A 54549-nucleotide genomic window follows, 5' to 3' on the forward strand; every position below is an offset into this window, starting at 1 on the left:
TGCGCCGCGGTCCAGCGGCTGCCGGACACGACAGGGATCTGCGACTTGATGATCTTCTCGATGTCCTTCAGCTCGCCCATCTCGTCGGGCGCGCACAGCGTGATCGCGGCCCCTTCACGGCCCGCCCGCGCCGTCCGCCCGATGCGGTGGACATAGGTTTCGGGCACGTTGGGCAACTCATAGTTATAGACGTGCTTGACCACCGGAATATCTAGGCCCCGCGCTGCGACATCCGTCGCCACAAGCACATGCGCCTCGCCCTTGGTGAACGCCTCCAGCGCGCGGGTCCGCTGACCCTGGCTGCGGTTGCCGTGGATCGCGACGGCATTCACGCCGGCGGTCGTCAGCTGCTTGGCCAAACGGTCGCTGCCGTGCTTGGTGCGCGCGAAGACCAGCGCCGCCTCGCCGTGATGGTCCTTGAGCAGGTCCAGCAGCAGACCGGGCTTTTCGGTCTTGGCGATGAAGTGGATCGACTGCTCGATCTTGTCCGCCGTCTGGCCGGAGGTGGAGACCTGCACGCGCACCGGCTTCTCCAGATAGGTCGCCGCCAGGCTCTCCATGTCCTTGGGCATCGTCGCCGAGAACATCAGCGACTGACGTTCCTTCGGCAATTTCACCGCGATCTTCTTCAACGCATGGATGAACCCCATGTCCAGCATCTGATCCGCCTCGTCCAGAACCAGGAAATGGCTCTCGGACAGGTCGACGGCCCCACGGTCCATCAGGTCGATCAGGCGACCGGGTGTCGCCACCAACAGGTCGACGCCCCGCTCCAACCGCTTGATCTGCGGGTTGATGCCGACGCCGCCCACCACGCGCGCCACCTTCAGGTGGCTGCCCTTGATGAAGCCGGTCAGGCTGTCGGAGATCTGCGCGACCAATTCGCGCGTCGGGGCCAGGATCAGCGCGCGCGCCGTCCGGGCACGGGGGCGCACGTCCCCTTCCAGAAGGTGCTGCACCAGCGGCAGGCCGAAGGCCGCCGTCTTGCCGGTTCCGGTCTGGGCCAGGCCCATGACGTCCCGACCTTCCAGCGCGGGCGGAATCGCCTGTTTCTGGATGGGGGTCGGGTCCTTGATGCCCATCTCGGCCAAAGCCTCGATCAGGCGGGGCTTGAGCCCCAGCATGTCAAAATCCATGTTTTTTCCTTCGCGCCCCGATGGACGCCAATGGCACGCCATCGGCGCGCGGTGAGGGGTCACGGGATGCCCATTGGGGTCATTCCGCGCTGCCCTGGCGTGATCCTTGGGGAAGCAAACCCGCCCGTCGCTTTGGCTGTCCATCGTCGGACACCCGGCTCACGCGGCCCAAGGGGCGGGGTTGAACGCGATCTGGGGCAGCTTGCGCCTCGTGTCAAGCGGGTTGGACCAACGGTCGCAGGCCCCCAACGCAAACGGGCGACCCCGTGGGCCGCCCGTTCGATCGTCAGATCTCAGAAGATCAGTCTTCGAAATCGTCGTCGTCATCGAAGTCGCTTCCGCCCGCGTTCACGACGGTCGGCTGCGCGATGACCTGACCATCCTTGGTGAAGATCGGGGTCGGGGCGGGCGCGATGACGACCGGCTCGGGCTCGGCGCGGCCACAGGCGACAAGCAGGGTGGCGGTTCCAGCCAGAAGGCCCAGGCGAACTGTATTGCGGATCATGATGTTCTTCTCCGATTGTGCTTATACGTCCCAACAAGCCCCCTGCGACAAAGTTCCGCAAATTTTATGGACGCCATGGCCCGTATCCGGCGGTTGACCGCCGTCGCCCTGTCTCGCACCCTGACGCGAACCATGCCGATGGGACGATCCTGTCCCGCCCGGCACGTCCCGGAGAACATTATGAAAAACACCCTGCTCATCGCCGCCGCGGCCCTCGCCGCCGCCCCCGCCCTGGCCGAGAACCCGATCGACGGCATCCGCCCCGACGCCCCCGACCTGGCCCCTTACGGCGAACACACGATCGGCGTGCGCACCATGACCTTCACCGATCCGGGCCGCATTGACGTGATCAACAGCACGACCGAAATCGTCACCTCCGACCGCGACATCACCGTCGAAGTCTGGTATCCCGCCGCCGCTGGCACCCAGCCGGGCGGCACTTATGACACGGTGTTGCGCGACGGTGTCACCGCCGTGACCCTGACGGGCCGCGCCGCCCGCGATGCCGCGCCCGCCGACGGCACCTTCCCCCTCGTCCTGATCAGCCACGGCTATCCCGGCAATCGGTTCCTGATGTCCCACTTGGGCGAAAACCTGGCCAGCAAGGGCTATGTCACCGTTTCCGCCGATCATCCCGAAAGCATCTATTCCGATCAGCAGGCCTTTATCTCCACCCTGGTGAACCGACCGGTGGATCAAGCGTTTCTGGTCGATGCGATGGCCGATCTGGACGACGATATCGGGGCCATCACCGATGCCGACCGTACTGCGGTCATCGGCTATTCCATGGGCGGCTACGGCGCGCTCATCTACGGGGGCGCGGGTCTGGGCGACACGGCCGTCACGCGGACCGAACCGGAGGCTTTCACCCATCCGCTGGGTCTTTTGAACCGCAACGCCGCCGGCTCCGACGACCACGCCGATCTGGTGGACGACCGGGTCAAGGCCATCGTCGCCATCGGCCCCTGGGGCCGCAACCGCGACTTCTGGGACGCGGACAGCCTTGCCGGGCTCGAAAAACCTCTGATGCTGATCGCGGGCGGGCAGGACGACGTGTCCGAATACCCCGCCATGCGCGAAATCTTCGAGCAGACGACCGGCACCACCCGCCACCTGCTCACCTTCCAGGGGGCCAACCACAACGCCGCCGCGCCCATGCCCGCACCGGGCGAGGCCTGGGCCGTGTCGGAGAAACTGGGCTACGCGCCCTTCGACCACTACGCCGACGCGGTCTGGGACACGACGCGCATGAACAACATCACCCAGCATTTCGCGACCGCCTTCCTTGACCTGCATCTCAAGGGCGACGTCGCCAAGGGCGCCTACCTCGACCTGATCGAAGTCGCGGAGGAGGGCGCGGTCGACGACGACACCCTCCCCTACTGGCCCGGCTTCCCCGACCGCACGGCGAAGGGCCTGACCTGGGAGACGTTGGGCGCGGAATGAGGACAGTTGCCATGTTTCCAACCATCTGATTACTCTGGGATATTGGTGCCGCATTCTTGTGGCCAGGTAAGATGGAGAGCGGCGGCATGGCAAAAATCGGCTACGAATCCGAAGTTCTAGACTCAATTCACGCCAAGGCGAACACGGCCAAGAACGAGTGTTTCTTCGTGGGTTTTCTCGACGGAGTCCTGGCCAATGCGCGTATAGACGAGACCGAGCTGGAGCCTCTGCTTGCTGAGTGTGCTTCGATTTGCCGTCTTGCTGGGGATGCTGACGCCGCCGAAATTATCGCCGAGGCATCGGCGGGTCATGTGGACACGCCCGCAGAACTTCTGGAACTGCTTACACAGATCGCCGAGATCCGCGCCGATAAGATCGACGCGACCTGCCATCGATCATCGGCAAACCGCATCCTCGGGATTTGCGCGGGGATAAACTGCGATGCCATCATCACAACAGCCGAGGCACGCAAGCTCGCGGTTGTCCTTTCCAGCGATCACGATCTGTCTCACGATCCTCGAATTTCGGCCCTTCGTCATGCCGTGCGTGATTCGCTTGAAGATGATAAGATTACCCCTGAGGAAGGGGAGGAGATTAGTCACCTTATCACCCAGCTCGTCGGCGACAGCTACGCGGAAACCGGCATTCCGAGCAGTGAGGCTGTCCCGGTCATCAACGACCTCGACGCCATCGATGACGCCACCCTCGAAGGGCGAAAGGTTCTTCTGACCGGTGCCTTCGCCTTCGGCACGCGGCGGGCCGTCTCCGATCGCCTTCAGGAATTCGGTGCCATAATCCAAACTTCGGCGTCGGCGAAGACCGAAATCGTCATCATCGGATCCGAAGGGTCGCCTAATTGGACTCACATGTCCCATGGCGGCAAGCTCTCGAAGGTTCTCGCCCTGCGCGCCGAGGCCCCGGCACCACGCATCTACGTTGAGGCACAGCTTTCCGCCGTCCTTGCCGATCGACCGGATTAACGCCCCCCTTTCTCATAAACCACCGCGACACCCGGCCCCCTTCCACCCGTCCGACCCCCGGTGTATCCCCGGCCAAACCCTTGGATACAGGCCGCCCCATCATGACGACCGAACTCTCCCGCATCCGTAACTTCTCGATCGTCGCGCACATCGACCACGGCAAATCGACCTTGGCCGACCGCCTGATCCAGGAGACGAACACCGTCGCCCTGCGCGACATGAAGGAGCAGATGCTCGACGCGATGGATATCGAACGCGAGCGGGGCATCACCATCAAGGCCAACACCGTCCGCATCCAGTTCACGGCCCAGGACGGTCTGGAATATACCCTCAACCTCATCGACACGCCCGGCCACGTCGACTTCGCCTACGAAGTCTCCCGCTCCATGCGCGCCGTCGAAGGCTCCCTCCTCGTGGTCGATTCCACCCAAGGGGTCGAGGCGCAGACCCTCGCCAACGTCTACCAGGCCATCGACGCCGACCACGAAATCGTCCCCGTCCTCAACAAGATCGACCTGCCCGCGTCCGAGCCTGACCGCGTGCGCGAACAGATCGAGGACGTCATCGGCATCGACGCCTCGGAAGCGCTCCTCGTCTCCGCCAAGACCGGCCAGGGCATCCGCGAGACCCTGCAGGCCGTCGTCGACAAACTGCCGGCCCCCAAGGGCGACATCGACGCCCCGCTCAAGGCCATGCTGGTCGACAGCTGGTACGACAGCTATCTCGGCGTCATCGTCCTCGTCCGCATCATCGACGGACGCCTGAAAAAGGGCGACCGCGTCCGCTTCATGTCCAACAACACCGTGCACCACGTCGATCGCATCGGTGTCTTCCGCCCGCCCATGACCGAAATCGACGAACTCGGTCCCGGCGAAATCGGCTTTCTGACCGCGTCCATCAAACAGGTCCGCGACACCCGCGTCGGCGACACGATCACCCACGAAAAACGCGCCACCGAAACCGCACTCCCCGGCTTCAAACCGTCCCAGCCGGTCGTCTTCTGCGGCCTGTTCCCCGTCGATTCCGCGCTCTTCGAAGATCTCCGCGACGCTATCGACAAACTCGCCCTCAACGACGCCTCCTTCTCCTTCGAGGTCGAATCCTCCGCCGCCCTCGGCTTCGGCTTCCGCTGCGGCTTCCTCGGCCTTCTGCACCTCGAAGTCATCCGCGACCGGATCGAGCGGGAGTACGACATCGACCTCATCACCACCGCGCCCTCGGTCGTCTATCACCTGCACATGCGCCACAAGGAAGGGGAGGAGCCGGACGTCCGCGAACTCCACAACCCCGCCGACATGCCCGACATGGCCCACGTCGACCATATCGAGGAGCCGCGGATCAAGGCGACCATCCTCGTGCCCGATGACTATCTGGGCGACGTCCTCAAACTCTGCCAGGACCGGCGCGGCATCCAGCTCGACCTGACCTACGCCGGCCCGCGCGCCATGGTCGTCTACGATCTCCCCCTCAACGAAGTGGTGTTCGACTTCTACGATAGGCTCAAAAGCGTTACCAAAGGGTATGCGTCCTTCGACTACCAGATGATCGGCTACCGCGAGGATGCGCTGGTCAAGATGTCCGTGCTCGTCAACGAGGAGCCTGTGGACGCGCTGTCGATGATGGTCCACCGCGACCGCGCCGAAATGCGCGGCCGCGCCATGGTCGAAAAGCTCAAGGAGCTGATCCCCCGCCACATGTTCAAGATTCCCATCCAGGCCGCCATCGGCGGCCGCGTCGTCGCCCGCGAAACACTGTCAGCCATGCGCAAGGACGTGACGGCGAAGTGCTACGGCGGCGACGCGACGCGGAAGAAGAAGCTGCTGGAGAAGCAGAAGGCGGGCAAGAAGAAGATGCGGCAGTTCGGGAAAGTGGAGATTCCGCAATCCGCCTTCATAAACGCGCTAAAAATGGACAGCTGACCCCTCAGGCGGATTGGAGGGATTGGTGGGGGAAAGCGACTTTTGCTTGCAAAATGTCTGCGGCGCCACTCAGTTCAGAATAGGGTGCCGGCAGTGCAATCGGCTTCATACGTACGCGCCGAATTATTGGAAAATATCTTACCGCGCCCCATTCGCATGTTGATGGGTATTCCTTAGCTGCTCTGCTAGCATCCCTGACATCAGCTCTTCCATTTTTTCCACGATGTTCTCTGGAAAACTTCCTAGAGCCTCATGACGCCTGTCGGCACCCTCTAGCGCATTGTAGTAAGGTCGCCGGTTAGCAACGATCTGCTCGGGGATCGACTGACTTCCTGGCAAAAGCATACCAAGCTTTACACATAAGACGAGGTACGAGGTCGCACGTGATGTTCGACCATTTCCGTCAGTGAAAGGATGGATCCAGTTAAGGCGCCACATCACAAATGACGCTAGATGGATTGCTGTTCGCTTCTCCCAATTTTCATTAACGTAATCACACAATTCTTCAACAAATTCAGGCACCAAATGCCCCTCTGGAGGTATGTGCTTGCTTTCGCCAATTTTTATTCCAGCAGGTCGAAAGTTTCCAGCATATGCGTCAAGCCCGTCGATCGCGACCCTGTTTAAGTCGAGAATTCTTGACGGACGAAGCTTAAAGGGTTGCCCGTCAAGCGCATCAAGGACGCAATTTCTGACACGTTCTGCTTGGAGAAGCGAATTTGCGGCTTCTCTTGTAGCCCGCTCCAAATCGGAGTCTACGACCGCGGCCTCTTCCGCTTCGCTATGTCTTACACGTTGCTCGTCAACCATACCCTAGAGGCCGAGCCGGTCGGCTTCTTGGTCTATCATGTCCTTCGTTATATTTGGGTTTTCAAACACTGAGTTCCCATATGCAAAACTACGACGCTGCGCCGTTGTTTCATCTTCTGTCATCTGAATTTTCCGAGCTTCCTCAATAAGATAAGCCAAGGCCTCGTGTTCATTCTTTGTCATGGTTTTCTCCGAGCGTTTCCCCCATCCCTTGAGTGAGATCTTCTGGGGGGAAGATAGTTATTACTGTCTATTTTCCTTCTGTCATCACTTGCCCGGTCCGCGCAAACACAAAAAAGCCCCCACCTCCCGGCAGGGGCCTCTCAACCGTATCACATCGCTCAATCGTCCAACTCATCCGCAACAGCCGAGCCAACCGCCTGGCTGTCCTGAATAAACCCGCCCGCCGTCGCGCAGGCACTAAGCCCCGCGACGACGACCAGCAGCGCCGCAATTCGTGCGGCGGCCATCAGAACAGGTTCCCGCCGTTGTCTTCGGCCACTTCGTCGGCGGCAATCGCGGCACCGGCCCCGACGGCGGCGGCGCATCCCGACACGACGGGCAGCAGCAGCAGGGCGGCGAGGAGGGTCTTCAGGCGAGTGGTCATGGTGGTCTCCGATCTTCAGGGCTGATGACAATAAAACCCGCTCCGCGCCCGTCCGTTCCCCCAAATCCGCAAGACACTGATCGCAAACCATATCCGCTCTGCGTCACCCGTAGATCACCCGTGGATCACCCGCGGGTCACCCGTCCGATTTTTGCCCTCCGATGGAACGCCCCGGCCCCCCGCGACGTTGTAGGGCGAACTCACAACCCGCGGGAGATACCGTCATGAGCAGCGATCTCGAAACCAAATTCTGGAAGTCCCTGGAAAACGATCTGACCGTTTTCCTCGCCTGCGACGGTGCCCTTCCGCGCCCCATGGCGGCCAGCGTCGACGGCCATAATGCCCCGATCTGGTTTTTCACCAGCCACGACACCGACATCGGCAAGGCCCTGAAATCCGGTCCTAAATCCGGCATCATGACATTCTCGTCCAAGGGCAACGACATCTGGGCCAGCGCCTCGGGCGAGCTGGTGATCGACAACGACAAGGCCATGATCGACAAGCTCTGGAACCCCTTCGTCGCCGCCTGGTACGAAGACGGCAAGGACGACCCCAAGCTGTGCCTCGTGCGCTACGACGCCAAGGACGCGCAGATCTGGGAAAACGGCTCCTCCATCGTCGCGGGCCTCAAGGCCCTGATGGGACAGGACCCGAAGAAAGACTACGAAGACAAAACCGCCCACGTCCGCCTCGACGCCTGATCCGGCGTTACAGACGACCGTTGATTTCGATAAGATTGCCTTCCGGGTCAGTGACATACACGTGTCGCAGACCCGGAATGGCGAACTCTCCGGTCACCGAATGCGGAATGCCCGCCGCGCGCAGGCGGGCGATCACCGCGTCCAGATCGTCGACCTGAAACGCTACATGGCCGCCAACCGACGGATTGTGGATCAGGCTATTCTTCGCCGCGAATTCGGCATCCGGCGCAATCAGGTGCAGGCCTGAATGGCTGTCCCGTCCATCACCCATCAACGCCAGCTTGTCGGGATCGCCGGGCAGATACCCGCGCGTCTGCGGAAACGCCCAAGCTGCTTCCTTCATGCCCAACACATTGGAATAAAACGCTGCCGTCGCGCGGACGTCGCGGGCCTGAAGGTTCACGTGGTGTATCGACCAAGACATTTTTGGTCCTCCCTGACGGCGACCCTAGCAACGTCGCATCCCCCGGCCTAGCGTGCCCTTTAAAGGAGACTTCGATGACAAACCCCCTGTTGACCGACTGGTCCGGCCCCTTCGCCCTTCCGCCCTTCGCCGCGCTGGAGGACGAGCATTTCGCCCCCGCGCTGGACAAGGGCATGGAGGAGGGCCGCGCCGCCATCACCGCGATCGCGGAGTCGGAGGATGCTCCGACGTTCGAAAACACGGTCGAGGCATTGGAACGCGCCGATGCCCTGCTCGACCGCGTCGCGGGGGTCTTTTACAATCTTGCCGGCGCCGACAGCACAGAGGCCCGCGAGGCGCTGATGCGCGACCTGGCGCCGAAGCTGTCGGCCTACAGTTCCGAAATCACCAATAACACCAAGCTCTTCGAGCGGGTGAAGCACCTGTGGGATCGCCGCGAGAAGTTGGACCTGACCGAGGAGCAGGCGCGGGTCCTGATGCTGACGCACCGGGGGTTCGTCCGGTCGGGTGCCGGGTTGGAAGGCATCGCCGCCGACCGGCTGACGGACATCAAGGCACGGCTCGCGACGCTGGGAACGGAGTTCGGGCAGAACCTTCTGGCGGACGAACGCGACTGGTACATGGATCTGACCGAAGATGATCTGGACGGCCTGCCTGACTTCGTGAAGGACGCGGCGCGCGCCGCTGGTACGGAACGGGACCGGCCCGGTCCGATCATAACGCTGAACCGGTCGCTGATCGTACCGTTCCTGCAATTCTCGCCGCGCCGCGACTTGCGCGAAAAGGCCTATGAGGCGTGGACCGCGCGCGGTGCCAACGGTGGGGCGACCGACAACCGGGCCCACGCCGCCGAAATCCTCAAACTGCGGGAGGAGCGGGCGGGCCTGCTGGGCTACGACAGTTTCGCCGACTACAAGCTGGAAACGGAAATGGCCAAGACGCCCGAAGCCGTTCGCGACCTGCTGATGAAGGTCTGGGAGCCGGCGCGCGATGCGGCGGTGGCCGATGCTGAACATCTGGAGCGTATGGCCCGGACCGATGGCGTCACCGGGCCGCTGGAGCCGTGGGACTGGCGCTACTACGCTGAAAAGCGCCGGTTGGAACTGCACGATCTGGACGAGGCGGAATTGAAACCGTTCTTCCAGCTCGACCGCATGATCGAAGCGGCCTTTGCCTGTGCGACCCGTCTTTTCAAATTGGACTTCAAGCCGATCGATGGTCCGTTCTACCACGAAGACGTTCGGGGCTGGGAGGTGACACGCGACGGCGAACACGTCGCGGTTTTCCTGGGCGATTACTTCGCACGCCCCTCCAAACGTTCGGGTGCCTGGTGCAGCGCGATGCGGTCGCAGTCCAAGGTGGACGGCGATGTCCGCCCCATCGTCGTAAACGTCTGCAACTTCGCGCACAGCGATCCGGCGTTGCTGTCTTATGACGACGCGCGCACGCTGTTCCACGAATTCGGCCATGCCCTGCATCAGATGCTGTCGGACGTGACGTATCAGAGCATCTCGGGCACCTCCGTCGCGCGCGATTTCGTCGAACTGCCGTCGCAACTCTACGAACACTGGCTCGACGTACCAGGTGTGCTGTCGGAATTCGCCACCCACGCCGACACCGGCGCGGCGATCCCGGACGATCTGCGCGACCGTCTGCTGGCGGCATCGACCTATGACATGGGGTTCGCGACCGTCGAATATGTGGCCAGCGCCCTTGTGGATCTGGAGTTCCACGGAGAGGAGCCGCCCGCGGATCCGATGCAGCGGCAGGCCGAGGTGCTGGAGGATCTGGGGATGCCCCGCGCCATCCGCATGCGCCACGCAACGCCGCATTTCGCGCATATCTTCTCGGGCGATGGATATTCGGCTGGCTACTACAGCTACATGTGGTCGGAGGTGATGGATGCCGACGCCTTCGCCGCCTTCGAGGAGGCGGGCGATCCCTTCGACCCTGCCCTGGCCGAGAGCTTGCGCGCCAACATCCTGTCGACCGGCGGATCGGTCGATGCCGCAGATCTCTATACCCGGTTCCGGGGGCGGTTGCCTGGGGTGGAGGCGTTGCTGAAGGGGCGCGGTCTGGACACGGCCGCCTGATGCCGCTGACGCAAGATCAGACGGATGCGATCATCGCCGCCGTTCGCGACGTGGCGGCGGCGGAGATCCTGCCGCGGTTTCGCAATCTTGGCGCGGATCAGATCGACGCCAAAGGGACGTTCGACGATCTGGTCACCGTCGCCGATACGGCGGCCGAAATCGCGCTGACCGCACGCATCCATGCCATTCTTCCCGGCGATACCGTCGTCGGGGAGGAGGCCGTGTCGATGGATCGAAGCCTGCTGGACAAGGTGGGGCAGGGGCGTGTGACGATCATCGATCCGATCGACGGCACCTGGAATTTCGCCCACGGCATTGCCAACTACGGCGTCATCGTCGCGGTGATCGAAGATGGCGTGACGGTCTTCGGCCTGCTCTACGATCCAAGTTTCGACGATTGGATCGTGGCGCGGCGCGGGCAGGGCGCGCAGTACCATAAGGGCGGAACCGTTCGGCCGCTGACCACAGACCCCGAGGATGCCGCCTTCGACCGGCTGCGCGGCAACACCGGCGGATATCTTTATCCCGCCGACGCGCAACCGGCGCTTGCGGCGACGATCCCGCTGTTCCGGCGGGCCAATTCGATGGGTGCGTCGCTGCACGAATACCGGATGCTGGCGCTGGGCGGGTCGGACTTCTGCCTCAACGGCATGCTGAATGTCTGGGACCACGCGGCGGGCGTCCTCATCCTGTCGGAAGCGGGCGGCGTGTCGCGGTTGTTGGACGGTACGGCATATCATCCGACGATGACCAATGGCCGACTGCTGAACGCGCGCAACGATCGCTTGTGGGACCGGCTGGCCGAGACGTTCAACGCCGCCCTGGGTCAGCACTGACGCGGGCCGATGTCAGTCGTCGCCGGTCGGGCTGACACCCCAAAGCGCGGCCTGCTCGGCCCAGCCTTCGGCCCCCTGAACCTCCAGCGCGCACCAGCCGGCCTTGCACTCGCCCAGCCAGGCGACGACGCCGGTCGCCAGCCGGGCCGACACGCGCGCGTCCGGTGACGGCCTGCGCCGCAGTTCAAGCTGTTCGGGCTCCACGATGACGCTGCGATTGCCCGACAGCAGGGAATAATGCATCCAGCCGCCCGCGCCTTCACGGTCCTGCACGCGGCGCCATTGCCCGTATTCGTCGACCAGCAAAAGCGGCATATTGCGCCGCTTGAACACCCAGTCGATCCGGTGGGTCGAGGACGGGCCGCGCCGGGCATAGCCTTCGGACGCTTTCATCGACACGAACCGCGGCATCGGCAGACCCGTAATCGGTCCGGTTCCGCCCTCGTCGGCCATGGCCGGGGCGGCCAGGATCGCTTGCACGAAAAGGCCCGCGGCCAAGGCCGCCGTGATCAGTCGTTTTCTCATGTCTGCCCGTCCTGCGTCTGTGTCCGGGGTCTGATGCCCCTTGCGCGTGGAAGTCATGATGCCATCATGACGCCAGCCCACCAAGGGAGGGATGCGGCCCATGTCACCAAAACGTCTGAGTGTTGTCGTGACGCGACGCCTTCCGGAACCCGTGGAGGCGCGGATGGCGGAATTGTTCGATGTCACGCTCATCGGTGGCGATACTTCGCCGGACCGGGCGGCCCTGACGGAGGCGCTGCCGCAGGCGGATATTCTGGTCCCGACGATCACCGACGTTATCGACGCGCCGCTTCTTGCGGGGGCCGGGGATCGGCTGAAGCTGATCGCGAATTACGGGGCCGGGGTCGACCACATCGATGTGGCGACGGCGCGCCAACGTGGCATCCTGGTGTCGAACACCCCCGGCGTCCTGACCGAAGATACCGCCGACATGGGGTTGGCCCTGATGCTGGCGGTGCTGCGGCGGATGACGGAAGGCATGGCGCAGATGCAGCAGGGCGTCTGGGAGGGCTGGGCCCCCGACGCGCTTTTGGGGACGCGGCTGGGCGGCAAGACGCTGGGCATCCTGGGCATGGGGCGCATCGGTCAGGCCATGGCCCGCCGGGCCCGCGCTTTCGGGATGGACGTGCATTACCACAACCGCCGCCGCCTGCACGCCGGGTTGGAGGAGCCGCTCGGGGCGACCTACCATGAGCGTCTGGACGGGCTGTGCAGCATTGCCGACGTCATTTCGGTCAACTGTCCGCACACGCCCTCGACCTTCCACCTGCTGAACGCGCGGCGGCTGAAACTGCTCAAGCCGACGGCCGTGGTCGTCAATACCTCGCGTGGGGAGGTCATCGACGAGAATGCGCTGACGCGGATGCTGCGCGCGGGGGAATTGGCCGGGGCCGGCCTCGATGTCTATGAGCGGGGGCAGGGCGTGAACCCGCGCCTTCGCGAATTGCCCAATGTCGTCCTGCTGCCGCACATGGGATCGGCCACGCGGGAGGCGCGGCTGGAGATGGGCGACAAGGTTCTTGTGAACATGCAGACCTTTGCCGACGGTCATCGCCCGCCGGACCAGGTCGTCCCGTCGATGCTCTGAGACGTGGTGTCACGGTGGCCTTCGCCGTCGCCCGGGATACTTGCCTGACATGAACGAACCTCATCCCCGAACACGGGTCTTGTTGATCGGTGGCACTGGCGTCTTCGGATCGCGCCTGGCCACGGGTCTGCGCAAGCAACCGGGCGTCGTGGTACGCGTCGCGGGGCGGGGTGCGGACAACGATGTCCGCCTCGATTGTGATGCCCCGGACCTTGCCGCGCGGATCGCGGCGGAGGAGCCGGACATCGTGATCGACGCGGCCGGTCCGTTCCAGACCTACGGCGACGATCCCTACCGCGTGGCCCGCGCCGCGATCGGGATCAGGGCGCATTACCTCGATCTGTCCGACGATGCCGGGTTCACGACCGGGATCGCCGCATTGGACGGTGCGGCGAAAGACGCCGGCGTCGCGCTTCTCTCTGGCGTGTCGACCGTTCCGGCGATTTCGTCTGCGGCCGTCGAGGCGCTGTCCGACGGGCTCGACGACATCCATCTGATCGACAGTTTCATCGTGCCGGGAAACCGCGCGCCGCGCGGCCTTGCCGTCATGCGCGCGATCCTGGCGCAGGCCGGACAGCGGATGAACGTCTGGCGCGCGGGCCGCGACGAAACGGTGCGCGGCTGGGGCCGTTTGCGCCGCGTCGACCTGCCCGGTCTGGGCCGCCGATGGGTCAGCGTGATCGGCGCGCCCGACCTGACGCTGTTTCCGACGCGATACCGCGCGCGGTCCGTCACGTTCGGCGCGGGGCTGGAGTTGTGGTTCATGCATCTGGGCCTTTGGGCGATGGCCCTGCCCGTGCGCTGGGGACTGGTACCGTCGCTGGCCCCCGTGGCCCGTCCGATGCGATGGGTTGCGGGCCTGTTCGAGCGCATGGGCACCGACCGGGGTGGGATGCGCACGCGGGTCGTGGGGTCCGGTCCGGCGGGGACCGACATACGCGACTGGACCGTCATTGCGGAGGCGGGCGACGGCCCACACATCCCGGCGTTGCCCGGCCGGGTCATGGTCGCGAAACTAATCGCCGGAGACGTCGCGCCCGGTGCGCGCGCCTGCGTCGGCGCGTTCACCCTGGCCGAGTTGGAGGCGATGTCGACCGACCTTGCCTTGACCTACGAGCGCAGGGACACCCCGTTTGTCCCCGTGTTCCGTCAGGCCCTTGGCGCGTCGTTCGATGGCCTGCCCGCTGCCGTGCGGGACCTGCATGATGTTCTGGCGTATCGCCGCTGGTCTGGCACGGCCCGTGTCGATCGCGGCACGGGTCTGCGGTCGCGTCTTATCTGTGCGATCGTGGGGTTTCCGCACGCCACACCGGACACCGACGTGACCGTGACGATGGAGCGTCGGGACGGGACCGAGATCTGGATCCGCGACTTCGGCGGCAAACGCTTCCGGTCCCATCTGCAATCCGTCGGGACGCCGGGTGACGGGGTCGTCACCGAACGCTTCGGTCCGCTGACCTTCCGGATCGGGCTGACGGTCGTGGACGGCGCGCTGACCTATCCGGTCCTGTCGGGGCGATGCGGTCCGCTGCCGATCCCGGCCTGGCTGTTGCCGCGCAGCGAAACGACCGAGGCGGCGGACGGCGATGCCGCGACCTTCGACGTCAAGGTCAGTCTGCCGGGTGCGGGGCTGCTGGTGCGGTACCGTGGCCGTCTGACGCCCGACGGCTGAGGGTCAGTCGCTCAGCTTGGCGTGAATCTCGTCCAGATCGACCTCGGCCTTGGGCATCTTGTTGCCCGGATTTTCGAAGTCGTACTGGAACAGTTTGAAATCGCGGTGATAGATTTCCCAGATCAGGTGCATCGACAGATCGTCGAAGAAATCCTCTACCGGGTGCAGGCGCTTGGGGCCATGTCCTTCGCTTTCGTTGAAGCGGGGCACCTTGGACAAATCGACGGGCACCGGCGTCTCGATGTTGTCGAGGACGACCTGCATCCCGTCGTTGAATTTCTCGGTGAAGACGACGTGGTCATAGCGGCCGCCGTTGGCGACGAAGGTGCCGACGTGGCCCGACATGGCGGACCAGTGGATGTCCGGATCCATCGGCCGACGGTATTTGATGGTATCGCGCGCGAACAGCAGGAACCGGCGGAACGACGCGACCTGATCGAACTGGAAATCGTCGTCGGGCGATCCGACATCGACCCCGTATTGCGCGCATAATTTCGGAACCATGTTGCCGCGGTACCGCTTGCCGTTGCGCTGGATGCCCGCGATCTTGTCGAAGAACGACGACAGGATGCGGGTGTAGGGATTGCGCACGCAGGTGAAAGCGTAGGATTTGTGCCCCTTGGCATTCGCCTCGATCAAGGGCTGGCTGGCGTCCTGCGCCCATTTGTGCAGGCCGGTCGTGCTGTCGTGGATGTCACCGTCGAAAAAACGTCCGTGGTCGGAATAGAACAGGATCTGACCGATGGACGAACAGGCGCATTTGGGCACCACGCGGTACACGGTGCTTTCGCTTTCGGTCATCCAGGTGCCTGGAAATCCCATTTCTCAACCTCGTCCAAACCAACTGCGACGCATCAAACGCGCAATCCCCGGTTTCTTCAACGCGTCAGCCCCGCTATTGCAAGGAAACTGTGGCTGAAATTTGATTGACTGACGACCTATGGCGAAGATCGCGTTCATTCTGCTGTGTCACAAGGATCCCGGCGCAATCGTGCGGCAGGCCCAGGGGCTGACCGCGACCGGGGATTATGTCGCCATCCATTTCGATGCCTCCGCCCCCGCCGAAGCCCTGGCCGAAGTCCAGGCCGGCATCCGCGACAATCCCAACGTCGTGCTGGCGCGGCGGCGGGTGAAATGCGGCTGGGGGGAATGGTCGCTGGTGCGCGCCACGCTCAACGCGATCGAGGCGGCGGTGGACGCGTTTCCGCGCGCGTCGCATTTCTATATGGTCTCGGGCGATTGCCGCCCGGTGAAATCCGCCGAGCACGCCCACGCCTTTTTGGACGCGCGCGATGTCGACTACATCGAGAGTTTCGATTTCTTCACCTCCGACTGGATCAAGACGGGGATGAAGGAAGATCGCCTGATCTACCGCCATCTGGTGAACGAGCGCAGCAACAAGACGCTGTTCTACGGCCTGCTGGAGGCGCAGCGGAAGTTCGGGTTGGAGCGGGCGGTGCCGCGCGACATCGATGTGATGATCGGGTCGCAATGGTGGTGCCTGCGCCGGGCCACGGTCGAAAAGGTCCTGGCTTTCACCCGCGCGCGCCGCGACGTGATGCGGTTCTTTTCGACCACCTGGATCCCGGATGAGACATTCTTTCAGACCCTCGTGCGTCATCTGGTGCCGCGTGCGGAGATCGACACGCGGTCGCTGACGTTTCTGATGTTCACCGATTACGGGATGCCGGCGACGTTCTACGACGACCACTTCGATCTGTTGCTCAGTCAGGATTTCCTGTTCGCCCGCAAGATTTCGCCCGAGGCGCATGAACTTAAGGAACGGCTGGACGATCTTTGGGCGTCCGGGCGGACGGATTTTCCCGTGGCCGGCGACGGGCGCCGGCTGTTTACCTTTCTGACGCAGCGCGGGCGCACCGGCCGCCGGTTCGCGCCGCGGTTCTGGGAGCGGGAGGCGACGCTGGGCCGCGACCGCGAATTGATCGTGCTGATCTGCAAGAAGTATCACGTCGCCAAGCGATTGGCGCAGACCCTGCGTGACCATCAGGTTCTGCCGGCGCTGGATTACCTTTTCGACGAGGAGGATACGCCGATGCCCGACCTCGGCGGCATCGAAAGCACCCTGACCAAGCGGCACCGCCACCGCCGCGCGCTGCTCCGGATGTTGTTCCGGCAGATCGGGGCCGACCGGATGGCGATCTGCCTCGATCCGGCGAACTTCGACCTTCTGCAAGACCTTTACGGCGACCGCGCCCGGATCCGCACCCTGCTCCTCGATTGCGACTTCGACGATGCTTATCTGGCGGGGCATGCCGCGCGGAACGGCCTGATCGGGGACAAGACGCCCCGAACGACCGTGGACCGACTGTTGCCGACGGTCGCGCAGGACTTTGCCTCCGAAACGCTGGCAATCCGCGAAAGCGACCTGCCCGATGTCCACCGCATCATCCAGCGTGCACCCGTCGACGCGAATGCCGCCGTCCTGGCCGAGGTTTTCGACACCGACGACGCAACGGGTCGTGTGTTGGCCGAAACGCCGTATCTGTTCGACGACTGATCGGCGTCGTGCCGCCCGCGTCCCGGTTCAGGGGGCCTGCAGAAGGGGGCGGACCACATCCTCCATCGCGCGGACCATCGCATCGACAGATGCCATCCGCGCGCCGTCGAACCGGAAGTAGCCGAACGCGATGGACTGGCTGCGCCGCCACGGGATCAGGCGCACCCGATCGCGCAATTCAGGGTCGAGGGCCACGGGATCGGCGAAGGTGAACCCCAGGCCTGCGGCCACCAGGCGGTAAGCGTTTGTTCCGGTCGACACCTCGTGACGCGGCTGAAGCGGCCCGCGTTGTCCGGGCAGCGTCGCATCCAGCAGGCGGCGCACCGCAGTCGTCTCGTCCAACGCGATGTAGGGCACGTCCGACAGATCGGACAGGTCGAGCGACGGGCGGTCGGCAAGCGGATGATCGCGGGCCAGCAGGATGCCAAGGCGGACGGTCCCCAGCGTCACCGCCTCCACTGCCCCCAGTGAAAGCGGCAGGGCGGCAACCGCCAGGTCATAGCGCCCCGCCAGAACGCGCCGGGCCAGTTCGCGTCGGGGTGCCGTTTCGAACCGGACGCGCAAGTCCGGCTGACGGCGGGCAAGTGTCGCAAATGCGGGGACCACCAGGCCCCCTGCCAAGCGGGGATGGCAGATCACGCGAAGCGGCGCGCCGGCCCGTTCCGTCGCGGCCACATCGGGCAGGGCGTCCACCTGCGCCAGAATGCGCAGGGCTTCGGGATAAAGCGCTTCGGCCGCTGCGGTCGGCACCATGCGCCGCCCGTCGCGTGCGAACAATTCCGCCGCCAGGTCGACCTCCAGCAGCGACAACAGGCGGGACGCGGCCGATTGGCTCAGGTTCATTCGGGCCGCCGCGCGGGTCAGCGTTTCCTCCTCGATGATGCCGACGAAGACCGACAGGGCGCGCAGGTTCATCGTTCCACTTTCTCGAACGTTGCATCTGATTATTGTGTTATACACATGAATTTCGTCCCGCTAGCCTGGTCTCGGAGGCGTCGTCGGATACGGCGGACGCGACGGGAGGATACGAATGAAACGACGCACCTTAATCGCTTTGGCGGCGGCCCTGATCTGTCCGTTCGCCCTGACCGGGACTGCGCTGGCCGATTGGGCCCCGAACCGACCCGTGAACGTGATCTTGCCCTATGCTGCGGGCGGCGGAACGGACGCATTCGCGCGGGCCGTGGCCGCCGCTGCCGAAGCGGAGGGCGTGCTGTCGGTGCCGATGGTCGTGACCAACAAGCCCGGTGCCGGCGGCATCACGGGGGCCACCGAGGCGGCGGGCGCACGTCCCGACGGGCAGACGATCATGATCACCTCGGCCGGGTCCTTTCTTCTGACGTCCGAATTGAAGGACACGCCGGTTCATCCGTTGGAGGATTTCGAGATCGTGGCGCAGGTCGGCGATCTCGATCCCGCGATTCTGGTTCCGATGGACAGTCCCCACGCCACGCTGTCCGATCTGGTCGCCGCGCTGCAGGCCGACCCCGCGGCCCTGCGCTGGGCGCATAATGGCGTCGGCGGGGCGCATAACGTGGCCGGTCAGGCCTTCCTCGACGCCAACGATCTGCAGGCGACGGGCGTGCCCTTCAAGGGCGGCGGCCCGACCCGCGCGGCGGTGATCGGGGCGCAGGTCGATTTCGCCGTCGTCGGCATTCAGCAGGCGGCCGGGTTCGAGAACGAACTGCGTGTCCTCGGGTTGCTGGCCCCCGAACGCGACGGCATCGCGTCGGACGTGCCGACCGTGCCCGAGCAGGGATTCGACTATGTCGAAGTGTCCTCTCCGATCGTGGTCTTCGCACCAAAGGGGACGGATCCGGCGATCTTGGCGGACATGCAGGCCGCTTTTGAACGGATCGCCGCGTCCGACGCCTTTGCGGATGCCATGCGCGACCGGGGCAACGTGCCCGAATACCTGCCCGGGGACGCGGCGCGCGCGCGGCTGGAAGCGATGCGCGATGCGACGGCCGGCGTGATTGCCGACCTCGGCGGGTGAGTCCTGCGACCTCTCCGCGACGGCTGGGGGCGGCGCTTGCCGCCCTCGGCGTCATCGCCTGCGGGGCTGCCCTGACCATCGGACCTGGCGGCGGCGCGTGGGGCGAACGGACGGTACCGCTTTTGGCCGGGGCCATAATGGCGCTGGGCGGGCTGGCCGTCATGGCCGAACCCGCGACGCAGGACACCACCACCACCCTGCGCGCCGAGATGCGCGCCGCGTCGCTTCTCCTGCTCGGGGCGGCCTGGACGGTCGCGCTGGGCCTCGTCGGCTTTTTGGTGGCCACGCTCATCGCTGCACCGCTCGCCTTTGCGCTCTTCGGTCAGCGGCGGGCCTCGCCCCTCGCGCTTTTCGCGCTTCTGGTGCCGGTCGCGCTGCATCTGTTCTTCTTTCATGTCCTCGGCGTTTTTCCGCCCTACGGGCGTTTGTTCGACCTCGCGGATATCCGGCTTTTCTGATGGACATCTTCCTCGGCCTCGCCACTGTCCTGTCGTCACCGATCCTGCTGGGCTGGATCGTCCTGGCGGCCTTCGTCGGCATGCTCGTGGGCGCGATCCCGGGCCTGACGGCAAGTGCGGCCATCGCGATGCTTCTGCCCATCACCTTCCAGATGGAGCCGTTGGCCGCGCTGGCGTTCCTGTACGTGATCGGCAAATCCGGCCGCTACGGCGGCTCCATCGCGGCGATCCTGTTCAATACGCCGGGCACCGCCGCCTCCGCCGCGACGCAGATCGACGGCTATCCGCTGGCGCGACAGGGCAAGGCCGGCAAGGCGATGAAGGTCGCCACCCTCTCCTCGGTGCTGGGGGATTTCACCGGCGATATCCTTTTGATCGCCTTCGTCGGCGGCATCGCATGGGTCGCGTTGCGCCTTGGCCCGCCGGAATTATTCGGGATCTATGTCGCGGCCTTCGTGGTGATCGGGTCGGTCATCGGTGCCAGCCCGGCACGGGGCATCGCCTCGGCCGCCCTGGGCGTTTTGCTGGCGACGGTCGGCTTCGATCCGATCACGGGGACGGCGCGGATGACCTTCGGGCTCTATGATCTGACGGGGGGCCTCAACCTGGTGCCGCTGATGATCGGGATGTTCGTCGTCAGCGAGGTCATGGATCAGGTCGCGCGCCCCACGGCGGCCCCCGAAGTGGTCGAAACCGCACCGGGTCGGGACGGCCTGACCTGGGCTGAATACCGCCCCTGCCTGCCTCATGTCGCCCGGTCGTCCCTGATCGGGGCGTTCATCGGCATGTTGCCCGGCCTGGGCAGCGCCATCGCCGCCTTCGTGGCCTACGGCGAGGGCAAGCGCCGCGCCCGCGACCCGGAGGCATGGGGCAAGGGCGCGCTGGAGGGTATCGCCGCACCCGAAGCGGCGAACAACGCCGTCTCCGGCCCGTCGATGGCCCCGCTGCTGACGCTGGGCATCCCGGGGTCGACCATCGGCGCGATCCTGGTGGGGGCGTTTCTGGTGCACGGCATCCAGATCGGGCCGACGCTGTTCCTGACCAACCGCGATCTTGTCTATGCGCTGTTCGCCTGCGGTCTGGTCGGGATCGTCTGCTATGGCATCATCGGCTATTTCGGCGCGGCGTCGCTGGGGCGTGTCGTGGCGCGGGTGCCGGGCACGGTGCTCTATCCGATCGTCTTTCTGTTGGCGTTGACGGCGGCCTATTCGGCGCGGGGAAACCTGTTCGATGTCTGGGTGGCGCTGGGGGCCGGGGCGGTCGGATACATCATGCGGCGCACCGGTTTGAACCCGGCCGCCTTCGTCATCGCCTTCGTGCTGACACCCGGCGCGGAACAGGCGCTGCGCCAGTCGCTGCTGCTGTCGGACGCGGGCTGGGGCATCTTCGCGCAGCGGCCCGTCGCCGCCGGGTTCCTTTTGCTGTCGGTGGCGGTTCTGGTGCTCCGGGTCCGGCGGGTGCGGCGCGCGCGCCGTGGGATCGCGGCATGACCGGGCCGCTGGCGGGCCTGCGCGTCATCGACTTCACCCATGTCTTGGCCGGACCGGCCTGCGCCTACCATTTGGGGTTGATGGGGGCGGAGGTCATCAAGGTGGAAAGCCCTCGCGGCGACGCCATGCGCCACCGCAGCGGCAGCGACCCGGCCCGCGCAGCACGGGGTATGTCGACCGCCTATGCCACGCAGGCCGCCGGCAAGCGCGTCGTCGTTCTGGACCTCGATACGCCGGACGGGCGGGCGCAGATGGAGGATCAGTTGGCCTCGGCGGATGTGTTGGTGGAAAATCATCGCCCTGAAACCCTCGACCGGTTGGGCCTGGGCTGGGACGGGGTGCACAAGCGTCACCCGCACATCGTCCACTGCGCGATGACGGGCTATGGCCGGGGTCACCGGCTGGAAAACGCGCCTGCCTACGACGTCAATATCCAGGCCGCCTCGGGCCTGATGGCGATGACCGGCACCGCCGCCACGGGGCCGATGCGGGTCGGCGCGCCGGTGATCGACTATGCCACGGCATTGGCGGCGGGCTTCGGCATTTGCGCGGCGCTGGTGGAGCGGGCGCGCACCGGACGGGGCCGGCTGGTCGACGTGGCGATGATGGACGTGGCGCTGACGCTGATGTCCTCCACCATCGTCGATCATGCCCTGACCGGAAACGTCCCCCGCCCGCGCGGCAACGCCGCCAACAGCCGGTCGCCGTCATCGGGTCTGTTTCCCTGCGCCGAAGGACACCTGAGCCTTGGCGTGAACGAGGCGTCGCAGTTCGCGCGCCTGGCCCGCGTGCTGGGGCGAGGCGAATGGTTGGAGGATGCGCGCTTCGGCGACCCGAACGCCCGTCAGATCAACGCGGATGCTCTCTCGACGGCGATTGCCGACCGCCTCCTGACGCGGACCGCTGCTGAATGGGAGGGGGACATGCTGGCCGCCGGGGTGCCCGCGGCGCGCCTTCGGACCCCGGCGGAAGCCGTCGCCGCCGCCCGCGCCGACGACCGCCCGTTCCTGATGGACGCGGGCGGTGCGCCGACGCCGGCCCCGCCGTTTCGCATCGGCCCCCTGCCGCAATCGCTCGCCCCGCCCCAAGATCTGCCCCGGTGGCCCGGACCCGGCGATATCGCCTGATGCTACCAAGCCAGGCCCCCGCGGCCCCCCCCGGTCGCGCTTGGAAAAGATCACGGTGCATTGCCCTTCGCCGCTGGCCGTGGCGTAGTCGCGGCAATCCTGACTTTCCCCCTGGAGCCGCGCCATGCCCGACTACGACGACCAGAACATCTTCGCCCGCATCCTGCGCGGTGAGATTCCCAACGATACCGTGGCCGAGACCGACCACACGCTGGCCTTCAATGACATCACCCCGCAGGCCCCGCTGCACGTGCTGGTAATCCCGAAGGGGGCCTACGTCGATTATGCGGATTTTCACATGAATGCCTCGGACGCCGAAATCGCGGACTTCCACCGCACCGCCGCAGACATCTGTGCCGACCACGGCATCACCGACACCGGCTTCCGCACGATCTCCAACGCCGGCGACCACGGCGTGCAGGAGGTGCCGCATTTCCACCTGCACCTTCTGGCGGGGCGCCCCTTGGGCCGAATGCTGGCCAAAGCCGATTGACGCGAACGTGGCGGTGACGCCTGCGACAACGCGACCCTCGCGGCGGGGGACGGGGCGCCCCATATCGGACATGCTCCGGGCCGCCGATCCGGTCTCCGTCTATCGACCGTGCCCATGATCCGAACGCTTCTAACCCGCATGCTTCTCGCCTTCGTCCTGTGCTTCCTGCTGCCCCTTGCGGCCGCCACCGTCTGGTGGACGACGGTGGACCATCCCACATCCTGGCGTGCGGCCGACTGGAACAGCTCGGGGCTGTTGCCGGCGGCCACGGCCGAGCCTGCGGCGGCGATCCACGTCATGGCCGCGCGCACCGGTGGCCTGAAGGGGGCGGCGTCGGTGCACAGCTGGCTGGTCTGGAAACCGGCCGGCAGCGCCGTCTGGACACGGGCCGACGTCGTGGGCTGGGGCCGCCCGGTGCGGCGCGACGCCTATGCGCCCGATGCGCGGTGGTATTCCAACGATCCGGTCTTCGTCGGCTCCGTCACCGGGGCGCGGGCCGCCGACCTCATCCCGCAGGTCGAAGCGGCGGTGGCGGATTATCCCTTCGCCACCCCGGGGGCCTACGTCATCTGGCCCGGTCCCAATTCCAACACCTTCGTCGGCCACGTCCTGCGCGAAGTGCCGGGCCTGCGCATCGCTTTGCCGCCCCACGCGGTCGGCAAGGATTACCTTGGCCCCGGCCTGCGCGCGCGCCGCGACGCGGGCGGTGATCTGCACCTGTCGGTGGGTGGTTATGCCGGGCTGTCGGTCGGTCCGCGCACGGGGGTGGAGATCAATCTGCTGGGCCAGACCTTCGGCGTCGACCTTCGCCGCCCGGCGCTCAAGCTGCCGGGGATCGGTCGGGTCGGAACCTGACCGCGCCGGGTCGGGAATCGCATTGCACCCGGCCCGCGCCGCCGCTACCCCTTGCGCCAGACGACGCCCCCGACGGGGGCCGGACAGGTGGCTTGATCCGCGCCGACCCGAATTGGGGGCGACAGGCAGGCATCGTCTGGAACCCCGGACCGGGGGCCTTCTTTCGTGAAAGGCCCGCCCATGCGCTTCCTTCCCCTGTTTCTGCTGGTCTCGTTCGGCGTCGGCCCGGCGTCCGCCCATACGGGTCACATCGCCGATCTGGGCGGCCACGACCACTGGGTCCTGGGCGTCGGTCTGGGCGTGATCGCCGGTGCCGCCGTGCTGGGCTGGCTCAAGGGCGGCAAAAAGGACGACCCCGAGGAGGAGGCGTCCGAGGAGAAGACGGAGGAGCAAGGCGCATGACCGCAGCCCCGAAAACCGGCGTCATGATCTGCGGCCACGGCAGCCGGTCGCAATCCGCCGTCGACGAATTCGCAACGCTGGCCGATCAATTGCCCGCCTATCTGCCGTCCGACTGGATGGTTGACTATGGCTACCTGGAGTTTGCCAACCCGGTCATCCGCGACGGGCTGGACCGCCTGCGCGAGGCCGGGTGCGACCGTATCCTTGCCGTGCCGGGGATGCTGTTCGCGGCGATGCATGCCAAGAACGATATTCCCACGGTGCTGAATACCTATGCTGCCAAACACGGCATCGCCGTTCATTACGGGCGCGAATTGGGCGTCGACCCCAAGATGATTCACGCCGCCGGTGCCCGTATCGAAGCCGCGGTTGCGCAGGCCGACGCCGACCACGGCCCGGTGGACCGCCACGAGACCTGCCTCGTCGTCATCGGCCGCGGCGCGTCTGACCCCGACGCCAATGGCAACGTTTCCAAGATCGCGCGGATGCTGCACGAAGGTCTTGGCTTCGGCTGGCTAGAGGTCGGGTTTTCGGGTGTGACCTTCCCGCTTGTGGAACCGTGCCTAACCCATGCGGCCAAGCTGAGTTACAAGCGGATCATCGTCTTTCCGTATTTTCTCTTCTCCGGCATCCTGATCGACCGCATCTATGGCTTCACCGACCGCGTCGCGGACGCGCATCCGGGGACGCAATTCGTCAAGGCCGGCTACCTTGGCGATCACCCATCGGTTCTGGAGACTTTTGCCGAACGCGTGATTGAACAGACCGGTGCCAACCCGCCCCCCAATTGCGGTCTGTGCGCCTACCGCACGCAAGTTCTCGCCTCCGACGGCGATCCGGTGACGATCCCGGCCGAGGCACGCAATCACCCCGCCTTTTCCGACACGCCCCCGCCGACCTGCGTGCTGTGCAAATACCGCACCGCCGTTCTGGGATTCGAGGGGGAGGTCGGCGCGGTGCAGGAATCGCATCACCACCATGTCGAAGGGCAGGGGGCCTCCGCGCCCGGCTCCAACGTGGTCGATTGCACGCTTTGCGACACGTTCTGCACGGGGCTTTGCCGGTTGCAGATGCAGGATGCCCACGACCACGCGCACAATCATGCCCATCATCACGATCACGATCATCACCACGCGCCGTATCCACACGCCAAACATCCGCACGGCCCGGAATCGGCGCGGAAGGCGAAGGCATGAGGCCTTACGAAAAAGACCCCGCGGCCATCTACGCCGCCTCCTTCGCCACTGTGCGCAGCGAGGCCCCGCTGACGCGTTTCCCATCTGACATCGCCGAGGTCGCGATCCGCGTCATCCATGCCTGCGGCATGGTGGAGATTGCGGACCGGCTCGACTATTCCGACGACGTCGCGTCGTCGGCCATCGCCGCGCTCAGGGCCGGTGCGCCCGTCTATGCCGATTGCGAGATGGTCGCCTCCGGCATCACCCGCCGCCTGCTGCCGGGCACCGATGTCCGCTGCACCCTGAATGACGCGGACGTCCCCGACATGGCAAAGAGCTTGGGCACCACCCGCTCCGCCGCAGCCGTCGACCTGTGGGACACCGACGGCGCGATCATCGCCATCGGCAACGCCCCAACCGCACTTTTTCGCTTGCTGGAACGGCTGGAGGACGGGGCCCCGAAACCGGCGGGGATCCTGGGCTTTCCCGTGGGCTTCGTCGGTGCCGCCGAGAGCAAGGCCGAACTCGCGCAGCGACCCCGCGATACGCCGTTTCTTACCCTGCGCGGACGCAAGGGCGGCAGTGCGATGGCAAGCGCGGCGGTCAACGCGCTGGGCATTCTGGCCGCCGGGGGCCTGCAATGACCGTGTCTCTGTCCTACGAATATCCACGGCCCACGTCCGACGCCGATCAGTCGTGGATCATCCACGCCGCACCCGTAAGATCCGCCCGTGTCTGATACCCCCTGGCTGCACATCGTCGGCATCGGGGAGGATGGCCTGGAGGGTCTGACGCCCGCCACGCGCACCATCGTCGAGGCCGCCGAGATTATCATCGGCGGCGACCGTCACCATGTCCTGTCCGGGGCGATCACGGCCAGACGGCTTGCCTGGCCCAGCCCGTTCGACGCGCTGATCGACCAGTTGATTTCCCTGCGCGGACAACGGGTCGTCGTTCTGGCCACGGGCGATCCGCTGTGGTTCAGCGTGGGCGCGCGTATCGGCCGTGCCATTCCCGCCGGGCAGATCGTCTATCACCCGCAATTGTCGGCCTTCCAACTTGCCGCCGCGCGCATGGGCTGGTCCATGGCGGACGTCGAAACCCTCACCGTCCACGGGCGCCCGGTGGAGCAGATGATCGCCTTCATCCAGCCCGACGCGCGGCTGCTGATCCTGACCACCGGGGCGCAGACCCCCGCGCAGATCGCGAAATTCCTGACCGATCGCGGCTTTGGCAAATCGGCCCTGACCGTCCTTGCCAATATGGGCGGCGCGTCCGAGGCGCGGTTCGACGCCACCGCCGAAGACTGGTCGCACGACGTGCCCGCCTTCAACACACTTGCCGTCGATTGCATCGCGGCCCCCGACGCGGCGTTGCTGCCGCGGATTCCGGGGCTGTCCGACGATTTGTTCCGCTCGGACGGCACGATGACCAAGCGGGAGGTTCGCGCCGCGACGCTGGCCAAGCTGATGCCCATGCGCGGCGCGCTGTTGTGGGACATCGGCACCGGGTCCGGCTCGGTCGCGATCGAATGGATCCGCGCCGCCCGCAGTGCCCGCGCCATCGGCATCGAACCCCGTGCCGACCGCCGCGCCATGGCCGCCGAAAACGCACTGGCGCTGGGCGCACCGCGCCTCGACCTGCGCGACGGTGAAGTACCGGAGGCGCTCCGGGATCTGCCGGCCCCCGATGCCGTCTTCATCGGCGGGGGCCTCTCGGAGGCAACGTTCGATCATGCCTTTGCGGCCCTGAAACCGCTGGGCCGTCTGGTGGCGAACGCGGTCACTTTGGAATCGGAAACCATCCTGACCCGGCTTCACCAGACGCATGGCGGCGATTTGGCGCGCATTTCCGTCGACAGGGCCGAACCCGTCGGCGCATATCGCGGCTGGCGTCCGTCGATGGCGGTGACGCAATGGTCGCTGGTCAAGCGATGACCGGCACGCTCTTCGGTGTCGGCCTCGGCCCCGGCGATCCGGACCTGATCACGCGCCGCGCCGCCCGGCTGATCGAAGCGGCCACGCATGTTGCCTATCCGTCGCTGGCCGGGGGAGAGAGTTTCGCGCGGTCCATCGCCGCCGACCTGATCCCGAATGGGGCGACAGAAATCCGCATGGACGTGCCGATGTCCCGCAACCGCGCGCCGGCGCAGGCGGCCTATGATGCGGGGGCGGCGCAGATCGCCGATGCGTTGACACAAGGCAACGACGTCGTCTGCCTGTGCGAAGGCGATCCGTTCTTCTACGGCTCCTTCATGTATCTCTTCGCGCGGCTCAAGGGCCGGTTCGCGGTGGAGGTCGTGCCTGGCGTTACGTCCCTGACCGCCTGCGCCGCCGCCGCCGCGATGCCACTGACCGCGCGCAACGAAGTGATGATTGTTTTGCCCGGACCCTTGCCCGACGATGCGCTGCGCGACCATCTGCGCGCCGCCGACACGCTGGTGGTGATGAAGGTCGGGCGGCATCTGCCGCGCCTGCGCGCCCTGTTGGAAAGCGAGGGGCTGGCCGGGACTTACATCGAACGGGCCACGCTGGGGTCGCAGTTGGTTCTTCCGCTGCAAGATGCCCTCGACGATGCGCCCTATTTCTCCATGATCCTCGTCACGAAGGGGGCCGACCCATGGCTCTGAACCCGATTGTCCTGGCCCTCAACGCGGCCGGGGAAGACACGGCGTGGCGCATCGCCGACGCGCTGAACTGTCCACTCCACGGCCGCGAAGATCGTACCACTGCGCAGATCACGTTCCCCAACGCCCTCGACCACGCGCGCGATCTGTTTGCCGCGGGCCACGCGGTCATCGGGGTCTGTGCCTCCGGCATCCTGATCCGGGCCATCGCTCCGCTTCTGGCGGATAAGACGGCGGAGCCGCCGGTGATCTCTGTCTCCGACGACGGCAAGGTGGTCGTCCCGCTCCTCGGTGGACATCGCGGGGCCAACCGGTTGGCGCGGCAGGTGGCCGGGGCATTGGGGGGGACGGCGGCGGTAACGACGGCGGGCGACGTGGCGCTGGGCGTGGCGCTGGATGAGCCTCCCGTGGGGTACCGGCTTGCGAACCCCGAGGATGCGAAGGACGTCATGGCGGCACTGCTGTCGGGCGGCGGCGCGACGCAGACGGGGGAGGCGCTGTTCGACCTTCCGACGGGCGACGCGGTGGAAATCGCGGTGACGGAGGCTCAGGTGACGGGCGGCCCGGCAAAGCTGGTCTATCATTCCCAACGCTTTGCCTTGGGCGTCGGTTGCGCGCGCGATGCGGACGCCCAGGAACTTTGGGACAACGTGTCGGCCGTGCTGGCCGAGGCGGGCGTGGCACCGGGGGCGGTCGCGTCGGTCAATACGCTGGACCTCAAGCTGGACGAACCGGCGATGAACCTGCTGGCCGCCCGATTGGGCGTGCCGCTGCGCGCCTTCACGGCCGCCGACCTGTCCGCGATCGAGGTGCCGAACCCATCGGAGGTCGTGCGCGCGGAGGTGGGCACGGCATCGGTGTCGGAGGCGTCGGCCCTTGCCGCGTCGAAGGGTGCCCTCGTGGTCGCAAAGCGCAAGACGGCCGCGACGACCGCCGCCCTGGCCCGCGCCGCCGATCCCATCACCCGCCACGCGGGACGCGCGCGTGGCCGCTTGTCCATCGTGTCCATCGGCCCGGGCCAGGCCGCCTGGCGCACACCCGAAGCCAGCCGTCTGGTGCAGGAGGCGGAGGAGCTGGTTGGCTACGGCCTCTACATCGATCTTCTGGGGCCGTTGGCGGCGGGCAAGCCGCGCGCGGACTTCCCCTTGGGCGGAGAAGAGGCCCGCTGCCGTCACGCGCTGGAACGCGCGGGCGAAGGGCGCAATGTTGCGCTGATCTGTTCGGGCGATGCGGGGATCTATGCCATGGGCGCGCTGGTGTTCGAGTTGATGGCGCGCACCGACGACAGCGCCGTCAGCGCCGCCGCGCGCCGGGTCGAAGTCGTCTGCACCCCCGGTGTCAGCGCGTTGCAGGCCGCCGCCGCCCGGGCCGGTGCGCCGCTGGGGCACGACTTCTGCGCCATCTCTCTCTCGGACCTGCTGACGCCCCGCGAAGACATCGTGAAGCGTCTGAACGCCGCCGCGCAGGGCGATTTCGTCATCGCTTTCTACAACCCTGTGTCCCGCCGCCGCCGTACCCTCCTGGCCGAGGCGCGCGACATCCTGCTGCAGCACCGCCCGGCGGACACGCCGGTCATGCTCGCCTCGTCTTTGGGCCGGCCGGAGGAGCAGTTTCGGTATCGCAGGCTGGACGCATTGGACGTGGATGAAGTCGACATGCTGACCGTGGTGCTGGTGGGATCAAGCCACACCAGACTGGTCAAGACCGGAGACGGGGCGCGGATGTTCACGCCGCGCGGCTATGCCCGCAAGATGACCGGCGGCGATCTGGAAACGGGAGAGACGACATGACGGTCCATTTCATCGGTGCCGGACCCGGCGACCCGGAATTGCTGACGCTGAAGGCGCAGCGCCTGATCCGGGCCTGTCCCGTCTGTCTGTACGCGGGGTCGCTGGTGCCCGAAGCTGTTGTGGCCGAGGCCGCTGACGGCGCGCGCGTATTGGACACGGCATCGATGACCCTGGACGAGACCCACGCGGAGATCGTGGCGGCCACGGCGCGCGGGCAGGATGTGGCGCGGGTGCATTCGGGCGATCCATCGCTTTACGGGGCCATCGCGGAGCAGATCCGGCGGCTGCGCGCCGACGGGATCGCGTACGAGATCACGCCCGGCGTGCCCGCCTATGCCGCCGCCGCCGCCGCCCTTGGGCAGGAATTGACGGTGCCCGAGATCGCGCAATCCATCGTGCTGACCCGCGTGTCGATGAAGTCCACGTCGATGCCCGAACGCGAGACGCTGGACAATTTCGGTCGCACCGGCGCGACGCTGGCCATCCATCTGGGAATCCGCAACCTGCGGGAGATCGAGCGCGTGCTGACGCCGCACTACGGGGCGGATTGTCCGGTCGTCGTGGGATACCGCGTGGGCTGGCCCGATCAGATGTTTCTGCGCGGAACGCTTTCGGACATTCACGGTAAGGTCCGGGCGGCGAAGATCACCCGCACCGCGCTGATCCTGGTCGGCCCGGCATTGGGAGAGGTGGGCGATTTCAAGGATTCCGCGCTCTACGATCCCGCCATGCCCCACGTCCTGCGGCCCGTGGCGACGGGCTGACGTCCCCGTCGCAGACCCGTCGCGAAGGGCCTTTTCGCATTCATTGACTCTTCATGGTTGTCCGTCAGACTGAACCACGAGGCGGATTTGCGACTCGTGTTGAGTCTGGTCTGTCGTTGCGGAGGGTACAATGTCCGAGTCCGAGCTTTTCCACCTGCCCGCCGAAGTTCGCGAAGGTCTGGCCCTGGCCCGGGCCCGCGATCGCAAATCCACCGGGGGCCGCCTGCGCGTTCAGATGGGCGAAGCCTGGTATCCCATCATCACCTTTGACGAGACGGGTTTCGAAGTGCCGCTGACGGCCTTTGCGGACGCGCCGCACCTGCGGGGTCTTGTTGAAATCCACGACGGGCCACGCATGATCCGCACCGTTCTGGTCGTCGCGGGTGAGCCGTCGGGCGATACGATGCGCTATGATTTCAAACGCACCACGGCCCCGCGGATGCAGGCACCGGTCGATTACGAACGGACGACCGAGGCCCCTGTAGCCTATCTGACGGGCCGCTGACGGATTAGGGCGTCGGGGCGACCGAGTAATAGGCCGCGGGCGCGCCCGATATCCGGGCCCACATCTGATCGCCGAGCGAGAAGTGCCACCATTCGGTCGGGTTGTTGACGAACCCTGCGTCGACCATCAACCAATAGAGCAGGCGACGGTTCGCCCGTGCCTCTCGGTGCGAAAAGGCCAGGCCGGTCGGGTCGGCTTCCAGCGCATCGGTGTTCGACGCTTCCGACACGTCGTCGAAGATCGTTCCCATGAACAGCTCCGCCCCACCGGTACGACGGATCGTCAGATCGATCGCCCCACCGGTCGCATGTGGTGGGGGCGACAGCGGATCGATCGCGCCATCCGCGCCGCGTGCCCAGTATTTCTCCGTTTCGGTGGCGATGCGCGCGCTGTCCCAATCGGGATAGGTGGCGCGCAAAGTGGCCGGCATCCAGTGATCGTGAAAGTGGTTCTGGACCGCGATGGGCCGCCAGGCGTCGAACACCCACAGCTCCAGATCGTAATCCGCCAGTCGCGCATTCACGCCGGTCAGAAGGTCGATCAGTGGCCGGCGCAGCAGAAGGTCGGGCGTGCTGCCCTCCACCCGCTCGTGATAGGGGGCGGTCGGCGTGTGATAGGCATTTTCGCCCGCGATGCCGAAGGTGCGCACGTCGGCCATCGCATCGGCATTACGCGGGTCCGCCAGATCGACGGCATGATCGCGGTAGCCGGGGCGCAGGGCGGCGGCGCGCGTCACCTGCGTCCCCAGGGGGCGGTCGCGCAGGGCGGCGAGCGGGCCATGAAGCAAACTGGACATGACTGGCAGGCTTGACCGCCGCCGCCCCCTTTCGCAAGAGGGGGATGGCCCGAGGAGAATACCATGCGCACAGTCTACGTGAACGGCGACTACCTGCCCGAGGATCAGGCGAAGGTGTCGATCTTCGACCGGGGGTTCCTTTTCGCAGATGGCGTCTACGAAGTGACCAGCGTCCTAGACGGCAAGTTGATCGATTTTGCCGGGCACGCCAAGCGATTGCAGCGGTCGATGGACGAACTGGACATGACGGCCGCCATCGACATGGACGAATTGCTGGAGATTCACCGCGAACTCGTTCGCGTCAACGATATCACCGACGGGCTGATCTATCTTCAGGTGACGCGCGGCGCGGCGGACCGCGATTTTCTCTATCCGGCGGAAGACACGCCGCCGACGGTTGTGCTTTTCACGCAAGCCAAACCCGGTCTGGCGGACAGCCCCATGGCCGAGACGGGCATGAAGGTCGTCACGATTCCCGATCGCCGCTGGGGACGTCGCGACATCAAGACGGTGCAGCTTCTGTATCCCAGCATGGGCAAGATGGAGGCCAAGGCGCAGGGCGCGGACGACGCCTGGATGGTGGAGGAGGGCGCCGTGACCGAAGGCACGTCGAACAACGCCTACATCGTCAAGGACGGCGTGATCGTGACGCGGCACCTGGGCGAGGAAATCCTGCACGGGATCACCCGCAAGGCGGTTCTGGCCTTCGCGCGGGAGGCGCAGATGAAGGTGGATGAGCGGGCGTTCACCGTCGAGGAGGCGCTTGCGGCAGACGAGGCCTTCGTCACGTCGGCCAGCAGTTTCGTCATGCCGGTGGTGTCCATCGACGGGCAGCAGATCGGCACGGGCACACCCGGCAAGACGGTCGCGCGCCTGCGGGAAATCTATCTCGAGGAGATGCGGAAGGCGGCCGTTTAAGCGCGCGTCCTAGCCTGACAGCGGCGCGCCTAGGTCCAGCCAGATCGGCCGGTGATCGCTGGGGCGTTTTGCGCGCGGCTCCCCGTCGTTCTCTACCTCCGCCTCGAAAGCATCGTGGCCTATGCCCGCATCCTCCACATGGCTGCGCAGGGCGGGCGAGACGGCGAAATGATCCAAAAGCAGGGGCCGGTCCAGAACGCCGTCCACGAAATCGTCGAACCGCGCGGTGAACAGCTGTGGTGCCGGCACACGCGCGATCAGCGGGTGGTGGAAGATCAGCTCGGGGTAGAAGGTGGACCCCAGGACGATGTCGGCCACGTTATGCGTCAGATAGCTGCGTTCGAACAGGTCGCGGCCGGGCCCGTCGTTGAAATCGCCGGTCACGACGATGCGCGCGTCGCCGTCGGCCTGCACCAGAGTGTCGAGATAGCCGCGCAGACGGAACCCTTCGGCCGAGATGCGCCGCCGCGCCTCCAACGCCTGAACCACGAACTCCTGCCGCCGCGCGGGATCTTCCCACTTCGACTGGCCGAATTGGACGTATTTCGACTTGGTGTGCAGCACCACTATACGCACCGGGGCCGCGCCCACCGGATCCGCGTCGACGACGAGGGGCAGACGTGTGAAGTCATAGCCCTCCAAAAGCATATCGCCATTGACGTCCGCATCCCAGATGTCGGCCAGGGCAAGCGTTTCGGGGTCGTCAGCGCGCTGGATCGCGGCGCATCGCCCGCCCTCGCGGCGCAGCACATAGAGTTTCTGCGCGCCGCCGTCCGTGCCCTGGATCATCTGCCACTGCGCCCCCGTGGCCGGCGTCACGACATCGTCGAGGAAGAGTTGCATCTCTTCCACTGCGCTGGGTCCTTCCTGCAGGCACAGCACGTCGGGGGATAAGGTGGCGACGACACGGGCAACGCGGCCCGCCGCCTCCCGGGCGTCATCGGAGGTGAGGCCTGAACCACGGTCCGGGTCGAAGGTGCCCCACGACGGACTGGCGTTGCCGCGGAACCATCGGTTCATCCACTCGATATTCCAGTTCACGACACGCATACCGGTCCTCCGGTTGGAAATGCCCGGCGCACCCGGGGGCCGGGGTCGATCCGGGGAAAGTCAGTCCCAGCCGAGGATGACCTTGACCTGACTGCGCGCGTTCATCCGCCGGACGCCGCCGAAATCAAGGTTGCGGCCCTGCAACTGCATGTGCAGTGCGGCGATCTGGCGGGTGGTCAGGGTGCGTGCGTCCACCCCCCGGAAGCCCAGGTAGTTCAGCCGCTGCTGGACCGATGCGACGAGTTGAGCGTTCGGGGCTGCGACAGCGGGTGTTGCGACAGCAAGGGCGAGCGCCAGAATGAGGGATCGCATGTCAGTTCCTTTCGATGACGCGCTGCAAAAGGCCTCCGCGCAGGATGGATCGGATGCGGGCTTGTGTCCCGCTGCTCGATCGTCCTTCGTGCAACGCGACGTCGAGCAGGGAGACCTTGCGGTTCGACAGGCGCGCGACGTCCGTATCGAACCCGTAAAACCGTAATTCGCGCGCGATACGGCCCCGGCGTCCCGTCAATTCGGCACGCTCCCCGACGATGCCGGGGGGTGGCGGGACGAAGACGCCCTGCGCGGCGGCGGGCGCGGCAAGCGGCATCGCGGCGGCGAGGGCGAGGATCAGAATGGCACGAGGCATGGGAGAGGCTCCTTCAAGGATATCATAGCAAAACGGGGGCCGGGTTGGACAGTCAGACCTGCGTGATCGGCCCGGTCGGCGGCGCGGATCAGTCCTTGCCCACGTTCTCGGCAAAACTCTTGTCGAAGGCGGCGGTCTGGGCCTCGGTCGCATCGGTCTGGTGCAACGCCTTCCAATCCGCAAACGGCATGCCGTAGAACGCTTCGCGCGCGTCTTCCTTGGACATCTCGATCCCGTAGTCGGCCGCCGCTTCGCCGTACCAGCGCGACAGGCAATTGCGACAGAACCCGGCCAGGTTCATCAGGTCGATGTTCTGCGCATCGGGGCGATCCTCCAACAGATGCTGTCGCAGGCGGCGGAAGGCGGCGGCTTCGATCTGGGTGCGGGTGGCGTCGTCCATCGGTCTCTCCGGGGTTGGGTCGGGGTCGGGTCGGGCTTCCTTTCACATGTGGCCCGATTTTGCGGCGATCAAGCCGCCTTCGCCTCTTGGTTCCCGTGCCGGCGACCCTTAGGATGCAGCCGAGTTGCACAGGCGGTTGCACTGAAATATCCGTCGGGGCAGAGGTGTGAGCGCTAACAGACGCACGCCAGGAACATCGACCCGAAGGAACGCGACACATGAGACGCCATCGCAACGTGAAGATTGTCGCAACGCTTGGACCGGCCTCGGACGACTACGATACGATCCGCGCCTTGTTCGAAGCCGGAGCCGACGTGTTCCGCCTGAACATGAGCCATGGCGACCACGACGGGATCCGGTCGCGCCACAACATCATCCGCGACATCGAACGCGACACCGGCCGTCCGATCTGCATCCTGGCCGACCTGCAGGGCCCCAAGCTGCGCTGTGGTGTGTTCCAGGGCGATTCCGCCGAGATCGAGCAAGGGCAGGCGTTCCGCTTCGATCTGTCGGATGCGCCGGGCGACGCGACGCGGGTGCAATTGCCGCATAAGGAAATCTTCGACGCGCTCAAGCCTGGGGGCCATCTGCTGGTCAACGACGGCAAGCTGCGCCTGAAGGTCGAGGAGTGTGGCCCCGATTTCGCGAATTGCACCGTCATCACCGGCGGGACGATCTCCAACCGCAAGGGCGTGAACGTGCCCGACGTCGTGCTGCCGTTGGCCGCGTTGTCGGAGAAAGATCGCAAGGATCTGGAATTCGTCTGCGAGCTGGGTGTCGATTGGCTGGCGTTGTCCTTCGTGCAGCGTGCCGCCGACGTGGACGAGGCGCGCGCGCTGGCCAAGGGCCGCGCGGCGATCCTGTCCAAGATCGAGAAGCCGGCCGCCGTCGATGCCTTCGACAGCATCCTGGAGGCGTCGGACGGCATCATGGTGGCCCGCGGCGATCTGGGCGTGGAATGTCCCGTCCATGCCGTGCCGCCGATCCAGAAGCGTCTGATCCGCAAGTGCCGCGCCGCCGCCAAGCCGGTGATCGTGGCCACGCAGATGCTGGAGAGCATGATCGACAGCCCGATGCCGACCCGCGCCGAGGTGTCCGACGTGGCAACCGCCATCTATGAGGGAACCGATGCGATCATGCTGTCGGCCGAATCCGCCGCCGGATCCTACCCGATCCAGGCCGTCGAGACGATGAATAACGTCGCGGTGGAAGTCGAAGGCGATGCCACCTATCGCGACATCATCGAGGCCAGCCGCTCGGCCAGCCTGTCGACGACCGCCGACGCCATCGTCGCCGCCGCGCGCGAGATTGCGGACACGACGGATGTGAAGGCGATCTGCTGTTTCTCGCATTCCGGCTCGACCGCGTTGAAAGTGTCGCGCGAACGGCCCCGCGTGCCGATCATCGCGCTGACGCCCATCACGTCGACCGCGCGGCGCATGGTCCTGTCCTGGGGCACCCACTGTGTCGAGACGCAGACGGTGGAACGGTTCAAGCTGGCCGTGGTGTCGGCGGTCCGCGCGGCCAAGGCGTCCGGCTTCGTAGAGACCGAGGATCAGGTCGTGGTCATGGCCGGCATCCCTTTCAACATGCCCGGATCGACCAACATCCTGCGCATCGCCCCCTGCGACGAGCGATTGATCTTCGGCGCCGAGGCGGATTGATTTGGAAGGGCTGGACGGATTTCTGGACAGCCTGGCACGGGCCTGGGCGGGCATCCCGCCGGTTCCTGACCTGGGCTTGCCGGGTCCGCCCGACCCTCCCCTTCTGATCGTGATCGCGACGCTGGTATCGGCGCTGGGCATCATGGGCCTGGTGACCGGTTGGGTCGAAAAACGATTGTCGGCGATGTCTCTGGGCGCGACGGTTTTGGGCATTGCGCTGTTCGTCTGGGTCTGGGAAACGGACCGCGACGGTTTCGGCTGGCTGTCGGTGCCCGAAGCTTTCGTCGAACTGGTCGCGCGGGTGCTGCGATGACGGTGGGCCAGACGCTGGCCCTCGTGACGATCGTGGTCGAGGATTACGATCCGGCCATCGCATTCTTCACCCGGACCCTCGGGTTCGATCTGGTCGAGGATACGTACCAGCCCGAACAGGACAAGCGGTGGGTCGTGGTTCGCCCCTCGGGGGGTGGTGCGGGGCTGTTGCTGGCCCGCGCGACGACGCCGGATCAGACGGCGACCACGGGCGCGCAGACCGGGGGACGCGTGGCCTTTTTCCTGCGCACTGACGATATCGCACGCGATCACGCGATCTATCTGGCGCGCGGGGTCGTCTTCGTTCGGCCCCCCGCGACGATGCCTTATGGTACGGTCGCGGTGTTTCGGGACATCTGCGGCAACCTTTGGGATCTGATCGAATACGCGGACCCCGGAGCGGCCTGACCTCAGGCCGTCTCGGGCGTGAAGTTGAGCGCTGTTCCGTTGATGCAGTGCAGAAGTTTCTGCTGAACGAGGAGGATGTGCCCCAAGTGAGAGGCGCAGCGGCGACAATGCGTCTCGATCAGAAGAAGCGTATCGAGCGCGCGCAGATCGTCCTCGCTCAGACCTTCGGGAACGACAGGCCCATCATCGCCGGTTCCGCCGCCGAGTTGACCGTAGACGGACCGATCGATGGAGGTCATCACGCTGTCGGGTTCCGCATGGCGGTAAAACAGGAAGCCAACGTCGAGGACGACCTTCCAACGGGCATCATAGACGGGCAAGTCGCAGCCCTTGCAGGCATACATGCCCGCTTCGGTGCTGTCCCAAAGGGGATCGCTCTTGGGACGTTCCGTGCCGCCTTCGCGCAAAATCGCGTATTCATCGTCGCTCAGCAATGCGCGCCATTCGTCGTCGGTACGTATGATCTCGTACTGGAAACCATCGCCGTGACCTTCGGCCATCGCGGCGGGGGCCAGCGTTGCGGCGGCTCCGGCAGGCAGCGCGGCAAGAAGGGCTCTTCTGGAAACATCGGTCATTTGAAATCCTTTTGCAGCTGTTATGTCCCGCACTATACGGATGGATGCCCTCACGCGCCACGAAACTGTCCGTGACGGACCGGGGCGGACACACGCTCGTGGCCCCTTGTCAGTCTGACGCATCCCCGCTATCTGGCGCGCTCGAATACCCGCATGTCCGGCGATTGGGATGCCGCGACGCGCGATGAAGAAGGAGACTTCAAATGCCCAAGATGAAGACCAAGTCGAGCGCCAAGAAGCGCTTCAAGATCACGGCAGGGGGAAAAGTCCTTGCCGGTCAGGCCGGTAAGCGGCACGGCATGATCAAGCGATCGACCAAATTCATTCGTGATGCCCGTGGCACCACGACCCTGTCCGCCCCTGACGCCAAAATCGTCAAGGGCTTCATGCCCTACGACCGATAAGGAGGAGCCGATATGTCCCGAGTTACTTCCGGCAAGGTCACCCACGCCCGTCACAAGAAGATCCTGGATGCAGCGAAAGGCTACTACGGCCGCCGCTCCACGACCTTCAGGACCGCCACGCAGGCCGTCGACAAGGCGAACCAATACGCCACCCGCGACCGCAAGAACCGCAAGCGGACGTTCCGCGCGCTGTGGATCCAGCGGATCAACGCGGCCGTGCGCGCCCACGATGCCGATATGACGTATTCGCGTTTCATCAACGCGCTGGCGAAAGCCGGGATCGAGGTTGACCGCAAGGTTCTCGCCGATCTGGCCGTGCATGAGCCCGAGGCTTTTGCGGCCATCGTGGATCAGGCCAAGGCCGCCGCGTAAGCGAAGCTTCCGATTTCAGGGGCCGTCTTTCGGGGCGGCCCTTTTTCGTGTCTGCTGCTTGGATGATGATCCGACCCGAACACCGTGACGATGATTCTGCGATCCGTGAACTGACGCGGATCGCCTTCGCGCCTATGGCATTTTCCGACGGGACGGAGCCTGCGGTGATCGACCGGCTGCGGGCGGACGGCGATCTGCTCGTGTCGCTGGTCGCGGTCGAGGAGGCCCAGATCGTCGGACATATCGCCTTTTCGCCCGCAACGCTTTCGGTACCGGGTCGCTGGGTGACGCTTGGTCCCATCTCGGTCACGCCGGAACGGCAGCGACGGGGCATCGGCAAGGCGCTGATCGCCGCCGGGTTCGCGCGGTTGCGGGCACTGGGCGTCGCAGGCTGCGTGCTTACCGGGAACCCTGCGGTTTATGCCTCCTCCGGGTTTCGCAACGACCTTGGCCTGACGGCGAGCGACACGCCGAACCGCAACGTCATGGGCCTGTCCTTCGCCGGCCCGCCCCCGACCGGGCCCATCGTCTTCGCGCGGGCCTTCGGCTGAAACTTCCTGTGGTGTTCCGTCGTTCCCTCCACGTGCCCAATCGATGATCGGACCTTCCATGCGCCTTCTCGCTCTCCTTCCCTTGATCCTGTCCGCCTGTGTCGGCACCGCCGCCCCGCCGTCGGACCGCGCCATCCTTGCCATCGGCGACAGCGTGATGGCCTGGAACGGGGCGCGGGGCATTCCCGAAACGGCAGGCGCGGCCCTGGGTCGCCCGGTGGTCGACCGCGCGCAATCGGGGGCCCATCTGACCCACCCGAGCGGGGCCGCTGCCGCACTGGGCTTCGACATAACCCGGCAGTTCCCCGGCGGGACTTGGGACTGGGTCATCCTGACGGGCGGGGGCAACGATTTGCGCGGCGCGTGTCAGACGCCGGAGGAGGCGGGCATCTTGAACGGGTTGATCGGGCCGGGTCTGACCGGCGACATTCCGACCCTGATCGCGCGTATACGGGCGACCGGTGCCAAGGTCGCCTTCGTCGGATATTATGACGGGGCCGACGCGGCCCGGACGGGCTTCACACCCTGTCAGGGGGCCTTCGACACGATCAACGCCCGCATGACCCGGTTGGCCGCAAGGGATGCGGGTCTTCTGTTCTTCGATGCGGGCGACGTCATCGCGCCGTCGGACCGCAGTCTGTATGCCCGCGACCTGATCCATCCCAGCCCGGCGGGCAGCGCCATCATAGGGCGCGGACTTGCCGACGCGATCCGCGCCTTCGAGCAGCGGTCCTAGGTCCGACGCAAGCGACGGGCGACCGGAACCCGCGATGCCCCATGCCGCTTTGGGTGCGGGGCGACCAACGGTTGCGCGCCTGCGTCGCGCGGGCTATTCCGCGTGCGGTCGAAAAGGGGCATGTCATGGACGATCTACGCGACAAATATCTGGGTCAGATCGCCGGCGCCGGTGACGAAGCCGACCTTGAAACCGTTCGCTTGGCGGCGGTCGGCAAGAAGGGCGAGATCGCGCTGAAGATGCGCGAGCTGGGCAAGATGACGCCCGAGGAACGCCAACAAGTCGGTCCCGCCCTCAATGCCCTGAAGGACGAAATCACGTCGGCGATTTCGGCGCGCAAGGCCGGCATGGAGGATGCGGCGCTGGATGCGCGGCTTCGGACCGAATGGCTGGACGTGACCCTGCCGACCCGCGCCCGCCGTCGCGGCACGATCCATCCCGTCAGCCAGGTAACAGAAGAGGTCACGGCTATCTTCGCCGATCTGGGGTTCAGCGTCGCCGAAGGCCCGCAGATCGAGACGGATTGGTATAATTTTGACGCCCTCAACATCCCCGGTCATCACCCTGCGCGGGCGGAAATGGATACGTTCTATATGGCGCGCGCTGCCGATGACGACCGCCCGCCGCATGTCCTGCGCACCCATACCAGCCCGGTTCAGATCCGGTCGCTAGAAAAGACCGGTGCGCCCACGCGCATCATCTGTCCGGGCCGCGTTTACCGCGCCGATTACGATCAGACCCACACGCCGATGTTCCACCAGGTCGAGGGGATGGCGATCGACCGCGACATCTCCATGGCGAACCTTAAATGGGTGCTGGAGGAATTCTGCCGCGCGTTTTTCGAGATCGACGGAATCGAGCTGCGCTTCCGGGCCTCGCATTTTCCGTTCACCGAACCGTCGGCGGAAGTGGACATCCGCTGTTTCTGGGAAGGCGGGACGCTGAAACTGGGCGAAGGCGATGACTGGATGGAAATCCTTGGCAGCGGGATGATGCATCCTAAGGTGCTGGCCGCCGGTGGCATCGACCCGGACGTCTGGCAGGGGTTCGCCTTCGGCATCGGGATCGACCGCCTGGCGATGCTGAAATACGGAATTCCGGATCTGCGGGCCTTCTTCGACAGCGACCTGCGCTGGCTACGGCACTATGGGTTCGGCGCATTGCAGGCCCCGACACGGCACGCCGGCTGACACGTCAGGGGCGGTCGCCCTCGGTCTCGTCGCGCAGGCGGTTCAGCAGATCGGGATCGACGTAGCCGTCGGGCACGAGGTCGAGCGAGACCTGCCAACGCTGGATTGCATCGAGCGTGTCCGGCCCGATCTTTGCGTCGATCTTGAGTGGATCGAAGCCCGCGTCGCGCAGGCGCAGCTGCAGCTCGATCCGCTCTTCGTAGCTCAGCGCGCGGTCCTGCCGGGGCCACTCCGATTGCAACGCCGGCCCGCCCGCAAGACGGTCGCCCAGATGGCCGACCCCGATGACATAGGCGTCGGCGGTGTTGTATGTCTCGATCACCCGGAAATTCGCGAAGGTCATAAATGCCACCCCTTCGTGCCCCGCCGGCACGCGGATCGACGCGGGGCCGCCGTTGGGCAACGGCGCGCCACCTGGCGTGCGGATGCCAAGGTCGGCCCATTCGGCGGGCGACTTTTCCACCCGCTCCCCGGTGAGCAGATAGTCGAATCCGTCAGGCAGGACGACTTCGGTGCCCCAGGGCTGTCCGGTCGTCCAGCCGTTTGCCTTTAGGTAGGCGGCGGTGGAGGCCAGCGCATCGGTCGGATCGTCGCCCCAAAGGTCGCGCCGGCCGTCGCCGGTGAAATCCACCGCGTGATCGCGGAACGAGGTCGGCATGAACTGCGTGTGACCCGACGCCCCGGCCCAGCTGCCCGCGAAGGCGGCGCGGGTCGTGTCACCGTCCTGAAGAATGCGCAGGCCTTCGATCAGTTGTTCCTCGAAGAAGGCGGCGCGGCGCGACCCGGCGGCCAATGTCGCAAGCGCCGAGAGGGTCGAGATGGAGCCGCGGAACGCGCCGTAACTGCTCTCCAATCCCCAGATGGCGGCGACGACGTGCTTGTCGACGCCGAAATCCGCTTCGATCCGGGTGAGGGCGTCGGCATGGCGCGCGATCGCCGCGCGACCGTTGGAAATGCGCAGGTCGCTGACCGCCGTGTCCAGGTAATCCCAGATCGTCTTGGTGAATTCCGATTGGTTTGCGTCGCGGCGCAGGACGTCCGGCAGCATCTCGACCCCCGCCATTGCGGCGTTGAAGGTCGCATCGGTGATCCCTGCGGCCAGTGCGCGGGGTCTGAAATCGCGGACCCAGGTGTCGAAATCGACGGCTGCCGCGATGACGGGGCGCGCGGGTGGTCGGGAGCTGTCCTGCTGCGCGGCGGCGGGCAGGGTCAGGACGATGAGGGCAAGGATCAGGCGCATGGTCGGACCCTAGGGCGCGGTGCGCGCAAGGGCTAGCGCCGAGAGGGGGCCTTGCGGAATTTGCGCTTCTTGCCGCCCTTGGGACCTGGGCGTGCGCCCCGTTGACGCTTTGCCTTGCGCGGCTCCCCGTCGATTTCCAACAGCTCCAGGATCAGGCCCCCGGTGACCGGCATCGCCTCGGCCAAACGCACCGTGACCCGTTGGCCCAGCCCGATCTGCGTGCCGGTGTCGGTCCCGGTCAGGACCTGATCGTCGCGATCGTAGCGGAAATATTCGTCACCCAATGACCGCACGGGGATCAAGCCATCCGCGCCGGTTTCGTCCAGTCGCACGAAGACGCCGAAACTCTGCACGCCCGAGATGCGGCCGGTGAAATCGGCGCCGATCTTCTCGGACAGAAAGGCGGCGAGATAGCGGTCGTTGGTGTCGCGTTCGGCCACCATGGAGCGGCGCTCGGCCTCCGAGATGTGCTTGGCGGTCGCCTCGAGCCGTTCGATATCCGATGGCGTCAACCCGTCGTCACCCCATTCGTGCGCGGTAATCAGCGCGCGGTGGACGATCAGGTCGGCATAGCGACGGATCGGCGACGTGAAATGGGCGTAGGACCGCAGCGCCAGGCCGAAATGGCCCATGTTCGCCGGACCATAGTAGGCTTGCGACATCGCGCGCAGGGTCGATATGGAGATCAGTTCCGACAGTTCCGTGCCGGCGGCGGCATGCAACAGATCGTTGAGCATCGCGGTGCGCAGAACCTGACCCTTCGGCAGGGAAAACCCGCTGGCCTTGGCGGTTTCGCGCAAACTCTCGATCCGGTCGTCTTCGGGCTGTTCGTGGACGCGGAACAGAAGCGGCGTGCGCCGCCGCTCCAACTCCTCGGCAGCGGCGACGTTGGCGAGGACCATGAACTCTTCGATCAAACGGTGCGCATCCATCCGGTCGCGGAACGCGACGGAGGTGACCTCGCCTTCTTCTGACAGCAGGATCTTGCGCTCTGGCAGGTCGAGGTCCAGCGGCTGGCGCCTGTCCCGCGCGCTTTTCAACGCTTCATAGGCGGCATAGAGCGGTTTGAGCACGGTCTCCAGATAGGGGGCGGTCCTGTCGGTCGGCGCGCCGTCGATCGCCGCCTGCACTTCCTCATAGTGGAGCGCCGCGGGCGAATTCATCAAACCGCGGACAAACCGCTGATTGATCTTCAATCCGTCGGCATCGATGACCATGCGCACCGCGATGCAGGCCCGGTCCACCCCTTCGTGCAGCGAACACAGATCGCCCGAAAGGGCATCGGGCAACATGGGAACGACCCGGTCAGGGAAGTAGGTGGAATTGCCGCGCTCCCGCGCCTCCGCATCCAATGCGGATCCGGGCGTGACATAGGCGGCAACGTCCGCGATGGCGACCCAAAGAATGTGGCCGCCGGCGTTGGCGGGGTCGGCGTCGGCCTCAGCGAAACAGGCGTCATCGTGGTCGCGCGCGTCCGATGGGTCGATGGTGATCAGCGGCAGATGGCGCAAATCCTCCCGCCCGGCCAAAGTCGGGGGTAGGGCGTTCTCCGCCTCCTGAATCGCTTCTGGGGGGAACTCATCGCGGATGCCGTGCTGATGGATCGCGATGAGAGAGACGGCCTTTGCCGCGCCCGGATCGCCCAGCCGCGTGACGATCTTCGCCTGCTGCAGACCCATGCGGCTCTTGGGTCCTGCCTGTTCCGCTTCGACCAGTTCACCGTCACGCGCGCCGTCGGTCGCCCCGGCGGGGACGATCCATTCGGTCGAAGCCCCCTTGTCGACCGGCAGGATGCGCCCGCCTTCGGACGATGCGCGAAACACGCCGACGATCTTGCGCGGGCCGGTGGACAGCCGCCGGATCAACCGGCCTTCGTGGCTATGATCCTCGTCCTTCACCTGGGTCAGGCGCATCAGGACGCGGTCGCCAGCGGCCAGGGCCGGGTCGTCCTTCGCCGGGATGTGCAGGATGCGCGGCTCGGCCCCGTCCCCGCGCCAGTCGTGCGGGGCGAGGTAGAGATCGCCGTCGGCATCCGGGCCGGTCACCTTGAGGACGGCGACGGGCGGCAGGCGGTTTGGGTCGTCATATGTCTTTTTCCGCTTGGTCAGATGCCCCTCGGCCTCCAACTCCCGCAGGATACGTTTCAGGTCGATGCGGTCCGCACCCTTGATCCCGAAGGCCTTGGCGATGTCGCGCTTGGACGTCAGGGCGGGATTGTCTTCGATCCATTGCAGGATCTGCGGCTTTGTCGGGATCTGGCTCATGGCGGTGCAGCTAGCACGCAGGTCGGGGGTTAGCCACGTCGGATGACGGGGGCGAGGCGCGGCTTGGGTGCCTCTTCCTCGAAGTCGAAGGCATCCAGGCGTTCGGCCCGCTTTCCCGCGCGTTCCGCCGCCGTGGTCAACCCTTCGACATCGCGGCGGGCCTGGTCGAAGTGCGTCTCCAGCTTGCCGGCACGTTCCACGATCAGTTCGACATCCCGGCCAAGGGCCGCCAGCGCACGGCGGATGTCGCCCGCCTGTTCGCGCATGCGGTGATCCTTCAGAATTGCGCGCAGGGTGTTGAGGGTGGCCATGCATGTGGTGGGCGAGACGATCCAGACGCGGGCGGCGAACCCTTCGCGCACCAGTTCGGAATGATGCGCGTGCAGATCGGCATAGATCGCCTCGGACGGCAGGAACAGGCAGGCGCCGTCGGCGGTTTCACCCGGCAGAATATATTTGTCGGAAATGGCGCGAATATGGGTGCGGACGCTGGCACGGAACGCGGTGATGCGCGCCTTGTCCTTGGGGTCCTCCAGAAGGGCGGTCCATGCTTCGAGCGGGAATTTCGCATCGATGACCAGCGGTCCGGGCGGGTCGGGCATGTGGACCAGGCAATCGGCGCGTCGGCCGTTCGACAGTTGCGCCTGCCAAGTGAAGCTGCCCGGTGGCAGGGCCTTGGCGACCAGATCGTGTAATTGGATTTCACCGAAGGCGCCGCGGGTCTGCTTGTTCGACAGGATGTCCTGCAGCCCGAGCACGTCGCCGGACAGCTTTTCGATGTTCGTCTGCGCCGCGTCGATGGCGGTCAGCCGGGCCTGCAGCGCGCCCAGGGTCTGTGCCGTCCGCGTGGCGCTTTCGCCCAGGGCCGCGCCAACCTGCGCTTCGGACCGGCGCTGCGCGTCCGTCAACGCCGAGAGGCCGCCCGTCAGATGCGATTGCGTGTGGGTCAGGTCGCGCAGGCGGGACAGCATCATCAAGATCAGAACGATCAAGGCCAGGACGATCGCCCCACCAAAAATCGCGGCCAGAACGACCGGATTGGCCAAGTCCAGCGTCATGAGCGACCGAACAGCCGTTCGATATCGGTCATCTTCAGTTCCACATACGTGGGACGACCGTGATTGCACTGACCGGAGTGGGGTGTCGCCTCCATTTCGCGCAGCAGGGCGTTCATCTCGGGGGCGGACATGCGGCGGCCCGTGCGGACCGATCCATGGCAGGCCATGCGCGACAGGATCGCGTCAAGCTTCGACTGCAACGACAGCGGCTCTGCATGATCGTCATCCTCCAGTTCTTCGACCAGATCGCGGATGAGGGCCTTGGCCGAACAATTGCCAAGGATCGCCGGCGTCTCGCGCACTGCGATCGTGCCGGGGCCGAAGGCGTCGAGGGCAAGGCCCAGCTTCGTCAGGTCAAGCTCCAGCAGGCGGTCGGCCACCGCTCCCACTTCGATAACCTCGGGGATCAGCAGCGCCTGCGCCCGGATCCCATGGTCGCGCATCTGCGCTTTGAGCTTTTCGTAAACCAGCCGTTCGTGCGCGGCGTGGGCGTCGACGATGATCATGCCGGTTTCGGTCTGCGACAGAATCCAGTTTTCATGCATCTGCGCGCGCGCGGCCCCCAGCGGCAACGTCTCGGGCGGGGTGCCGGATGTCTCCTCGACGGCGTCGTCCAGCCTGGCGGAGGGGGCTTCGGCGAAGCCGGGCATCTGCGCCGTATAGGCCGCGCCACGCGCGCCAATGCTGGCATGATCCATCTGGTACACGGGGGCCGCGGGACGTTCGGGCGTCATCGCCCCCAAGGTCGCGTCCGCGACGGTGGTCGAGGCACGGTGGCCCGCCTGCGCAAGCGCGTGACGCAAGCCGCTGACGATCAACCCGCGAACGAGTCCCGGATCACGGAAACGCACCTCGGTCTTGGCGGGGTGGACGTTGCAATCGACCAAGGTCGGATCGCAGGTCACGAACAGGGCCGCCACCGCGTGCCGGTTCTTGGACAGCACGTCCATATACGCGCCACGCAAGGCCCCCGTCAGCATCCGGTCGCGCACCGGGCGTCCGTTGACGAACAGATATTGGTGAACCGCGTTGCCGCGCGAAAATGTCGGCAGACCCGCCTGACCCGTCAGACGGACCCCGTCTCGTTCCGCGTCGATGGGAAGGCAGTTCGCCCCGAAATCACGGCCAAGAACATTTGTCAGACGGTCCGACAACGATGCGGCGGTGTCCGCGCGGAACAGGACGCGATCGCCACCCTGGGATGTGTCGCACAGCGTGAAGGCGACGCCAGGTTCGGCCATCGCCAGGCGTTTGATCGCGTCGGTGACGGCCATCGTTTCGGAACGTTCGGTCTTGAGAAACTTCAGCCGTGCGGGCGTGGCGTGGAACAGGTCGCACAATTCGACCACCGTGCCGCCGCGCAGGGCAGCGGGCTTCACCGCGTCGATGCGCCCGCCGGACACATGGATCGTGGCGGCCCCGTCACTGCCCGCTGCGCGCGACGAAATGGTCAACCGCCCGACCGCGCCCAGCGACGGAAGCGCCTCGCCGCGAAATCCGAAGGAATGGATGTTGAGCAGGTCGCTTCCGTCGATCTTGCTAGTCGCGTGGCGACACAGCGCCAGCGGCAGGTCGCCCGCGTCGATCCCGTGGCCGTCGTCGGTCACCCGAATCAAGGTTCTGCCACCATCCGCGATATCGATGCGAATGCGGGTCGCCTGCGCATCGAGCGCGTTCTCGACCAACTCCTTCACGGCCGACGCCGGGCGTTCGACCACCTCGCCGGCGGCGATGCGGTTGACGGCCCCTTCATCCAATTGCCGGATGCGGGGAAGGATCATGTTGTGGTCAGCGGCACCCATGCCCCAATCGGTAGCACGGGTGCCGCGGATTCGGAAAGATCAGAAGCTGCCGGTTTCCAGGCCCTCGGGTTGGCCCACGACGACGAAATGCAGATCTTCGGGATCGAGCAGGCGCGCCGCAACACGCTTCACATCTTCCAGCGTCACGGCCTCCACCCGGTCGTTGCGGGTCGGGATATAGTCGATGGGCAGACCGATGGATTGCATTCCCACCAAAATGCCCGCGATGCGCGAATTGCCGTCGAACCGCAGGGGGTAGGCCCCGGTCAGATAGGTCTTGGCGGCGTCCAACTCCTCCTTGGTGATGCCGTTCTCGGCCAGGCGGGCCCATTCGGCGCGCACGATCTCGATCGCGTCGGCGGCCTTGTCGTTGGACGATGCGAACTGCCCCAGAAGCTGTGCCGTCTTGTCGCGCGGTGCGAGGTAGGTTCCGATGCCGTAGGTCAGGCCCCGCTTTTCGCGCACCTCGGTCATGAGGCGACTGTCGAAGCCGCTGCCGCCGAGAACCTGGTTGAGAACGAAGGCGGGAAAATAGTCCGGATCGTCGAATTCGACGCCTTCGTGCCCGAAAAGAACAACCGATTGCGGCGTGGGATAGTCGACGACCGTCACGCCCCCGTCCAACACGGTTTCCACCTGCGGTACGTCCGCGGAGTCGCTTTCGGGCAGATCGCCCAAAAGTCGGTCCAGCAGGGGGGCGAGGTCTTCGGCGGTGATGTCGCCGGCAACGCCGACATGCACCCTGTCGCGGGTCAGGGCGCGGCCGTGGGCGCGGCGCAGGTCGTCGATGGATAGGGCGGCCACCGTTTCGGGGGTGCCCTTCATGGCGGTGCCGTAGGGGTGGCTTGGAAAGCTGAGCGCACTGAACGTGCGGCTTGCGATTTCATTGGGATCGCGCGCGTCGGAGGCCAGGCCGGCCAGCACCTGTTCGCGGACCCGCTCCACCGCGTCGGGGTCGAAGGTCGGGTCGGTCAGGGCGGCGCGCATGAGGTCGACGCTTTCGTCGCGGTACTCCGTCAGGAAGCTCAGACCGACTGTGACACTGTCGTTCGAGGCATCGAAGCTGAGACGCGCGGCCAGAGATTCCTCTGCTTCGGCAAAGGCCCGGGCGTCCATGTCGCCGGCTCCTTCCTCCAGCAGCCCCATCATCAGATAGGTCGCGCCGCGGCTTTCGGGCGTATCCTCATTGGCCCCTCCGTCAAACTGGATCTCGATGGAGGTGAAGGGGATGGAATGTTCCTCGACCAGCCACGCAGTGATGCCACCGGGGGTGACGACCTCCTGAATTTCGACCGCGGCCAAGGCGGGCAGGGGCAGAAGGAACGCCAGAGGCGCGATCAGGCGCGGGATCATTGGCCCACCTCCGTAGTTGTTTCGCCGTCGGTATCGGTGTCGGTGGCAGCGTCGGCGCTGATCTCGACTGGCGCGGGGGGCTTCGACAGATAGCCCGTGACGGAATTGTTGAGTTTGAAAACATCACGCGCGGCGGCGATGATGTCGTCTTCGGTAACGGCGGCCAGGATATCGGGCCAGTCCAGCACATCCTGCACCGTCAGGCCGGTGGTGATCGCCGTGCCGAATTCACGGGCGCGGCCCTGAAGGCTGTCGCGCTCATAGATCGAGGCGGCGCGGATCTGGGTGCGGATCCGCTCCAGCTGGGCGGGATCGACACCTTCCTCAATCACGCGCGCCAGCATTCGGTCCATGTCCGCCTCTGCCTGTTCCAGCGTGCGGTCGGGCGTGGGCATCACGACGACACCGAACTGCGTGTCGTCGTAGCGCGTGCCCTGGTAAAAGGCGGAGGTATAGAGCGCAACGCCCTCCTCCTGCTCCAACGTACGACCCATGAGCGACGTGGCCGATGACCCGCCCAAAATCTCCGCCAGGATCGTCAGCGCGGCGGCCGTTTCCTGATCGCCGGCGTCCCGTTCGGGGGCAAGGTAGGTGCGCATCACGTAAGGGTTGGACACGCGCTCATCCTCGAACGTGAGGCGGCGGGGGGCCAGCTGCGGCGGCTCGGACGGGCGGACGCGGTCCTGCAGGTCGGGCGTGGGTGCGACGGGGCCGTAATGCTTGAGCGCGAGCGCTTCGACTTCCGCCGGATCGACATCGCCCGCCACGATCAGCGTCGCGTTGTTGGGCGCGTAGAAGACTTCGTAGAAATCGAGCGCGTCCTGAAGGGTCAGCGCCTCCGCCTCGTGCTTCCAGCCAATGATCGGGATGCCGTAGGGGTGGTTCATGTATTGCGTGGCGTTGCGCATTTCCCCGAACAGGGCCCCGGGGTTGGAATCGGTCCGCTGCGCGCGTTCCTCCAGCACCACATCACGCTCGGTCAGCATATCCTCGTCGTCGAGGATCAGATCGCGCATCCGGTCCGCCTCCATTTCCATCATCAACTCCAGCCGGTCGGCGGCCACGCGCTGAAAATAACCGGTATAATCGTCGGAGGTGAAGGCGTTGTCCGACCCGCCCTGCGCGGCGACGGTCTGACTGAATTCGCCGGGGGCCAACTCGTCCGTGCCCTTGAACATCAGATGCTCCAGGAAATGGGCGATGCCGGACTTGCCTGCCGGCTCATCTGCCGACCCGACGTTGTACCAGACCATGTGGACGACGACAGGCGCGCGGTGATCCTCGATCACGATGGCGTCCATGCCGTTGGGCAGGGTGAAGGTCGTGACGGTGTCATCCATCGCCTGCGCGGGGACCTGGCTGGCCAGGGCAAGCGGCAGGACGGCGGCGGCGATAAGGGGGCGGATGCGCAAGGCTCTCTCCTTGGGTGGACGGTCTTCGATGCTCCCCAGCTATGCGATGCGGCATCGCTTTCAAAGGTCGATGACGCGCCTGTGAAACGGATCGACCGCGACAGGCCGTCACATCGATCCATCCCGGCGCAACATTGGCCAAACGTTGACCCGGAAGTGGGACCAAGTGGGCCCCGCGACCGCCGCGGACATCGATCAGTCGGTCGTGGCGGGATCGGGCGGGGCGGCGACGGTGCGCACCCCGGCGCGCCGCAGGCGGTAAAGCTCCGCGTATTGGTCAAGCGACTGGCTGCGGTACGCCTTGAAGTAGGTCGAGACGTTGAACACCCGTTCCAGCAGGCGGGCATCGTTGGCCCGGCGGAAATCAAGATCCTCGGCCGCGAGTTGACCGCGAATGCCGGGGTTCACGCCGTAGCGCTGAACGCTGGCCAGAAGGCCGCGATCGGCACCGACACCGCGATCGACGTTGCCGCCGAGCGCCAGCACCGCCTCGGCCTGGGGTGCGCGGTCGACGCGGTTGCCGGCCCCGGGCGTCGGCGTCGGCAGGGCCGCAGTGTCAGGCGGTGTCTGAAGAGGGCGCGTCGGCAGGATCGAGAATTCGTCCGGCGTGCGGTCCGCCTTGCGGATGTTGAACAGGGTGGGGTCGTCGCGGGCGCATGCGCCCAACGTCACCACCACAAGTCCCGTCATTGCAAGCCGTGCGAACATCGACGCCGCTCCTTTTCCTGCCCGTTGGGCGTTCCTACCCCATGGGATTGGCCCCGTCACGGGGTCTTTGCGCCCTTGGACTTGCCGTCTTCGCCGAACATCACAAGGCCGAAGGCCCCGGCGAAGATAAAGACATCCGCCAGATTGAAGGCATACGGATTGGCGATCCCGCAGCACGACATATTCAGAAAGTCGGCGACCGCGCCATAGATCAGCCGGTCCAGCGCATTTGCCAGTGCGCCACCGACGATCAGGCCGGCGGACACGAAGCCCATGGGCCGTGTGAAGGTGCGGGCCCAGCGGATCAGAACGGCGCTGACCACCACGGCCACTGCGATCAGGATCCACCGCGCCCCGGCGCCGGACAAAAGACCGAAGTTGATGCCCGTGTTCCAGCCCATCAGGAATGTCAGATAGGGCGGCAAGACCTCGATCACGCCAATGGATTTCAGATCCATCAGATGCACGATCACGATCTTGGAAAGTTGGTCGATGCCAAACGCGGCCAGGGCGGAAAACCAGAGCGCGCGCATCAGTGACGGAAGTGCCGCTGGCCGGTGAACACCATCGCCAGACCGGCGGCGTCGGCGGCGGCGATGACGTCGTCGTCGCGCATCGATCCGCCCGGTTGGATCACAGCCGTTGCCCCCGCCTCGGCGGCCGCCAGAAGACCGTCGGCGAAGGGAAAGAACGCGTCGGAGGCCACGACGGACCCGACGGCGGCGCTTTGCGGCAGGCCCAGGGCCTCCGCCACGTCCTGGGCCTTGCGCGCTGCGATGCGGGAGCTGTCGAGGCGGCTCATCTGTCCCGCGCCCACGCCGACGGTCGCGCCATCCTTGACGTAGATGATCGCGTTGGATTTCACATGTTTCGCCACGGTCCAGGCGAACATCAGATCTGCCATCTGCGCGTCCGTCGGCGCGCGCTTCGTGACGACCCTCAGATCGTCGGGCGACACATGTCCGGTGTCCTTGTCCTGCACCAGCCAGCCGCCTGCGACCTGCTTCATCGCCCGGATCGGCAACCGTGGATCGGGAAGGCTGCCGGTGGTCAGCAGGCGCAGGTTCTTCTTGGCGGCAAACACCGCCTTGGCGTCGTCGGTGGCGTCCGGCGCGATGACGACTTCGGTAAAGATGCCCGCCATCGCCTCGGCCGTTTCGGCGTCCAGCGTGCCGTTGAGCGCGACGATCCCCCCGAAGGCCGATGTGCGGTCGCAATCGAAGGCACGACGGTAGGCTTCGACCAGGGTGTCGCCCGTGGCCACGCCGCAGGGATTGGCATGTTTGATGATCGCAACGGCCGGTCTGTCGGTGAATTCGGCAACCAGTTCGATCGCGGCGTCGGTGTCGTTTATATTGTTATAGCTCAGATCCTTGCCCTGATGCTGCGTCGCGGTCGCCACGCCGGGCCGGGCGCTTCCGTCGGTATAGAAGGCCGCCGATTGGTGCGGGTTCTCGCCATAGCGCAGGGTCTGCGTCAGCGTCGCGGCGGCGGCGATGCGGCGCGGCGTTTCCTCGAAACGGGCCATCCAGGTGGCGACGGCGGCGTCGTATGCGGCGGTGCGACCATAGGCGATGGCCGACTGGCGTTGACGGAACGGCAGGGTGGTCGCCCCGTCGTGGGCCTCCAGTTCGGCCAGCAGGGCGTCGTAATCCTGCGGATCGGTCACGACGCAGGTATAGCCCTGATTCTTGGCCCCCGCGCGGATCATCGCGGGCCCGCCGATGTCGATGTTCTCGATGCAGGTCGCCTCATCCGCGCCCGAGGCCACGGTCGCCTCGAACGGATAGAGGTTCACCACCAGCAGGTCGATGCCGCCGATCCCGTGATCCTCCATTGCCTTGGCGTGATCGGGAGTGTCGCGCAGCGCCAGCAAGCCGCCGTGGACGGCCGGATGCAGTGTCTTGACGCGACCGTCCATCATTTCGGGGAAACCGGTGACATCGGCCACGTCCTTCACGGTCAGACCGGCATCGCGCAATGCCTTGGCCGACCCGCCGGTGGACAACAGTTCGACCCCCCGCGCGGCCAGGGCCTGTCCCAGATCGACCAGTCCTTCTTTGTCGGAAACGGAAATCAGCGCGCGTTTCAGCGGTCGGTCGGTCATGTCGTGTCCTTCAAAGGCCTTCGGCGTCGGTCGGCGGCAGTTCCGTCGCCTCCTGCGCGCGGGTCAGGGTCCAGTCGATGGTCGCGGCATAGGACACAAGCGCGTCGGATAAAACCACCTGTTGCGCGGGGCGCGGCTTCAACCGGCCCGGCTCCAGATGAACCGACGGCTCCAGCGACAGCTTCATCTCCCGGCCCGGGCGGAACACCCAGACCTCTCCGGACGGCAGGGCAAGCGAGACGGCGCGCCCGCCCATGTCGATCTGCGCGTCGGCATCGGGGTGCAGATGGAACCGGATCGCAAACGGCAGGCCACGGGGCCGCAGATCCATGCGGACGTCGTCCAACCGTTCCTTGTCGGTATTGGTCATGGCGCGCAGGCTGTCCTCTCCGTCCAGCCTGCGTCCGTCGGTCGACAGAACCAAGCGGCGCAGATGCGTCAGACCGTGGGTTTCGCCGTATCCGTCATGGGACAGGACGATCGTGGACGCGCGGCGCGATGCGCTGCGCTGCCACTGCACGCGTTTGGGCGGCGTGATCATCGGCGCGATCTGCCGCTTGCCCACCGCCATCAGCGGGCCGACCCGCGCCGTGGACCAGCCCGTCACTTCCAGTGTCGAATGGGATGCGGTGGCGCGACCCGCACGGTGCCAGTCGGGCCCGAACGCGCCGCCGGGACCGCAGTTCACGATGACCGGGCAGTTTCCGGACGTCATCTCGAAGGCAAGGGTCGACGCATGGGCCGATCCGCTGTTCGGGCCGGTCGCGGGTGGGGCGGCATCGGCGATCAGCGTCGTGCGGCCGTGGGCGATGGGCGCGAAACCCATGGCCAGCCCGCTGTCGTTGCGCGCCCGGATGCCGGATGTCGCCAGCACCCGGTCCAGTCGCCCCGGACGACCCCGGCTGCCGCCGTGAAACCGGGCCAGGCCGCCGTCCGCGTGACGCAACGCGCGCAGCGTCGGCACGATGCGCGCCTGTGCGGACAACAGATCCGCGGGCACATCGCCGTTCGCGCGGATCGCCTCGATTGCCCAGCCCAGCAGCATTGCGACCTCCAGCAACGCTTCGGGGTTGCGCGACACGAGGCCGCCATCCTCGCCGATGTCGTCGGCGGCCGCGCCGGCCAGGGCCCGTGTCGCGATCGGGGCGACATCGGCCATCCCTTCCAGCGTCAGCCCGGCATAGAGAAGACCGGTCAGCGCCTCCATCCGCGCCAGTCCGCCGGGCGCTTCGGTCCATTCCCCGGCAAGATATCCCGCCTGACGGTAGAGCAGGTCGAAATAGATCTTCTGATCCGCAGGCTCCATTCCGGAAAGAAGCGTCGGCGCATGGCTGATCTGGCGCAGCAGACGGCGCCCCGTCAGCGCCGCGTCCCAGCCCGGCCCCTTGCCGGTCCCGAACCGTTTGCCCCAGTCGACGACCCAGGTCTGCGCCGCGGTCCGCGCCGCGCGCCCCCCGGTCGCCATCACATCGTCCAGCCATCCCATGCCATGAAGCTGCATCTGAAAGGGCGTGGACGGCGTGTCGATCTGCCAGGGCGTGCGTCCCGGCGCTTCCACCACTTGTCCGGCAAGGTGCCACAGGCCGGACAGCATCTGCTGGCCACGGCGCACCGATCCGGTGCCGCGCGGCTCGGGTTGCCAGATCAGGGCGCGGGGG

General features: G+C 65.9%; 58 protein-coding genes (1 of these 58 running past the window's edge). 32 read left to right on the forward strand and 26 right to left on the reverse strand.

Features of this window, described 5'->3' with window-relative positions; translation table 11 throughout:
* Positions 1-1136, reverse strand: a 1136-nt coding sequence (locus JDO7802_RS01470) for a DEAD/DEAH box helicase (RefSeq protein WP_055081913.1), incomplete at its 3' end; no start/stop codon positions are given.
* 301 nt (positions 1137-1437) lie between these two features.
* Positions 1438-1641 (reverse strand): hypothetical protein, encoded by a 204-nt coding sequence (locus JDO7802_RS01475; protein WP_055081914.1) that lies wholly within the window; start codon positions 1639-1641, stop codon positions 1438-1440.
* Positions 1642-1821: 180 nt separating this feature from the next.
* On the opposite strand from JDO7802_RS01475, the gene JDO7802_RS01480 reads away from it, so the two are divergent.
* The 3 genes from JDO7802_RS01480 (at position 1822) to lepA (ending at position 5986) form a co-directional block, all read left to right on the forward strand.
* Positions 1822-3087 carry an alpha/beta hydrolase family protein gene (locus JDO7802_RS01480; RefSeq protein WP_055081915.1) on the forward strand — a complete coding sequence of 422 codons (1266 nt, stop codon included), beginning with the start codon at positions 1822-1824 and terminating at the stop codon, positions 3085-3087.
* An 86-nt stretch (positions 3088-3173) separates the two neighbouring features.
* Positions 3174-4067, forward strand: coding sequence for a BRCT domain-containing protein (locus tag JDO7802_RS01485; RefSeq protein ID WP_055081916.1), 894 nt, complete (start codon positions 3174-3176; stop codon positions 4065-4067).
* Positions 4068-4168: 101 nt separating this feature from the next.
* Positions 4169-5986: a translation elongation factor 4 gene (lepA, locus tag JDO7802_RS01490; RefSeq protein ID WP_055081917.1), complete on the forward strand. Its 1818-nt coding sequence runs from the start codon at positions 4169-4171 to the stop codon at positions 5984-5986.
* A 138-nt stretch (positions 5987-6124) separates the two neighbouring features.
* Here lepA and JDO7802_RS17530 read toward each other — a convergent pair whose 3' ends face one another.
* The 4 genes from JDO7802_RS17530 to JDO7802_RS18135 all read right to left on the reverse strand — a co-directional run bounded on the left by JDO7802_RS17530 (position 6125) and on the right by JDO7802_RS18135 (position 7403).
* On the reverse strand, positions 6125-6796 hold the full coding sequence (locus JDO7802_RS17530; protein WP_083480960.1) for a Fic family protein: 672 nt from the start codon (positions 6794-6796) through the stop codon (positions 6125-6127).
* Positions 6797-6799: 3 nt separating this feature from the next.
* Positions 6800-6979, reverse strand: a complete 180-nt coding sequence (locus tag JDO7802_RS17535; RefSeq protein WP_083480961.1) for a hypothetical protein — start codon at positions 6977-6979, stop codon at positions 6800-6802.
* Positions 6980-7137: 158 nt separating this feature from the next.
* A complete protein-coding gene (locus JDO7802_RS18650; RefSeq protein ID WP_275934844.1) occupies positions 7138-7266 on the reverse strand; it encodes a hypothetical protein in 129 nt (42 codons plus the stop codon).
* Positions 7266-7403: a hypothetical protein gene (locus tag JDO7802_RS18135; RefSeq protein ID WP_187298071.1), complete on the reverse strand. Its 138-nt coding sequence runs from the start codon at positions 7401-7403 to the stop codon at positions 7266-7268. Before JDO7802_RS18135 ends, JDO7802_RS18650 begins: the two co-directional genes overlap by 1 nt.
* Positions 7404-7627: 224 nt before the next feature.
* Between JDO7802_RS18135 and JDO7802_RS01500 the strand changes: the two genes are divergently transcribed.
* On the forward strand, positions 7628-8104 hold the full coding sequence (locus tag JDO7802_RS01500; RefSeq protein ID WP_055081919.1) for a pyridoxamine 5'-phosphate oxidase family protein: 477 nt from the start codon (positions 7628-7630) through the stop codon (positions 8102-8104).
* Between the two features lie 7 nt (positions 8105-8111).
* Here JDO7802_RS01500 and JDO7802_RS01505 read toward each other — a convergent pair whose 3' ends face one another.
* Complete coding sequence (locus JDO7802_RS01505) at positions 8112-8528, reverse strand: VOC family protein (protein ID WP_055081920.1); 417 nt, start codon at positions 8526-8528, stop codon at positions 8112-8114.
* Positions 8529-8602: 74 nt separating this feature from the next.
* Between JDO7802_RS01505 and JDO7802_RS01510 the strand changes: the two genes are divergently transcribed.
* Together JDO7802_RS01510 and JDO7802_RS01515 are read left to right on the forward strand one after the other, a co-directional pair.
* The gene (locus JDO7802_RS01510; RefSeq protein WP_055081922.1) at positions 8603-10621 is read left to right on the forward strand and encodes a M3 family metallopeptidase; all 2019 of its coding nucleotides are present in this window, start codon (positions 8603-8605) and stop codon (positions 10619-10621) included.
* Entirely contained in the window at positions 10621-11457 is an 837-nt protein-coding gene (locus tag JDO7802_RS01515; RefSeq protein ID WP_055081924.1) for an inositol monophosphatase family protein, read from the forward strand. Before JDO7802_RS01510 ends, JDO7802_RS01515 begins: the two co-directional genes overlap by 1 nt.
* A gap of 12 nt (positions 11458-11469) precedes the next feature.
* Here JDO7802_RS01515 and JDO7802_RS01520 read toward each other — a convergent pair whose 3' ends face one another.
* Positions 11470-11982, reverse strand: a complete 513-nt coding sequence (locus tag JDO7802_RS01520) for an SH3 domain-containing protein (RefSeq protein WP_055081926.1) — start codon at positions 11980-11982, stop codon at positions 11470-11472.
* Between the two features lie 100 nt (positions 11983-12082).
* On the opposite strand from JDO7802_RS01520, the gene JDO7802_RS01525 reads away from it, so the two are divergent.
* Entirely contained in the window at positions 12083-13069 is a 987-nt protein-coding gene (locus JDO7802_RS01525; RefSeq protein WP_055081928.1) for a 2-hydroxyacid dehydrogenase, read from the forward strand.
* A gap of 49 nt (positions 13070-13118) precedes the next feature.
* Entirely contained in the window at positions 13119-14741 is a 1623-nt protein-coding gene (locus JDO7802_RS01530) for a saccharopine dehydrogenase family protein (protein WP_055081930.1), read from the forward strand.
* A 3-nt stretch (positions 14742-14744) separates the two neighbouring features.
* On the opposite strand, the gene JDO7802_RS01535 is transcribed toward JDO7802_RS01530, so the two are convergent.
* Positions 14745-15563 (reverse strand): sulfotransferase family protein, encoded by an 819-nt coding sequence (locus JDO7802_RS01535; protein ID WP_055081932.1) that lies wholly within the window; start codon positions 15561-15563, stop codon positions 14745-14747.
* A 118-nt stretch (positions 15564-15681) separates the two neighbouring features.
* On the opposite strand from JDO7802_RS01535, the gene JDO7802_RS01540 reads away from it, so the two are divergent.
* Positions 15682-17259, forward strand: a complete 1578-nt coding sequence (locus JDO7802_RS01540) for a DUF5928 domain-containing protein (protein ID WP_055081934.1) — start codon at positions 15682-15684, stop codon at positions 17257-17259.
* 27 nt (positions 17260-17286) lie between these two features.
* On the opposite strand, the gene JDO7802_RS01545 is transcribed toward JDO7802_RS01540, so the two are convergent.
* A complete protein-coding gene (locus JDO7802_RS01545; RefSeq protein WP_083480962.1) occupies positions 17287-18174 on the reverse strand; it encodes a LysR family transcriptional regulator in 888 nt (295 codons plus the stop codon).
* Between the two features lie 115 nt (positions 18175-18289).
* Between JDO7802_RS01545 and JDO7802_RS01550 the strand changes: the two genes are divergently transcribed.
* The 14 genes from JDO7802_RS01550 (at position 18290) to JDO7802_RS01615 (ending at position 30943) form a co-directional block, all read left to right on the forward strand.
* Positions 18290-19255, forward strand: a complete 966-nt coding sequence (locus tag JDO7802_RS01550; RefSeq protein ID WP_055081936.1) for a Bug family tripartite tricarboxylate transporter substrate binding protein — start codon at positions 18290-18292, stop codon at positions 19253-19255.
* Positions 19252-19713: a tripartite tricarboxylate transporter TctB family protein gene (locus tag JDO7802_RS17540; RefSeq protein WP_187298072.1), complete on the forward strand. Its 462-nt coding sequence runs from the start codon at positions 19252-19254 to the stop codon at positions 19711-19713. The genes JDO7802_RS01550 and JDO7802_RS17540 overlap by 4 nt, the downstream gene beginning before the upstream one ends.
* Positions 19713-21203: a tripartite tricarboxylate transporter permease gene (locus tag JDO7802_RS01560; protein WP_055081939.1), complete on the forward strand. Its 1491-nt coding sequence runs from the start codon at positions 19713-19715 to the stop codon at positions 21201-21203. The genes JDO7802_RS17540 and JDO7802_RS01560 overlap by 1 nt, the downstream gene beginning before the upstream one ends.
* Positions 21200-22330: a CaiB/BaiF CoA transferase family protein gene (locus JDO7802_RS01565; protein WP_055081941.1), complete on the forward strand. Its 1131-nt coding sequence runs from the start codon at positions 21200-21202 to the stop codon at positions 22328-22330. The genes JDO7802_RS01560 and JDO7802_RS01565 overlap by 4 nt, the downstream gene beginning before the upstream one ends.
* A gap of 124 nt (positions 22331-22454) precedes the next feature.
* The gene (locus JDO7802_RS01570) at positions 22455-22823 is read left to right on the forward strand and encodes an HIT domain-containing protein (protein WP_055081943.1); all 369 of its coding nucleotides are present in this window, start codon (positions 22455-22457) and stop codon (positions 22821-22823) included.
* Between the two features lie 138 nt (positions 22824-22961).
* Positions 22962-23678, forward strand: a complete 717-nt coding sequence (locus JDO7802_RS01575) for a DUF3750 domain-containing protein (RefSeq protein WP_222836380.1) — start codon at positions 22962-22964, stop codon at positions 23676-23678.
* Positions 23679-23858: 180 nt separating this feature from the next.
* A complete protein-coding gene (locus JDO7802_RS17840; protein WP_055081947.1) occupies positions 23859-24080 on the forward strand; it encodes a DUF6732 family protein in 222 nt (73 codons plus the stop codon).
* A complete protein-coding gene (locus tag JDO7802_RS01585) occupies positions 24077-25276 on the forward strand; it encodes a sirohydrochlorin chelatase (RefSeq protein WP_055081949.1) in 1200 nt (399 codons plus the stop codon). The genes JDO7802_RS17840 and JDO7802_RS01585 overlap by 4 nt, the downstream gene beginning before the upstream one ends.
* On the forward strand, positions 25273-25902 hold the full coding sequence (locus JDO7802_RS01590) for a precorrin-8X methylmutase (RefSeq protein WP_055081951.1): 630 nt from the start codon (positions 25273-25275) through the stop codon (positions 25900-25902). The genes JDO7802_RS01585 and JDO7802_RS01590 overlap by 4 nt, the downstream gene beginning before the upstream one ends.
* Before the next feature lie 87 nt (positions 25903-25989).
* Complete coding sequence (locus JDO7802_RS01595) at positions 25990-27195, forward strand: bifunctional cobalt-precorrin-7 (C(5))-methyltransferase/cobalt-precorrin-6B (C(15))-methyltransferase (RefSeq protein ID WP_055081953.1); 1206 nt, start codon at positions 25990-25992, stop codon at positions 27193-27195.
* A complete protein-coding gene (gene cobI, locus JDO7802_RS01600; RefSeq protein WP_055082958.1) occupies positions 27192-27887 on the forward strand; it encodes a precorrin-2 C(20)-methyltransferase in 696 nt (231 codons plus the stop codon). Before JDO7802_RS01595 ends, cobI begins: the two co-directional genes overlap by 4 nt.
* A complete protein-coding gene (gene cobJ / locus JDO7802_RS01605; RefSeq protein ID WP_055081954.1) occupies positions 27878-29674 on the forward strand; it encodes a precorrin-3B C(17)-methyltransferase in 1797 nt (598 codons plus the stop codon). Before cobI ends, cobJ begins: the two co-directional genes overlap by 10 nt.
* Positions 29671-30438 carry a precorrin-4 C(11)-methyltransferase gene (gene cobM / locus JDO7802_RS01610; protein ID WP_055081956.1) on the forward strand — a complete coding sequence of 256 codons (768 nt, stop codon included), beginning with the start codon at positions 29671-29673 and terminating at the stop codon, positions 30436-30438. Before cobJ ends, cobM begins: the two co-directional genes overlap by 4 nt.
* Before the next feature lie 130 nt (positions 30439-30568).
* A complete protein-coding gene (locus JDO7802_RS01615; protein WP_055081958.1) occupies positions 30569-30943 on the forward strand; it encodes a hypothetical protein in 375 nt (124 codons plus the stop codon).
* A 4-nt stretch (positions 30944-30947) separates the two neighbouring features.
* Here the strand turns inward: JDO7802_RS01615 and JDO7802_RS01620 are convergent, their stop codons facing one another.
* On the reverse strand, positions 30948-31739 hold the full coding sequence (locus JDO7802_RS01620) for a M15 family metallopeptidase (RefSeq protein ID WP_055081960.1): 792 nt from the start codon (positions 31737-31739) through the stop codon (positions 30948-30950).
* 63 nt (positions 31740-31802) lie between these two features.
* Between JDO7802_RS01620 and JDO7802_RS01625 the strand changes: the two genes are divergently transcribed.
* A complete protein-coding gene (locus JDO7802_RS01625; protein WP_055081962.1) occupies positions 31803-32657 on the forward strand; it encodes a D-amino-acid transaminase in 855 nt (284 codons plus the stop codon).
* Between the two features lie 9 nt (positions 32658-32666).
* Here the strand turns inward: JDO7802_RS01625 and JDO7802_RS01630 are convergent, their stop codons facing one another.
* From JDO7802_RS01630 to JDO7802_RS01645, 4 genes are all read right to left on the reverse strand, one after another.
* The gene (locus JDO7802_RS01630) at positions 32667-33707 is read right to left on the reverse strand and encodes an endonuclease/exonuclease/phosphatase family protein (protein ID WP_055081964.1); all 1041 of its coding nucleotides are present in this window, start codon (positions 33705-33707) and stop codon (positions 32667-32669) included.
* Between the two features lie 60 nt (positions 33708-33767).
* Positions 33768-34019, reverse strand: a complete 252-nt coding sequence (locus tag JDO7802_RS01635; RefSeq protein ID WP_055081967.1) for a hypothetical protein — start codon at positions 34017-34019, stop codon at positions 33768-33770.
* A 1-nt stretch (position 34020) separates the two neighbouring features.
* Positions 34021-34335 (reverse strand): hypothetical protein, encoded by a 315-nt coding sequence (locus tag JDO7802_RS01640; RefSeq protein ID WP_055081969.1) that lies wholly within the window; start codon positions 34333-34335, stop codon positions 34021-34023.
* Positions 34336-34423: 88 nt separating this feature from the next.
* Positions 34424-34735: a DUF1244 domain-containing protein gene (locus JDO7802_RS01645; protein ID WP_055081971.1), complete on the reverse strand. Its 312-nt coding sequence runs from the start codon at positions 34733-34735 to the stop codon at positions 34424-34426.
* Positions 34736-34953: 218 nt separating this feature from the next.
* Here JDO7802_RS01645 and pyk point away from each other — a divergent pair, with 218 nt between their 5' ends.
* The 3 genes from pyk to JDO7802_RS01660 are packed head-to-tail and all read left to right on the forward strand — an operon-like array spanning position 34954 to position 37119.
* Positions 34954-36399 (forward strand): pyruvate kinase, encoded by a 1446-nt coding sequence (pyk, locus tag JDO7802_RS01650; protein ID WP_055081973.1) that lies wholly within the window; start codon positions 34954-34956, stop codon positions 36397-36399.
* A gap of 1 nt (position 36400) precedes the next feature.
* A complete protein-coding gene (locus tag JDO7802_RS01655; protein ID WP_055081975.1) occupies positions 36401-36712 on the forward strand; it encodes a hypothetical protein in 312 nt (103 codons plus the stop codon).
* Positions 36709-37119, forward strand: coding sequence for a VOC family protein (locus JDO7802_RS01660; protein ID WP_222836381.1), 411 nt, complete (start codon positions 36709-36711; stop codon positions 37117-37119). The genes JDO7802_RS01655 and JDO7802_RS01660 overlap by 4 nt, the downstream gene beginning before the upstream one ends.
* Positions 37120-37121: 2 nt before the next feature.
* Here the strand turns inward: JDO7802_RS01660 and JDO7802_RS01665 are convergent, their stop codons facing one another.
* Positions 37122-37694, reverse strand: coding sequence for a peptide-methionine (R)-S-oxide reductase (locus JDO7802_RS01665; protein ID WP_055081977.1), 573 nt, complete (start codon positions 37692-37694; stop codon positions 37122-37124).
* Positions 37695-37897: 203 nt separating this feature from the next.
* On the opposite strand from JDO7802_RS01665, the gene rpmI reads away from it, so the two are divergent.
* From rpmI to pheS, 5 genes are all read left to right on the forward strand, one after another.
* The gene (rpmI, locus tag JDO7802_RS01670) at positions 37898-38098 is read left to right on the forward strand and encodes a 50S ribosomal protein L35 (RefSeq protein WP_055081978.1); all 201 of its coding nucleotides are present in this window, start codon (positions 37898-37900) and stop codon (positions 38096-38098) included.
* Between the two features lie 12 nt (positions 38099-38110).
* Positions 38111-38470 carry a 50S ribosomal protein L20 gene (rplT, locus tag JDO7802_RS01675; protein WP_055081980.1) on the forward strand — a complete coding sequence of 120 codons (360 nt, stop codon included), beginning with the start codon at positions 38111-38113 and terminating at the stop codon, positions 38468-38470.
* A 62-nt stretch (positions 38471-38532) separates the two neighbouring features.
* Complete coding sequence (locus JDO7802_RS01680) at positions 38533-39021, forward strand: GNAT family N-acetyltransferase (protein WP_055081982.1); 489 nt, start codon at positions 38533-38535, stop codon at positions 39019-39021.
* 58 nt (positions 39022-39079) lie between these two features.
* Positions 39080-39757, forward strand: coding sequence for an SGNH/GDSL hydrolase family protein (locus JDO7802_RS01685; protein ID WP_055081984.1), 678 nt, complete (start codon positions 39080-39082; stop codon positions 39755-39757).
* Positions 39758-39882: 125 nt separating this feature from the next.
* Positions 39883-40947 carry a phenylalanine--tRNA ligase subunit alpha gene (pheS, locus tag JDO7802_RS01690; RefSeq protein WP_055082962.1) on the forward strand — a complete coding sequence of 355 codons (1065 nt, stop codon included), beginning with the start codon at positions 39883-39885 and terminating at the stop codon, positions 40945-40947.
* A gap of 4 nt (positions 40948-40951) precedes the next feature.
* Here pheS and JDO7802_RS01695 read toward each other — a convergent pair whose 3' ends face one another.
* The 10 genes from JDO7802_RS01695 to JDO7802_RS01740 form a co-directional block, all read right to left on the reverse strand.
* Positions 40952-42187, reverse strand: a complete 1236-nt coding sequence (locus tag JDO7802_RS01695) for a lytic murein transglycosylase (protein ID WP_055081986.1) — start codon at positions 42185-42187, stop codon at positions 40952-40954.
* A 32-nt stretch (positions 42188-42219) separates the two neighbouring features.
* Positions 42220-44451, reverse strand: a complete 2232-nt coding sequence (rnr, locus tag JDO7802_RS01700) for a ribonuclease R (RefSeq protein WP_055081989.1) — start codon at positions 44449-44451, stop codon at positions 42220-42222.
* 29 nt (positions 44452-44480) lie between these two features.
* Positions 44481-45509, reverse strand: a complete 1029-nt coding sequence (locus tag JDO7802_RS01705) for a DNA recombination protein RmuC (RefSeq protein ID WP_055081991.1) — start codon at positions 45507-45509, stop codon at positions 44481-44483.
* Complete coding sequence (gene mutL / locus JDO7802_RS01710; RefSeq protein WP_055081992.1) at positions 45506-47311, reverse strand: DNA mismatch repair endonuclease MutL; 1806 nt, start codon at positions 47309-47311, stop codon at positions 45506-45508. The genes JDO7802_RS01705 and mutL overlap by 4 nt, the downstream gene beginning before the upstream one ends.
* 39 nt (positions 47312-47350) lie before the next feature.
* Positions 47351-48664, reverse strand: coding sequence for a M16 family metallopeptidase (locus tag JDO7802_RS01715; RefSeq protein ID WP_055081994.1), 1314 nt, complete (start codon positions 48662-48664; stop codon positions 47351-47353).
* The gene (locus JDO7802_RS01720; RefSeq protein WP_055081996.1) at positions 48661-50076 is read right to left on the reverse strand and encodes a M16 family metallopeptidase; all 1416 of its coding nucleotides are present in this window, start codon (positions 50074-50076) and stop codon (positions 48661-48663) included. Before JDO7802_RS01720 ends, JDO7802_RS01715 begins: the two co-directional genes overlap by 4 nt.
* Positions 50077-50271: 195 nt before the next feature.
* Positions 50272-50784 carry a DUF3035 domain-containing protein gene (locus JDO7802_RS01725; RefSeq protein WP_055081998.1) on the reverse strand — a complete coding sequence of 171 codons (513 nt, stop codon included), beginning with the start codon at positions 50782-50784 and terminating at the stop codon, positions 50272-50274.
* A gap of 56 nt (positions 50785-50840) precedes the next feature.
* Complete coding sequence (gene lspA / locus JDO7802_RS01730) at positions 50841-51317, reverse strand: signal peptidase II (protein WP_055082000.1); 477 nt, start codon at positions 51315-51317, stop codon at positions 50841-50843.
* On the reverse strand, positions 51317-52891 hold the full coding sequence (gene purH, locus JDO7802_RS01735; RefSeq protein ID WP_055082002.1) for a bifunctional phosphoribosylaminoimidazolecarboxamide formyltransferase/IMP cyclohydrolase: 1575 nt from the start codon (positions 52889-52891) through the stop codon (positions 51317-51319). Before purH ends, lspA begins: the two co-directional genes overlap by 1 nt.
* Positions 52892-52901: 10 nt before the next feature.
* A protein-coding gene (locus JDO7802_RS01740) for a heparinase II/III family protein (protein ID WP_055082004.1) crosses the window boundary here: on the reverse strand, positions 52902-54549 show its 3' portion. Its footprint extends 71 nt past the window's final position; 1648 of the gene's 1719 nt are visible here — the last part of the coding sequence; the start codon falls outside the window, past its right edge; the stop codon is at positions 52902-52904.

The sequence above is a fragment of the Jannaschia donghaensis genome (assembly GCF_001403795.1).
GTDB classification, from domain to species: domain Bacteria; phylum Pseudomonadota; class Alphaproteobacteria; order Rhodobacterales; family Rhodobacteraceae; genus Jannaschia; species Jannaschia donghaensis.

Bases quoted from the DNA above. Each gene is read 5' to 3' on its own strand.
- JDO7802_RS01475 (WP_055081914.1), bottom strand. From the start codon at position 1,641: ATGATCCGCAATACAGTTCGCCTGGGCCTTCTGGCTGGAACCGCCACC.
- JDO7802_RS01480 (WP_055081915.1), top strand. From the start codon at position 1,822: ATGAAAAACACCCTGCTCATCGCCGCCGCGGCCCTCGCCGCCGCCCCC.
- JDO7802_RS01485 (WP_055081916.1), top strand. From the start codon at position 3,174: ATGGCAAAAATCGGCTACGAATCCGAAGTTCTAGACTCAATTCACGCC.
- lepA (WP_055081917.1), top strand. From the start codon at position 4,169: ATGACGACCGAACTCTCCCGCATCCGTAACTTCTCGATCGTCGCGCAC.
- JDO7802_RS17530 (WP_083480960.1), bottom strand. From the start codon at position 6,796: ATGGTTGACGAGCAACGTGTAAGACATAGCGAAGCGGAAGAGGCCGCG.
- JDO7802_RS17535 (WP_083480961.1), bottom strand. From the start codon at position 6,979: ATGACAAAGAATGAACACGAGGCCTTGGCTTATCTTATTGAGGAAGCT.
- JDO7802_RS18650 (WP_275934844.1), bottom strand. From the start codon at position 7,266: ATGGCCGCCGCACGAATTGCGGCGCTGCTGGTCGTCGTCGCGGGGCTT.
- JDO7802_RS18135 (WP_187298071.1), bottom strand. From the start codon at position 7,403: ATGACCACTCGCCTGAAGACCCTCCTCGCCGCCCTGCTGCTGCTGCCC.
- JDO7802_RS01500 (WP_055081919.1), top strand. From the start codon at position 7,628: ATGAGCAGCGATCTCGAAACCAAATTCTGGAAGTCCCTGGAAAACGAT.
- JDO7802_RS01505 (WP_055081920.1), bottom strand. From the start codon at position 8,528: ATGTCTTGGTCGATACACCACGTGAACCTTCAGGCCCGCGACGTCCGC.
- JDO7802_RS01510 (WP_055081922.1), top strand. From the start codon at position 8,603: ATGACAAACCCCCTGTTGACCGACTGGTCCGGCCCCTTCGCCCTTCCG.
- JDO7802_RS01515 (WP_055081924.1), top strand. From the start codon at position 10,621: ATGCCGCTGACGCAAGATCAGACGGATGCGATCATCGCCGCCGTTCGC.
- JDO7802_RS01520 (WP_055081926.1), bottom strand. From the start codon at position 11,982: ATGAGAAAACGACTGATCACGGCGGCCTTGGCCGCGGGCCTTTTCGTG.
- JDO7802_RS01525 (WP_055081928.1), top strand. From the start codon at position 12,083: ATGTCACCAAAACGTCTGAGTGTTGTCGTGACGCGACGCCTTCCGGAA.
- JDO7802_RS01530 (WP_055081930.1), top strand. From the start codon at position 13,119: ATGAACGAACCTCATCCCCGAACACGGGTCTTGTTGATCGGTGGCACT.
- JDO7802_RS01535 (WP_055081932.1), bottom strand. From the start codon at position 15,563: ATGGGATTTCCAGGCACCTGGATGACCGAAAGCGAAAGCACCGTGTAC.
- JDO7802_RS01540 (WP_055081934.1), top strand. From the start codon at position 15,682: ATGGCGAAGATCGCGTTCATTCTGCTGTGTCACAAGGATCCCGGCGCA.
- JDO7802_RS01545 (WP_083480962.1), bottom strand. From the start codon at position 18,174: ATGAACCTGCGCGCCCTGTCGGTCTTCGTCGGCATCATCGAGGAGGAA.
- JDO7802_RS01550 (WP_055081936.1), top strand. From the start codon at position 18,290: ATGAAACGACGCACCTTAATCGCTTTGGCGGCGGCCCTGATCTGTCCG.
- JDO7802_RS01560 (WP_055081939.1), top strand. From the start codon at position 19,713: ATGGACATCTTCCTCGGCCTCGCCACTGTCCTGTCGTCACCGATCCTG.
- JDO7802_RS01565 (WP_055081941.1), top strand. From the start codon at position 21,200: ATGACCGGGCCGCTGGCGGGCCTGCGCGTCATCGACTTCACCCATGTC.
- JDO7802_RS01570 (WP_055081943.1), top strand. From the start codon at position 22,455: ATGCCCGACTACGACGACCAGAACATCTTCGCCCGCATCCTGCGCGGT.
- JDO7802_RS01575 (WP_222836380.1), top strand. From the start codon at position 22,962: ATGCTTCTCGCCTTCGTCCTGTGCTTCCTGCTGCCCCTTGCGGCCGCC.
- JDO7802_RS17840 (WP_055081947.1), top strand. From the start codon at position 23,859: ATGCGCTTCCTTCCCCTGTTTCTGCTGGTCTCGTTCGGCGTCGGCCCG.
- JDO7802_RS01585 (WP_055081949.1), top strand. From the start codon at position 24,077: ATGACCGCAGCCCCGAAAACCGGCGTCATGATCTGCGGCCACGGCAGC.
- JDO7802_RS01590 (WP_055081951.1), top strand. From the start codon at position 25,273: ATGAGGCCTTACGAAAAAGACCCCGCGGCCATCTACGCCGCCTCCTTC.
- cobI (WP_055082958.1), top strand. From the start codon at position 27,192: ATGACCGGCACGCTCTTCGGTGTCGGCCTCGGCCCCGGCGATCCGGAC.
- cobJ (WP_055081954.1), top strand. From the start codon at position 27,878: ATGGCTCTGAACCCGATTGTCCTGGCCCTCAACGCGGCCGGGGAAGAC.
- cobM (WP_055081956.1), top strand. From the start codon at position 29,671: ATGACGGTCCATTTCATCGGTGCCGGACCCGGCGACCCGGAATTGCTG.
- JDO7802_RS01615 (WP_055081958.1), top strand. From the start codon at position 30,569: ATGTCCGAGTCCGAGCTTTTCCACCTGCCCGCCGAAGTTCGCGAAGGT.
- JDO7802_RS01620 (WP_055081960.1), bottom strand. From the start codon at position 31,739: ATGTCCAGTTTGCTTCATGGCCCGCTCGCCGCCCTGCGCGACCGCCCC.
- JDO7802_RS01625 (WP_055081962.1), top strand. From the start codon at position 31,803: ATGCGCACAGTCTACGTGAACGGCGACTACCTGCCCGAGGATCAGGCG.
- JDO7802_RS01630 (WP_055081964.1), bottom strand. From the start codon at position 33,707: ATGCGTGTCGTGAACTGGAATATCGAGTGGATGAACCGATGGTTCCGC.
- JDO7802_RS01635 (WP_055081967.1), bottom strand. From the start codon at position 34,019: ATGCGATCCCTCATTCTGGCGCTCGCCCTTGCTGTCGCAACACCCGCT.
- JDO7802_RS01640 (WP_055081969.1), bottom strand. From the start codon at position 34,335: ATGCCTCGTGCCATTCTGATCCTCGCCCTCGCCGCCGCGATGCCGCTT.
- JDO7802_RS01645 (WP_055081971.1), bottom strand. From the start codon at position 34,735: ATGGACGACGCCACCCGCACCCAGATCGAAGCCGCCGCCTTCCGCCGC.
- pyk (WP_055081973.1), top strand. From the start codon at position 34,954: ATGAGACGCCATCGCAACGTGAAGATTGTCGCAACGCTTGGACCGGCC.
- JDO7802_RS01660 (WP_222836381.1), top strand. From the start codon at position 36,709: ATGACGGTGGGCCAGACGCTGGCCCTCGTGACGATCGTGGTCGAGGAT.
- JDO7802_RS01665 (WP_055081977.1), bottom strand. From the start codon at position 37,694: ATGACCGATGTTTCCAGAAGAGCCCTTCTTGCCGCGCTGCCTGCCGGA.
- rpmI (WP_055081978.1), top strand. From the start codon at position 37,898: ATGCCCAAGATGAAGACCAAGTCGAGCGCCAAGAAGCGCTTCAAGATC.
- rplT (WP_055081980.1), top strand. From the start codon at position 38,111: ATGTCCCGAGTTACTTCCGGCAAGGTCACCCACGCCCGTCACAAGAAG.
- JDO7802_RS01680 (WP_055081982.1), top strand. From the start codon at position 38,533: ATGATGATCCGACCCGAACACCGTGACGATGATTCTGCGATCCGTGAA.
- JDO7802_RS01685 (WP_055081984.1), top strand. From the start codon at position 39,080: ATGCGCCTTCTCGCTCTCCTTCCCTTGATCCTGTCCGCCTGTGTCGGC.
- pheS (WP_055082962.1), top strand. From the start codon at position 39,883: ATGGACGATCTACGCGACAAATATCTGGGTCAGATCGCCGGCGCCGGT.
- JDO7802_RS01695 (WP_055081986.1), bottom strand. From the start codon at position 42,187: ATGCGCCTGATCCTTGCCCTCATCGTCCTGACCCTGCCCGCCGCCGCG.
- rnr (WP_055081989.1), bottom strand. From the start codon at position 44,451: ATGAGCCAGATCCCGACAAAGCCGCAGATCCTGCAATGGATCGAAGAC.
- JDO7802_RS01705 (WP_055081991.1), bottom strand. From the start codon at position 45,509: ATGACGCTGGACTTGGCCAATCCGGTCGTTCTGGCCGCGATTTTTGGT.
- mutL (WP_055081992.1), bottom strand. From the start codon at position 47,311: ATGGGTGCCGCTGACCACAACATGATCCTTCCCCGCATCCGGCAATTG.
- JDO7802_RS01715 (WP_055081994.1), bottom strand. From the start codon at position 48,664: ATGATCCCGCGCCTGATCGCGCCTCTGGCGTTCCTTCTGCCCCTGCCC.
- JDO7802_RS01725 (WP_055081998.1), bottom strand. From the start codon at position 50,784: ATGTTCGCACGGCTTGCAATGACGGGACTTGTGGTGGTGACGTTGGGC.
- lspA (WP_055082000.1), bottom strand. From the start codon at position 51,317: ATGCGCGCGCTCTGGTTTTCCGCCCTGGCCGCGTTTGGCATCGACCAA.
- purH (WP_055082002.1), bottom strand. From the start codon at position 52,891: ATGACCGACCGACCGCTGAAACGCGCGCTGATTTCCGTTTCCGACAAA.